Source organism: Bacteroides sp. ET225 (assembly GCF_024733745.1).
GTDB classification, from domain to species: Bacteria; Bacteroidota; Bacteroidia; order Bacteroidales; family Bacteroidaceae; genus Phocaeicola; species Phocaeicola excrementipullorum.
The window spans coordinates 57,672-115,342 of the sequence record NZ_JANRHN010000008.1 but is presented as its reverse complement, the minus strand read 5'-3'; the positions used below and the strand labels follow the sequence as shown (position 1 = coordinate 115,342).

Annotated in this window: 48 protein-coding genes and 1 tRNA gene (2 of these 49 cut by a window edge); 37 read left to right on the top strand and 12 right to left on the bottom strand. The window is 52.5% G+C overall.

Going from position 1 to position 57,671, the window contains the following annotated elements:
- The 5 genes from NW212_RS05865 to NW212_RS05840 form a co-directional block, all read left to right on the top strand.
- Positions 1-1,059, top strand: the 3' portion of a protein-coding gene (locus NW212_RS05865) for a glycoside hydrolase family 2 protein (protein WP_258337712.1). 762 nt of this gene lie to the left of the window's left edge; the window shows 1,059 of its 1,821 coding nt (coding positions 763-1,821); the start codon falls outside the window, past its left edge; its stop codon occupies positions 1,057-1,059.
- A 233-nt stretch (positions 1,060-1,292) separates the two neighbouring features.
- Entirely contained in the window at positions 1,293-4,418 is a 3,126-nt protein-coding gene (locus tag NW212_RS05860; RefSeq protein ID WP_258337711.1) for a TonB-dependent receptor, read from the top strand.
- A gap of 31 nt (positions 4,419-4,449) precedes the next feature.
- A complete protein-coding gene (locus NW212_RS05855; protein WP_258337710.1) occupies positions 4,450-6,279 on the top strand; it encodes a RagB/SusD family nutrient uptake outer membrane protein in 1,830 nt (609 codons plus the stop codon).
- A gap of 137 nt (positions 6,280-6,416) precedes the next feature.
- Positions 6,417-7,466, top strand: coding sequence for a family 43 glycosylhydrolase (locus NW212_RS05850; protein ID WP_258337709.1), 1,050 nt, complete (start codon positions 6,417-6,419; stop codon positions 7,464-7,466).
- 9 nt (positions 7,467-7,475) lie between these two features.
- Positions 7,476-10,412 carry a family 43 glycosylhydrolase gene (locus NW212_RS05840; protein WP_375337952.1) on the top strand — a complete coding sequence of 979 codons (2,937 nt, stop codon included), beginning with the start codon at positions 7,476-7,478 and terminating at the stop codon, positions 10,410-10,412.
- 160 nt (positions 10,413-10,572) lie between these two features.
- On the opposite strand, the gene NW212_RS05835 is transcribed toward NW212_RS05840, so the two are convergent.
- The 5 genes from NW212_RS05835 to radA form a co-directional block, all read right to left on the bottom strand.
- Positions 10,573-12,948, bottom strand: a complete 2,376-nt coding sequence (locus tag NW212_RS05835; protein ID WP_258337708.1) for a TonB-dependent receptor — start codon at positions 12,946-12,948, stop codon at positions 10,573-10,575.
- Positions 12,949-13,063: 115 nt separating this feature from the next.
- Positions 13,064-13,642, bottom strand: a complete 579-nt coding sequence (locus NW212_RS05830) for a helix-turn-helix transcriptional regulator (protein WP_258337707.1) — start codon at positions 13,640-13,642, stop codon at positions 13,064-13,066.
- Between the two features lie 11 nt (positions 13,643-13,653).
- Positions 13,654-15,303, bottom strand: coding sequence for an NAD(P)/FAD-dependent oxidoreductase (locus NW212_RS05825; protein WP_258337706.1), 1,650 nt, complete (start codon positions 15,301-15,303; stop codon positions 13,654-13,656).
- 73 nt (positions 15,304-15,376) lie between these two features.
- Complete coding sequence (locus tag NW212_RS05820) at positions 15,377-15,712, bottom strand: GxxExxY protein (protein ID WP_258337705.1); 336 nt, start codon at positions 15,710-15,712, stop codon at positions 15,377-15,379.
- Positions 15,713-15,767: 55 nt separating this feature from the next.
- Entirely contained in the window at positions 15,768-17,144 is a 1,377-nt protein-coding gene (gene radA, locus NW212_RS05815) for a DNA repair protein RadA (protein WP_258337704.1), read from the bottom strand.
- A 227-nt stretch (positions 17,145-17,371) separates the two neighbouring features.
- On the opposite strand from radA, the gene NW212_RS05810 reads away from it, so the two are divergent.
- Positions 17,372-17,824, top strand: coding sequence for an HU family DNA-binding protein (locus tag NW212_RS05810; RefSeq protein ID WP_258337703.1), 453 nt, complete (start codon positions 17,372-17,374; stop codon positions 17,822-17,824).
- Positions 17,825-17,930: 106 nt separating this feature from the next.
- Positions 17,931-18,425, top strand: a complete 495-nt coding sequence (locus NW212_RS05805) for an N-acetylmuramoyl-L-alanine amidase (protein WP_258337702.1) — start codon at positions 17,931-17,933, stop codon at positions 18,423-18,425.
- Positions 18,426-18,632: 207 nt separating this feature from the next.
- Here NW212_RS05805 and NW212_RS05800 read toward each other — a convergent pair whose 3' ends face one another.
- The 4 genes from NW212_RS05800 to lon all read right to left on the bottom strand — a co-directional run bounded on the left by NW212_RS05800 (position 18,633) and on the right by lon (position 24,814).
- Positions 18,633-19,742 carry an MraY family glycosyltransferase gene (locus NW212_RS05800; RefSeq protein WP_258337701.1) on the bottom strand — a complete coding sequence of 370 codons (1,110 nt, stop codon included), beginning with the start codon at positions 19,740-19,742 and terminating at the stop codon, positions 18,633-18,635.
- 237 nt (positions 19,743-19,979) lie between these two features.
- A complete protein-coding gene (locus NW212_RS05795; RefSeq protein WP_258337721.1) occupies positions 19,980-21,119 on the bottom strand; it encodes an LptF/LptG family permease in 1,140 nt (379 codons plus the stop codon).
- A gap of 64 nt (positions 21,120-21,183) precedes the next feature.
- Positions 21,184-22,314, bottom strand: coding sequence for a tRNA guanosine(34) transglycosylase Tgt (gene tgt / locus NW212_RS05790; protein ID WP_258337700.1), 1,131 nt, complete (start codon positions 22,312-22,314; stop codon positions 21,184-21,186).
- A 19-nt stretch (positions 22,315-22,333) separates the two neighbouring features.
- Positions 22,334-24,814: an endopeptidase La gene (gene lon / locus NW212_RS05785; RefSeq protein WP_258337699.1), complete on the bottom strand. Its 2,481-nt coding sequence runs from the start codon at positions 24,812-24,814 to the stop codon at positions 22,334-22,336.
- Positions 24,815-25,048: 234 nt separating this feature from the next.
- On the opposite strand from lon, the gene NW212_RS05780 reads away from it, so the two are divergent.
- The gene (locus NW212_RS05780; protein WP_258337698.1) at positions 25,049-25,762 is read left to right on the top strand and encodes a tRNA1(Val) (adenine(37)-N6)-methyltransferase; all 714 of its coding nucleotides are present in this window, start codon (positions 25,049-25,051) and stop codon (positions 25,760-25,762) included.
- Positions 25,763-25,812: 50 nt separating this feature from the next.
- On the opposite strand, the gene NW212_RS05775 is transcribed toward NW212_RS05780, so the two are convergent.
- A complete protein-coding gene (locus tag NW212_RS05775) occupies positions 25,813-26,847 on the bottom strand; it encodes a diacylglycerol kinase family protein (RefSeq protein WP_258337697.1) in 1,035 nt (344 codons plus the stop codon).
- Positions 26,848-27,273: 426 nt separating this feature from the next.
- Here NW212_RS05775 and NW212_RS05770 point away from each other — a divergent pair, with 426 nt between their 5' ends.
- The gene (locus NW212_RS05770; RefSeq protein ID WP_258337696.1) at positions 27,274-28,461 is read left to right on the top strand and encodes an aminotransferase class I/II-fold pyridoxal phosphate-dependent enzyme; all 1,188 of its coding nucleotides are present in this window, start codon (positions 27,274-27,276) and stop codon (positions 28,459-28,461) included.
- Between the two features lie 110 nt (positions 28,462-28,571).
- Entirely contained in the window at positions 28,572-29,102 is a 531-nt protein-coding gene (locus NW212_RS05765; RefSeq protein WP_258337695.1) for a ferredoxin domain-containing protein, read from the top strand.
- Positions 29,103-29,115: 13 nt separating this feature from the next.
- Here the strand turns inward: NW212_RS05765 and NW212_RS05760 are convergent, their stop codons facing one another.
- The gene (locus NW212_RS05760) at positions 29,116-29,928 is read right to left on the bottom strand and encodes a Cof-type HAD-IIB family hydrolase (RefSeq protein WP_258337694.1); all 813 of its coding nucleotides are present in this window, start codon (positions 29,926-29,928) and stop codon (positions 29,116-29,118) included.
- Between the two features lie 314 nt (positions 29,929-30,242).
- On the opposite strand from NW212_RS05760, the gene NW212_RS05755 reads away from it, so the two are divergent.
- The 27 genes from NW212_RS05755 (at position 30,243) to NW212_RS05625 (ending at position 56,882) form a co-directional block, all read left to right on the top strand.
- Complete coding sequence (locus NW212_RS05755; protein WP_375337951.1) at positions 30,243-32,723, top strand: SLBB domain-containing protein; 2,481 nt, start codon at positions 30,243-30,245, stop codon at positions 32,721-32,723.
- Between the two features lie 62 nt (positions 32,724-32,785).
- Entirely contained in the window at positions 32,786-34,045 is a 1,260-nt protein-coding gene (locus NW212_RS05750; RefSeq protein WP_258337693.1) for an MFS transporter, read from the top strand.
- Positions 34,046-34,059: 14 nt separating this feature from the next.
- A complete protein-coding gene (locus NW212_RS05745) occupies positions 34,060-34,629 on the top strand; it encodes a bifunctional nuclease family protein (protein WP_258337692.1) in 570 nt (189 codons plus the stop codon).
- A 19-nt stretch (positions 34,630-34,648) separates the two neighbouring features.
- A complete protein-coding gene (locus tag NW212_RS05740; protein ID WP_258337691.1) occupies positions 34,649-35,347 on the top strand; it encodes a 16S rRNA (uracil(1498)-N(3))-methyltransferase in 699 nt (232 codons plus the stop codon).
- A 36-nt stretch (positions 35,348-35,383) separates the two neighbouring features.
- Positions 35,384-36,895, top strand: a complete 1,512-nt coding sequence (locus NW212_RS05735) for a DUF4836 family protein (protein ID WP_258337690.1) — start codon at positions 35,384-35,386, stop codon at positions 36,893-36,895.
- 21 nt (positions 36,896-36,916) lie between these two features.
- Positions 36,917-37,561 carry an ATP-binding cassette domain-containing protein gene (locus tag NW212_RS05730; protein ID WP_258337689.1) on the top strand — a complete coding sequence of 215 codons (645 nt, stop codon included), beginning with the start codon at positions 36,917-36,919 and terminating at the stop codon, positions 37,559-37,561.
- 30 nt (positions 37,562-37,591) lie between these two features.
- The gene (locus NW212_RS05725) at positions 37,592-38,773 is read left to right on the top strand and encodes an FtsX-like permease family protein (protein ID WP_258337688.1); all 1,182 of its coding nucleotides are present in this window, start codon (positions 37,592-37,594) and stop codon (positions 38,771-38,773) included.
- A 22-nt stretch (positions 38,774-38,795) separates the two neighbouring features.
- Positions 38,796-39,209 (top strand): secondary thiamine-phosphate synthase enzyme YjbQ, encoded by a 414-nt coding sequence (locus tag NW212_RS05720; protein ID WP_258337687.1) that lies wholly within the window; start codon positions 38,796-38,798, stop codon positions 39,207-39,209.
- A gap of 199 nt (positions 39,210-39,408) precedes the next feature.
- The gene (locus NW212_RS05715; RefSeq protein WP_258337686.1) at positions 39,409-39,876 is read left to right on the top strand and encodes a Spy/CpxP family protein refolding chaperone; all 468 of its coding nucleotides are present in this window, start codon (positions 39,409-39,411) and stop codon (positions 39,874-39,876) included.
- Positions 39,877-40,216: 340 nt separating this feature from the next.
- Positions 40,217-40,405: a hypothetical protein gene (locus NW212_RS05710; RefSeq protein ID WP_258337685.1), complete on the top strand. Its 189-nt coding sequence runs from the start codon at positions 40,217-40,219 to the stop codon at positions 40,403-40,405.
- A gap of 93 nt (positions 40,406-40,498) precedes the next feature.
- On the top strand, positions 40,499-41,491 hold the full coding sequence (locus NW212_RS05705) for a glycosyltransferase (RefSeq protein ID WP_258337684.1): 993 nt from the start codon (positions 40,499-40,501) through the stop codon (positions 41,489-41,491).
- Between the two features lie 158 nt (positions 41,492-41,649).
- Entirely contained in the window at positions 41,650-43,956 is a 2,307-nt protein-coding gene (locus NW212_RS05700; protein ID WP_258337683.1) for a TonB-dependent receptor, read from the top strand.
- 56 nt (positions 43,957-44,012) lie between these two features.
- Positions 44,013-44,246: a hypothetical protein gene (locus NW212_RS05695; RefSeq protein WP_258337682.1), complete on the top strand. Its 234-nt coding sequence runs from the start codon at positions 44,013-44,015 to the stop codon at positions 44,244-44,246.
- An 88-nt stretch (positions 44,247-44,334) separates the two neighbouring features.
- The gene (locus NW212_RS05690) at positions 44,335-45,648 is read left to right on the top strand and encodes a radical SAM/SPASM domain-containing protein (RefSeq protein WP_258337681.1); all 1,314 of its coding nucleotides are present in this window, start codon (positions 44,335-44,337) and stop codon (positions 45,646-45,648) included.
- Between the two features lie 44 nt (positions 45,649-45,692).
- Complete coding sequence (locus tag NW212_RS05685) at positions 45,693-47,900, top strand: peptidase domain-containing ABC transporter (RefSeq protein WP_258337680.1); 2,208 nt, start codon at positions 45,693-45,695, stop codon at positions 47,898-47,900.
- Complete coding sequence (locus NW212_RS05680; protein WP_258337679.1) at positions 47,893-48,036, top strand: hypothetical protein; 144 nt, start codon at positions 47,893-47,895, stop codon at positions 48,034-48,036. Before NW212_RS05685 ends, NW212_RS05680 begins: the two co-directional genes overlap by 8 nt.
- Before the next feature lie 206 nt (positions 48,037-48,242).
- The gene (locus NW212_RS05675; protein ID WP_258337678.1) at positions 48,243-49,064 is read left to right on the top strand and encodes an aldo/keto reductase; all 822 of its coding nucleotides are present in this window, start codon (positions 48,243-48,245) and stop codon (positions 49,062-49,064) included.
- Positions 49,065-49,430: 366 nt separating this feature from the next.
- Positions 49,431-50,960, top strand: a complete 1,530-nt coding sequence (gene atpD, locus NW212_RS05670) for a F0F1 ATP synthase subunit beta (RefSeq protein ID WP_258337677.1) — start codon at positions 49,431-49,433, stop codon at positions 50,958-50,960.
- Positions 50,961-50,980: 20 nt separating this feature from the next.
- Entirely contained in the window at positions 50,981-51,226 is a 246-nt protein-coding gene (gene atpC / locus NW212_RS05665; protein WP_258337676.1) for an ATP synthase F1 subunit epsilon, read from the top strand.
- A 37-nt stretch (positions 51,227-51,263) separates the two neighbouring features.
- A complete protein-coding gene (locus tag NW212_RS05660; RefSeq protein WP_258337675.1) occupies positions 51,264-51,758 on the top strand; it encodes a hypothetical protein in 495 nt (164 codons plus the stop codon).
- Positions 51,673-52,740 carry a F0F1 ATP synthase subunit A gene (atpB, locus tag NW212_RS05655; RefSeq protein WP_258337674.1) on the top strand — a complete coding sequence of 356 codons (1,068 nt, stop codon included), beginning with the start codon at positions 51,673-51,675 and terminating at the stop codon, positions 52,738-52,740. The genes NW212_RS05660 and atpB overlap by 86 nt, the downstream gene beginning before the upstream one ends.
- Positions 52,741-52,781: 41 nt before the next feature.
- A complete protein-coding gene (gene atpE, locus NW212_RS05650) occupies positions 52,782-53,036 on the top strand; it encodes an ATP synthase F0 subunit C (protein ID WP_072542418.1) in 255 nt (84 codons plus the stop codon).
- Between the two features lie 15 nt (positions 53,037-53,051).
- Entirely contained in the window at positions 53,052-53,555 is a 504-nt protein-coding gene (gene atpF, locus NW212_RS05645) for a F0F1 ATP synthase subunit B (protein WP_258337673.1), read from the top strand.
- A 6-nt stretch (positions 53,556-53,561) separates the two neighbouring features.
- A complete protein-coding gene (locus NW212_RS05640) occupies positions 53,562-54,116 on the top strand; it encodes a F0F1 ATP synthase subunit delta (protein ID WP_258337672.1) in 555 nt (184 codons plus the stop codon).
- A gap of 13 nt (positions 54,117-54,129) precedes the next feature.
- Positions 54,130-55,728, top strand: coding sequence for a F0F1 ATP synthase subunit alpha (atpA, locus tag NW212_RS05635; protein ID WP_258337671.1), 1,599 nt, complete (start codon positions 54,130-54,132; stop codon positions 55,726-55,728).
- Between the two features lie 5 nt (positions 55,729-55,733).
- The gene (locus NW212_RS05630; protein WP_258337670.1) at positions 55,734-56,627 is read left to right on the top strand and encodes a F0F1 ATP synthase subunit gamma; all 894 of its coding nucleotides are present in this window, start codon (positions 55,734-55,736) and stop codon (positions 56,625-56,627) included.
- Positions 56,628-56,807: 180 nt separating this feature from the next.
- A tRNA-Pro gene (locus NW212_RS05625) sits at positions 56,808-56,882 on the top strand.
- A gap of 102 nt (positions 56,883-56,984) precedes the next feature.
- Here NW212_RS05625 and NW212_RS05620 read toward each other — a convergent pair.
- Positions 56,985-57,671: the 3' portion of an AraC family transcriptional regulator gene (locus NW212_RS05620; protein WP_258337669.1), read on the bottom strand. 150 nt of this gene lie beyond the right edge of the window; only the last 687 of its 837 coding nucleotides appear in the window; the start codon falls outside the window, past its right edge — the gene reads right to left on this strand; it ends in the stop codon at positions 56,985-56,987.

Here is a 57,671-nt window from a genome sequence, read left to right as displayed (position 1 = left end):
GCTTCCGGTGCGGCTCTGAACAATGTTGGCATTGATGTAGCCATGCCCGCTGATGCGAAGCTTTGGTCGCCCGACCACCCTTTCTTATATGATTTGGAAATATGCTTGTATGCTCATGGAAAACTGGTGGACAAGGTGAAAAGCTATGCAGGAATGCGTAAGTATTCTACACGCCGGGACAAAAACGGCATTATGCGCCTGCAGCTTAACAACTGTGACATCTTTCAATTTGGCCCCTTGGATCAGGGTTGGTGGCCAGACGGTCTGTATACGGCTCCAAGCGACGAGGCTTTAGCTTATGATATTCTGAAAGCAAAAGATTTGGGATTTAATATGATACGCAAGCACGTCAAGGTTGAGCCGGCCCGCTGGTACAGTTATTGCGACCGTATGGGAATTATTGTATGGCAGGATATGCCTAATGGCGACCGCAGTCCGGAATGGCAACCCGGATGTTATTTTAACGGAAGGGATGTCACTCGCTCCTCCGAGTCGGAAAATAATTTCCGGAAGGAATGGAAGGAGATTATCGACTGCCTTTATTCTTATCCTTCAATTGCTGTTTGGGTTCCTTTCAATGAGGCTTGGGGGCAGTTTAAGACTCCTGAGATTGTTGCATGGACAAAAAGTTATGATCCTTCACGTTTGGTGAACCCCGCAAGCGGAGGCAATCATTATGCCTGTGGAGATATGTTGGACCTTCATAAATATCCCGCTCCAGAACTTTATCTTTATGACGGCGCTCGCCCGACGGTTTTGGGTGAATACGGCGGCATTGGTCTGGCTTTGGAAGGACATACCTGGGAGGACAGACGCAACTGGGGTTATGTTCAGTTTAAAAATGCGGATGAAGCTACCGAGGAATACATAAGGTATGCCCGTATGCTGTTGGAGTTGGCGAAAACCGGATTTTCTGCAGCAGTTTATACGCAAATAACTGATGTGGAGGTGGAAGTCAATGGTCTGATAACTTATGACCGCAAGATTGTCAAGTTGGACGAGGCGAAACTTCGGGAAATCAATCAGACCGTCTGCCATTCGCTCGACAATAGGTTCTGACTGGTTTCTGTGCGGCAGGATGAAAAGATTCATTGCTATTTTCTAACAGTATGAAAATCCCGTTCAAAACCTGTTGTTTGGGACATTACTCCTTTTTTTTAGGATTTTTGTGCTATCCTGATTCTTGTTTTTGCCATAATTTAGCAATGTTGAAAAACTGAAAGCAAATCTTATAGATCTATAATGGACGAGTTTTTAATTTTAATGTAAACTAAGTTTTTAAATTTAATGTCATGAAAAAACGAAAGATTCTGAATGGTTCTTTGACAGGGAGGTGCTGCTTGCTGCTGCTTTTCCTGTTGTCAGTAGCATTTGTACGGGCTCAGTCATTTCGGGAAGTGTCAGGTGCTATTACCGATGATAAAGGTGAACCGATTATTGGTGTAAGTGTGACAGTTGAAGGAATCTCGTCTGCCGGGACGATTTCTGATATTGACGGGCGTTATAGCCTGCAGCTTCCTCAGAAGAAAGTTACTTTGGTCTTCTCTTTTATTGGATATAAGACTGTGGTGAAGACGTTGGACGCCAATGCAAGAATACTAAACGTAGAGATGGAAGAGGACAATAAAATGCTGGATGAGGTTGTTGTTGTCGGTTATGGTACGATGAAGAAGAAGGATTTGACCGGTTCTGTATCCCATATCGGCGAAGAGGTGATGCAGAGCAGGGTGGCGACGAATGCTTTGGATTTTCTTTCTGCCAGCATTGCCGGTGTTAACCTGACTCCTTCTACTGATGCTGCTGGCGGCGGGTCTTTGTTGATTCGTGGCAAACAGTCTTTGAAGGCCAGTTCTTCTCCGCTGATTGTATTGGACGGTGTCATTTTTTATGGTAACATTGATGATATCAACCCCAACGATATTGAAAGCATGGATGTGCTGAAGGATGCTAGCTCTACAGCCATTTATGGTGCTAAAGGTTCTGCCGGTGTAATTATGATCAACACCAAACGGGGAAAATCAAGCAAGCCGGTGATAAATATAAGCGCTAAGGTAGGTACGGTGCAGGCTACTTTCACTCCGGTAATGCCAACACCTGAGCAGTTTATACAGCGCCGTATGGATTATTGGAAAACCCAGGACTATTTTAAGCCCAGCGACTCGCAGATGAAGAACGGTTATTATGATAATCCCTATAACTTGCCTGAGGGTGTGACACAGGAACAATGGGCAGGTTACGATGCTTCATTTTCTGGTGACTATATAGGGACATGGCTGACACGCCTGGGTTTCGACCCGTTGGAAATAGAGAATTATAAGGCTGGCCGTGTTACAGACTGGATGGATCTGGTGTTGCAGAACGGTTTCCGCCAGGATTATAATGCGTCGGTTTCCGGTAAGAATGAACGTACCAATTATTATTTCTCGTTAGGCTATACGAATAATGACGGCTTCAAGGTCGGCGATTATTTTCAGGCTGTACGTGCCCGTATTAATCTGGATACACAGATTACAAAATGGCTGAATGTCGGTTTGAATGCCCAGTTTGCCACCAAAGACCAAAGCGGCATTGGCGCTGACATCTCAGGAGCTAAATCCATGAGCCCTTTTGGCAATATGTGGGAGGAAGACGGAACGATCAAAGTGAGGCCGGCAAACGATAACCGCACTTCAAATCCGTTGCTGGCCCATACGGTAGACAGTAAGTTGAATAAAAGACAGACGCTGGTTTCCAGTGTATATGGAAAACTGAAACTGCCTTGGGGATTTTCCTGGCAGACTACGTTCAATGCGCGTTTTGGCTGGATAAAAGATTATTATTTCGATTCGGACATCAAGCCAGGGGTAGACGCTGGAGGTAAGGCCAAACGCCGTGATTTCTCTGATTATGAATGGAGCGTGGATAACATGTTGAAATGGAATCAGACATTTGGAGGCATTCATAATTTCGATTTTACTTTTGTGTATACAGTCGAAAAATATCAGTCGTGGGACTCTACGGGCGAGAATAAAGCTTTCCAACCCAACGGGAATCTTATTTTTCATGCTATCCAGTCTGGTATCGCTCCTACGGTAACCTCTACGGATGAGATGCAGACCGGCAATGGCTTGCTGTGGCGCTTGAACTATTCGTTGCTGGACCGTTACCTTTTGACGGCGGCTGTGCGTCGCGACGGGTTCTCTGCTTTTGGCCAGAATGACCCTTATGGAGTGTTTCCCTCTGCTGCCGTGGCTTGGCGCATGAATGAAGAAAAATTCTTGAAGAATGTTGATTGGCTGGATAATCTGAAGCTTCGTTTTTCTTGGGGACAGACTGGTAACCGTGACATCGGCCGTTATGCAGCTTTTTCCCGCTTGACGGTAACCAATGCCATTATGAATGGCGTTAACTATAAAGCGGTTTATCCGTCCAGCTTGGCCAACCGTAATTTGAAGTGGGAAACTACTACAGGACGCAATATTGGTCTGGATTTTGGCGTGCTGAACAATCGTATTACAGGTACTGTTGATGCTTATTGGAATAAAACAACAGACTTGCTGATGGACCGGGCGATGCCTGAAATATCGGGATATGGAAGCATTGCTTCAAATCTGGGACAAATTGACAATAAAGGTGTAGAAGTCACTGTTACCACAACGAATATAAATGTTCCGGGAAAAGTGCATTGGACTACATCATTCATATATTCTACCAATAAAAATGAGATTAAGCACTTGTATGGCAATATGATCGATGTATTGGATGCCGATGGAAACGTAGTGGGGCAGCGTGAAGATGATGACGTTCAGAACGGTTGGTATATCGGCCACGGTATCGATGATATCTATGACTATAAATTTGTTGGTATCTGGCAGATGGGCGAGGAGCTTGAAGCCGATAAATACGGCAAGCAGCCGGGAGATCCGAAACTGGAAGACGTTAATAATGACGGAGTGATCAATGAGGATGACAAACAATGGCTAGGCTCTAAGATACCTACTCACCGGCTGAATATTTCCAGCAGCCTGGATTTGTGGAACTGCGTTAATTTCTCTTTCACTTTGCGCGGCGAATTTGGCTGGAAGGCTGTGGATAATTTAGCGCGCAATGAGGATAACCGTTACTTCAATCAGGCAAATTCTGTATGGACAGAATACTGGACTCCCTGGAATCCAAGTGCGGGATATGCTCGTTTAGGTTCTGACTGCAATAACCCTACGGTAAATATTTACAAGAACCGTAGTTATATGAAGATGCAGAACATGTCGTTGTCTTATACATTCCCGAAGCATCTGATACAAAAGTTGCAGATTGAGAACTTGCGTGTTAGCTTGAATGTAGACAATGCGTTCACTATATCTGGATGGCGTACGTCTGATCCGATGGTAAATGCTATTTCTCCACGCATCTTTACGTTTGGAGTAAACATGACTTTGTAACTGTAATTTTATTATATCAATTGAAATCAAAATGAAAACGAAAAGATATGTTGCAAAAGGCATTATGGCTTGTTTTATGGCTGCTGGTTTGTCCGGTTGTGTCGATCTGACGCCTGAACCAATGTCTTTCTTGACTCCAGAAAATACATTTGTAGACCGTGACGGGTTGGAAACCATGTTGCGCCTTTGTCGCAAACAAATTAGTTTTGAATGGTTTGGAGATGCTTTTAATTCTGGAAATTGTGAAACTTTTGCCGTTTACGAATATGCCTGGTCTGACTTGGCGGTGATGGGAGGCCCTGAAACCAAGGAGATTCATAATATGGTGACACAGTTGACGCCTACTACAAACATGTATTTGCATCTGCGCTATTGGGTATTCGGATGGAATGGCATTAAATATGCTAACACTGTTATAACACGTGCGCCTGAAGCTTCGGATATGGCTTCTGAAGAAGACCGTAACGCTGTTTTGGCGGAAGGATACTTTCATCGCGCGTACTGGTATTATTTGCTGACTCATCAATTCGGTGATATTCCTTGGATTGATTCTGAAATAACAGGACCGAAGCTGGATTTCAATACAACTTCACGCTGGACCATCCTGGAAAATATAAAGAAGGACATGGAATATGCCGTCAAGTGGCTGCCGGAATCCGTAACTCCAGGTTCTGTTGGCCGTGCCGCGGGCGAACACCTGCTTTCTAAAATATATTTGGCTTTGGGCGAGTTCAAGAATGCGGAGGATGCTGCGACAAGAGTTATAGACGATTATGGCTTGCATCTGATGACGGAGCGCTTTGGCGTAAATCTGGACGATTCGTCGTTAGATGTGTTCAATGATTTGTTTGATCCGGATAATATCAGTCGCACAGACAATAAGGAATGGATTATGGTGGGACAGGAACGTTATGGACTTGAAGGCTGTTCTTCGCCTAGCGGTTCAAAGCGCAAACGTAATTTCGTTCCTCAGTGGCATGCGGGAAGCAAGGTCAAGACACCCGATGGGAAGCAGGGAACGACGGATGCTTCAGGCGTTTATGATGGATATGAACAATTGGAGGAATTGGGGCGTGGCCTAGCTAAGATCCGTCCGACAAATTATGCTCAGTATGAGCTTTGGAGCAATTGCGGAAGTGACTTGCGGCATAATGAAAACAACTGGTTTGATAAATCGCGTATTGTTTATAACCGCCCGGCTAACAAGGGAGGAAGTGATAAATGGTTTGGAAAACCCGTGGATCCGGCTTATTGTACCGACACGATGCGCTGCTACTTTTCATTCCCTATTGTTAAGGTTCTGATAAGCAAAGACGATCCTAATGCCGGAGGAAAAGTGCCTGTAGGCGGTTATACTGACCAATATATTTTCCGTTTGGCAGAGACTTACCTGAATCGGGCGGAAGCGCGCTGGTGGCAAGGTGACTTGAAAGGTGCAACGGAAGATGTGAACATTATCCGCCGTCGTGCCAAAGCCCCTGAACTTCCGGAAGGATCGGTTACACTGGAACAGATTCTGGACGAAAGGGCGCGTGAACTCTTTCTTGAAGATCATCGTAAGACTGAGCTGACACGCATCGCTTATTTGAAGGCCAAATTGGGTGCAGATGGCTATTCTTTGGAAAATTTCTCTGAAAAGAATTGGTATTACGACCGCATAATGGAAAAAAACAACTTCTTTAAGGAACAATATTTTTATGACACGAATGCGTTTGTTATGGAGCCCTATCATGTATTGTGGCCGATACCTCAAAATGCGATAGAGTCGAATACTCAAGGCCGTATCAATCAGAATTACGGTTATGACGGTTATGAAGACAATATTCCTGTTGAGGAACTTGATGCGAAGATTGGGAAATAACGGAAAGGCAATAGAATGAATTTTAATTTTTAGGCATAATGAATTTGCTGGAAGTCTGTTTGTTGTGTCTATGGAACACTTCCTGGTTCAATGGCTTGCGCCTAAAAATTCAATGTGACAAATTTATATTAGATTTTATGACTAAGAAACATTTTTATATCTCAGCCCTGGCTCTGATAATGGGAGGGGCATCTGTTGCATGTTCGGATGATGAATCAACCACTTATGTGACTTATCAGCATCCTTATTCAAATCCATTGACCGATTATAGTGCGGCAGACCCGACGGTCTTGAAGGAAAATGATCATTCTTTTTATGTGTATTGTACAAATACATGGCAGGCTTTGCATTCTGCAGATTTGGTGAACTGGACTAAATGTGATCAGAATCTGTTTGAAAAGCGGCCTTCGTTTGTAACAGGCTCAGGGGTTTCTGTCTGGGCGCCCGACATAGAAAAAATAGGGGATAAATATGTTCTTTACTATGCGATGTCGGCTATGGGGAAACCGGAGAATGCAGCTATCGGAACGGCTTATTCCGACTCTCCTCAGGGACCCTTCAAACTGGACAAATCACGTGACGGAAAAGGCTTGCTCTTTACTTCTAAAGAGATTGATGTGCGTAATTCCATTGATCCCTGTTTCTTTGAGGAAGATGGCAAGAAATGGTTGTTCTGGGGGAGCTTTAATGGAATTTATGCTGTGCAGCTTTCAGATGACGGAATGAATGTATTGAACGGTGATCTGGAGGCCGCTAAGAAGAACAAGGTGAAAATAGCCGGAACGGCTTTTGAGGCTCCGTATATTTGTAAGCGAGGTGACTATTATTATATGTTTGCCTCTGTCGGCGCTTGCTGCAATGCTATGTTGAGCACCTATACAACAGTGGTTGGCCGTTCGACATCTCTGCTGGGACCGTATGTGTCTAAGTCGGGCGTGTCTATGCTGGATAACGGTTACGACGTGGTTATTCGGGCAAATGATCATTTTGTTGGCCCTGGACACAATTCGGAAATTGTGACAGACAGTGAGGGTAATGAGTTTATATTGTATCATAGTTATAATCGAATGACTCCGTCAAAAGGGCGTTTCCTTATGCTTGATAGGATTTTTTGGAGCGAGGACGGATGGCCATTGATAAAGGGAGATAGCCCTTCCAGTGAAGCCGAAGCTCCTGTATGTAAATGATGAGGAGATATGTTGAGAAGATTGTTTTTGGGAGTAACCCTTGCCATAAGCCAAATGCTTGTGGCAAGGGAATTTGTGGATATATATCGCAACCCTGTTGTGGATTATAGCTTGCCGGATCCTTCGGTCGTTAAAGCGGAGGACGGATATTACTATCTGTTTGCAACAGAAGATATACGTAATATGCCGATTTGCCGGTCTTCGAATTTAGTGGACTGGAAATTTGTGGGAACTGCATTTACAGATGATACTCGGCCTGCTTTTGAACCCGGTGGGGGATTGTGGGCTCCTGATATTAATAAGATAGGCGACAAATATGTACTGTATTATTCTATGTCACGTTGGGGCGGTGAATGGACGTGCGGTGTTGGAGTGGCTACGTCTGACAGTCCGGCCGGACCTTTTCAAGACAAGGGAATGATGTTTCGAAGTAACGAGATTGGGATTCAGAACTGCATAGATCCTTTTTATATTGAGGATAATGGAAAGAAATTTTTATTTTGGGGCAGTTTCCGAGGCATTTATGGGGCGGAGTTGTCGGATGATGGCTTGTCTTTAAAGCAGGGAACAGAGTTTAAGAAGGTTGCGGGGTCTGCTTATGAGGGAACTTACATCTATAAACGGGATGGATATTATTATTTGTTTGCTTCTACGGGCACTTGCTGTGAAGGAATAAAGAGTACATATCAGACAGTTGTAGGACGGTCTAAATCGTTGTGGGGTCCTTATGTGGACAAACAAGGCCGGCGTATGCTGGAAAACCATCATGAACTTCTGATAGGCCGCAATGACCGCTTTGTAGGAACCGGACATAATTCTGAACTGGTAACGGACGATGTTGGGCAGGACTGGATTCTTTATCATGGAGTCAATGTTAAGAATCCGGGCGGACGCGTTCTGCTGCTGGATAGGGTGGACTGGAAAGATGGCTGGCCGGAGGTAGACAAGAAGTCTGCTTCAGCGGAATCCGAAAAACCTGTATTCTTTTCCGATGCTTTGAGCGCTGTTTTGTCTGTGAAAGTTCCTGGCAATAAGGCTGTTCATTATCCGCTCCATATGGAAGAGGCAGCGGACGGCTATTTTAATTATGAATGGAAAGCTGATACAAGTCTGCCTGTATTAATGTTTCAGAAAATAGACAAGCATGATGATGAGGCTTATCTGACTTTGCGGCTGATGGCTTTGGAAGATGTCTATTTTAATTTCAATTATCGTTTGCTGACAGGCATTCTCCATGCGAACAGCCAGTTTTATATGCCCGGCTTTTGGTATCGTCGCAATCAGCGTTCGCCCAAAAGCGCTCCGTCATTTCAGACTTCAGACAGTTGGGTGGTTAGAGAAGATCGCTTAAGTGCGCCTCTGACCGGTGTTTTTGACAGTAAAACGGGGGCATCGTTGGTCGTGAGCCGAACCGGAGAATTAAGTGTAGATGCACTGACCACGCATAAGGAAGGCGAAGTTATTCTTTCTGGAGAAACTTCGTTGGGCTTTATTGGCTTTGAGAATTTGGACGGACAAAGCGCTCTGGCTTTTGGATATCCATATAAGGAGGCTCCCAAGAGTTATTTGCGCAAACTGACCCTTGCTCCTGAAATTGAAGCCTATCGCTTTCTGGAAAAAGGGAAAACACTTTCGTTGACATGGAAAGTCAAACCGGGCAAGGCGCTTGATTTCTCTGATTTTATTTGTCAGACATGGGAGGATAGTTATGACACTTACCGTCCGATGCCTGTGGATACTCTTTGCTCTGTCGAGGAAATGAAAAATGTTTTGAGCCGTTATTTTGTCACAAGCCTGGTTGATAAATATCCGTTGGTATATAATTCGGGGGCACATATACGGGTAGATGATTGTCGCCCCAACGGTATAGCTGAGGTTGGATTTATTGGGCGCACGCTTTTGAATGCTTTCAATGCATGGGAATATGGCTGGCAAATGAATCGCCATGAGCTGATAAACAATAGTGCCCGGATTTTTGGTTCGTACTTGAAGAATGGTTTTACTTCCGCTGGTTTTTTCCGTGAGTATGTTGATTTGGAAGAAGGAACGGAAAAGAAGGAACTTAGTATTCGTCGTCAGTCAGAAGGTGTATATGCAATGTTGCATTATCTGTCTTTTGAGAAACAACATGGTCGGCGTCATGCAGAATGGGAGGATAAAATAAGGCATTTGTTGGATACGTTTCTTCATTTGCAAAAAGAAGATGGCAGTTTTCCACGCAAATTTTATGAAGATTTTTCCGTTGTGGATGCAAGCGGAGGCAGTACTCCTTCGGCAACACTGCCATTAGTCATGGGCTATAAATATTTTAAGGATAAGCGTTATCTAGCAGCGGCCAAGCGTACGGCTGATTATTTGGAGCATGAAATCATAGCGAAGTCGGATTACTTTTCGTCTACTCTTGATGCAAATTGTGAGGACAAAGAAGCATCGCTTTATGCTGCAACAGCTACTTATTATTTGGCTTTGGTTACTTCCGGCAACGAGAGGTTGCATTATGCCAAGCTATGTCGTACGGCGGCTTATTTTGCCTTGTCATGGTATTATTTATGGGACGTGCCGTTTGCGAAAGGTCAAATGTTGGGAGATATAGGATTGAAAACGCGCGGTTGGGGTAATGTGTCGGTAGAAAACAACCATATTGACGTTTTTGTCTTTGAGTTTGCTGATGTGTTGCGCTGGTTGTCCGAGCAGTATTCAGACTCTCGTTTTGCGGAGATGGCTGATGTTATATTTACCTCAATGAGGCAGCTGCTTCCTTTTGAAGGGCATTTATGCGGTGTTGCTAGGCCTGGGTATTATCCTGAAGTCGTACAGCATACGTCTTGGGATTACGGACATAATGGCAAAGGATTTTATAACGATATTTTTGCGCCGGGATGGACTGTAGCTTCGTTGTGGGAATTATATACGCCAGGCAGGGCGGAAAAATTCCTGAAGCAATAAAGTATGTCGTATGTTTGAGCTAAAAACAGGAGGGTATGTTTCCGAAAGGTTCCCCTCCTGTTTTTTACCGCAGATTTACGCGGATTATTTCCTTTTATTCTTTAACTCCTTTAACTCCTCTAACTCCTTTAACTCCTCTAACTTCTCTAACTCCTCTTCCTCAGAATCTGCATTTGAGGTCGATCCCGAACTGGAGGGGACGGCCTTGCTGCGCGAATCCTCTGTTCATCGTTTCAAAGTAGAAGGCCTGGTAGTCTTTGTTCAGCGCGTTGTTTATCCAGAAGCCGACCTGGCCGTTGCCCTTGTTCAGGCTGACGCGGCCGTTGAGTATGCCGTAGAGCGGCTGGCTGGCGTTGTTCTGCTCTGTCCAGTAGATACGTCCCGCCGCACGATAGTTGGCGTTGACCGTAATGTTGTCCAGCCATGCACCTTTGCGCAGTCTGAACACGTACTGTCCGCCTGCGGTGAACGTGTGCTTCGGGACGAAAGGCACGTAGTTTCCGTTGTAGTCTTCCGTGTCGCTCAGCGTATAGTCAGTGAAGGTGGCGTATGTGTATCCGTAGCTGCCGTACAGACTGAGCGCGTCCGTGATCTGTGAGCGCAGGCTCGCTTCCGCGCCGATGCTCCGGCTCTTTCCGGCGTTGACCGTGATGCGTCCCAGTCCGCTGTCGGCGAAGCGGGAAATCTGCTGGTCGCGCGTGTCCATGTAGAAAGCGGCCAGATCAGCCTGGAGCTTTCCGCCGAACAAGGTCAGGTGCGTGCCGATTTCATAGTTCCACGAATATTCCGGCTTGTAGAGCGTAGCTTCGCGGATGGAAGCGGAGCCTGTCTTGAAATTCTCCAGCATCGAGGCGAAGCGTTTGAAGTTCGGGTCGGCGGCGAGCGCGTCGATCATCGCGTTCCGCAGCGATCCCTGGATCAGGTCGGAAAACATCTGGATGTTGTAGCCTCCCGAGCGGTATCCTTTGGTTACGCTTGCATAGACATTGTTCTGCGGATTCCATGCGTATTCGAGGGCGAATTTGGGCAGGAGCTGCGTGTAGTCGGCCGATTCTTCTCCGATGAAGGAGCTGACGGCGTGCAGGTTCTCGCTGGTGATGTGCATCGGACCCATGCCGAAGAGGAAGTCAAAGTCCATGTCGGTTCCCGAATCGTAGTGCATCTTGATCTTCTCATAGTCCAGACGCAGTCCCACAGTGAGCGACAGACCGTCGACGAAGAGGTCGTTCAGCGTCGACTGGTGGTAGACGGCTCCGTTCAGCACCGGCGTTTCGAACCGTCCGGGCACCGGCAGCGTGCTGTTGTTTACGGTGAGGTGCATGGTCGGTGCGGCAGGGTTTCCGCTGGGGAACATGGAGTTGGCATTGTCTTCGATCATCGTCTTCACCCCGTCTTGGCGGAAAGTCACCGGCGCGTCCGTGTCCAGCCACTGGTAGAATCCGCTCACTCCAGTAGTCCACTGCCATCTGCTTCCCGGCTTCGACTTCATGACGATTTCCTCGCTCAGCGTTTTCGAATTCTGCTTCTGCATGATCGTATAGATATCCTGTTCCGTGAAGTCCTGGTCGAGGTCCATCCGGTCGTAGAGATACTGGAATCCCGTAGCGCTGCTCAGCGTGAAGTTTCTGCCTTGGTATTCCAGGTTCACTCCCGAGTTGACCAGATTCCGCCTGTATCCGCAGTCGTTGTTGTATGATATGCTTCCGATGTATCCGGCGCGGTCTTCGGTTTCTCCGTCCGTGCGTCCTGTATATTCGTAGGGGTATCCTCCCTGGTTCGTGTATTCGTAGTTCACGGTGAAGTCCAACTTCAGGTTCTCCGTGGGCAGCCAGATCGCGCGGATGCGTCCGCCGAACTCGTTGTCCGTGTCGATGCGTTTTCCGTTGAAGTCGTTCTTGAAGAATCCTCCCTTATGGCTGTAGAAGGCACCTGCCGAAAAGGCGAATTGCGTGCTGATGCGGTGGTAGTGGGTGAGCGAAGCCTGGTAGTTGTTGTAGGTGGCTGCGCTCAGCCGGAGATCCGTTCCCTGGTAGGTGAAGGGCGACTTGGTGAAGACGCGGATCAGTCCTCCCATCGTGTTGCGTCCGTAGAGGGTTCCCTGCGGGCCGCGCATTACGTCGATGCGTTCCACATCGGCATAGTTGAAGTCGAAGGCCGACTTGTCGATGAAGGGGATGTTGTCGACATACAGTCCGATTGCCGGCGTATTGATGCGCGAGCCGATGCCCCGGATATACACCGAGGTGGTCAGCTTCGAGCCGTAGTCGGGGATGAAGAGGTTGGGCACGAGCGCCGAGAGCGACTTGACCGAAGTGACGGCGTTGTTGCGCATGTCTTCCTGCGAGAGCGAGGTTGCCGACACCGGCTGCTGCCTCAGGCGGCTGTTTTCTTTCGGGGTGGCGATGACCACCACTTCTTCGATGTCGATTACTTTGGTTGTGTCGCCCGGCAGTGTGCCGACGGCGTTGTTGTTTGTGGCTGCAGCCGCGGATGCGGAAGCCAGCATCAGTCCAGTTAGTATTTTATGCTTTTTCATGTTGCGGTTATTTTTTCCGCTTGCAAAGTAACGGGTTCTTTTTGTGTCCTGCAATCCTAATTTATGAGGATAATTTTCTTGTGCTGTGGGTGTTTTTTTTGAACCGCAGATTCTGTCAGATGCTGTCGGCGTCGATGTATCCGTGCATGACCGCATAGATGGCAAGCCCCGACGCAGACTTGATCCCCAGCTTTTCGGTGATGTTCTTGCGATGCGATATGACTGTGGTCAGGCTGATGTGCAGCTTTTCGGCGATTTCCTTGTTGATGAGTCCCTTTGTGAGCAGCACCAGCACTTCGATCTCCCTCGGGGTCAGTTCGTCTGCCGCTTCCGGTAGGGGGCGGTGCATGCTTTCGTGTCCTGTTTTCCGCAGCATCATGATGGCTTTGACCAGCCTTTCCTGCGGCATGCAGATGTTGAGCGTGGGGATTCCGTTCAGCAGCGGCTGTTCGCCTGCGGTGAGCACGATGCACTTCGGCCTTCTTTCAAGAAAGAAAGCCGTGTGCGCGAAATAAATGTTGGCCGACACGAAATAATGAGCGTACATGTCGGGCGTATCGTCGATGAGCTGTCCGAACGAGGAAAAAGTCCGGATGACGGCATTCGGAATCATTTCTTCCAGTATGGTCTGCAAGCCGAGTGCCGTCAGCGTATTTTGTTCGAGGATAGCGATTTCGGGTGAGGATGCTTTCATCTTGGAACAGTTTATTTTGTGACAGCCTCCAGGTAGGCGAAGGCCGCTTCGGCACACCGTTCGCCGTCGATTCCTGCCGACACGATTCCGCCGGCGTATCCTGCTCCCTCTCCGCAGGGGAAAAGTCCCTCTATCGTGACGTGCTGGAGCGTTTCACGGTCGCGCACGATCCTTACGGGCGATGAGGTCCGTGTTTCCGCCGCTATCATTACCGCTTCGTTTGTCAGGAAGCCGCGCGAGCTTTTTCCGAAGAGCTGGAAGCCCTCGCCCAGCCGTTCGCTGATGAACGGAGGGAGCCAGAAGTGCAGGGGCGACGACACCAGTCCCGGGCTGTAAGAGCTGTCGGGCAGGTCGTAGCTCAGCTTTCTGCGCGTGAAGTCCGCCATCCGCTGTGCCGGTGCCGTCTGCCGCATGTTTCCCTGCTGCCAGCACACTTGTTCGAGCTTTTCCTGAAAGCGCATCACCGCCAGCGGATGTACGCCGTCCTGCACCGGATTCGACAGGATCAGCTGCTCCGTCAGTTCTTCGGCAGAATCCTTCAGGGCCTCCGACTGCACCTGCAGCGCGGGGTCTTCCAGATCTTCCGGATGAATCTCCACCACCATTCCCGAGTTGCTCCACTTCGTTCCGCGGTTGCTCGGACTCATGCCGTTCACCACAAGCTGGTGCGGGCCGCTGGCTGCCGGGACGACGAATCCTCCCGGGCACATGCAGAAGCTGTAGACTCCCCGTCCGTCAACCTGCTGCACGAAGCTGTATTCGGCTGCGGGGAGGTATTTTCCCCGTCCATTCTTATTATGGTATTGTATCTGGTCGATCAGCAGCGACGGGTGTTCGAGGCGCACGCCCACAGCAAGGCCTTTCGCCTCTACGGGCACTCCGTTGGCGAAGAGCCAGCGGTATACGTCGCGTGCCGAATGTCCCGTGGCGAGAATCACCGGTCCGTGGAACTCGGTTCCCCGGTTGGTCCGGATGCCTGCCACTTTGCCGTTCTCGATCAGCAGCTCGTCCATCCGCGTTTCGAAATGCACTTCACCGCCGCAGGCAAGGATGGTTTCTCTCATGTTCTCGATAACCCTCGGGAGCTTGTCAGTGCCGATATGCGGATGCGCGTCCGCCAGGATCGACGTGCTTGCTCCGTGCTGGCAGAACACGTTGAGGATTTTGTCTACGCTTCCGCGCTTCTTGCTCCGCGTATAGAGCTTTCCGTCGGAGTATGCTCCTGCTCCCCCTTCGCCGAAGCTGTAGTTCGATTCCGGATCCACTTTGTGCTCCCGGCTGATGCGTGCCAGGTCTTCCTTGCGCTTGCGCACGTCTTTTCCGCGCTCCACCACGACCGGCCTTGCGCCCAGCTCGATGAGTTTCAGAGCTGCAAAGAGTCCTCCGGGACCTGCGCCGACCACGATAACCGGCCGCTTTCCCTCCACGTTCGGGTATTCCGTGCGGATGAAGTCGTCGTTGTCCGGTTCTTCGTTGACGAATACCCTTACCTTGAGGTTGATGAAGATGGTCCGTTGGCGTGCGTCAATGCTCCGCTTGAGTGTCCGTACCGCCCGGATTGTCCGGATATCCATTCCTTTTTCTCTGCTGATGTATTGTTTCAGCGACTGTTCGCTTGCTGCCTGTTCGGGCAGAACCCGCAATTGATATTCTTCTGTCATGTTGTTTTCTTTTGTTTTTTTACCGCAGATTTCCTCAGATTTCCGCGGATTTGTATGTTTTTTATTTTATCCGTTATAAGATAATTCTTTTGATTCCATGTTGCAGGTTTGTACTGAAGAAATTAATCAACAGTCCTAAATGGATTTTGCTCAGTTTCATATAAGTTATGATCTGGGCTGTGTGGATAGGGTGGAATTGTTCTACCGTTTTTAAGTTCGATGATAATTCATATAGTACGGGCAGTTCTTTTTGCCTTTCATACTTGATGTTGAGCCTGTTAAGCTCATAGCAGAGGCAAGCTTCGCATGTGTTCTCCAATAATCCCGGACCCAATGCACGATGTACGTTATAGGCACATCCGATAATTTTATACACCAGTTCGTTTGTTCCTTTATCTATGAATGTCATGAGAATAATCGTAAATTAAAGTGAAGAATCTGTGAAAATCTGCGGTTCGTAAATCTTATCCGAAGAGTTCGCGGAATGCTTCTTCCACTTTTCTTACCGGCGCCAGTCTGATTTTGATCTTCTTTCTGTCCAGTCCCTGCATGTTCTGTTTCGGAATCAGCATTCTGCTGAATCCCAGCTTCTCCGCCTCGCTTATCCGCTGCTCGATGCGGTTTACCGGACGGATTTCGCCGCTCAGCCCGACCTCGCCTGCCATGCACACGCCGGTTTCTATTTCCGTGTCCATGTTGCTCGAGAGGATCGCGCTGATGACAGCCAGGTCGATTGCCGGGTCGTTCACCTTCAGTCCGCCGGCGATGTTCAGAAACACGTCCTTCTGCGCCAGCTTGAAGCCCACGCGCTTTTCGAGCACCGCCAGCAGCATGTTCATGCGCCGCAGGTCGAATCCCGTGGCGGAACGTTGCGGCATTCCGTAGGCAGCCGTGCTTACCAGTGCCTGCACTTCGATCAGAAACGGGCGGATGCCTTCCACGGCTCCGGCTATGGCCACGCCGCTCATGCCTTCGTGGTCCTGCGAGAGCAGCAGCTCCGAAGGGTTGCTCACCTGTCTTAGCCCGTCCTGCCGCATCTCGTAGATGCCCAGTTCGGCGGTGCTTCCGAAGCGGTTCTTGATGCTCCTCAGGATGCGGTACATGTAGTGCTGGTCGCCTTCGAACTGAAGCACCGTGTCGACGATATGCTCCAGCACCTTCGGTCCCGCCAGGCTTCCTTCCTTATTTATATGTCCGATGAGGATGACCGGCGTGCCGGTTTCCTTCGCGAACTTCAGGATGGCAGCCGAGCACTCTCTGACCTGCACGATGCTGCCCGGAGAGGAGTCGATGCTTTCGGTAGATATGGTTTGTATGGAGTCGATGACCACCAGATCAGGCGCAATGTTCCGGATATGCGTGAAGATCTGTTCCAGCGACGTTTCGCAGGCGATGAGCAGGCTGTTGCTTTCGGAGTGGGGGATACGGTCGGCCCGCATCTTCAGCTGGCGGCTGCTTTCCTCGCCCGAGATGTAGAGCACCTTCTTGTCGGCAAGGCGCAGGACAGTCTGCAGCACGAGGGTAGACTTTCCGATTCCCGGTTCGCCTCCGATCAGCGTAAGCGATCCTTCCACCAGCCCTCCTCCGAGCACCCGGTTCAGCTCTTCATCGTGCATGTCGATGCGCTGTTCGTCGCCCGCCACGATTTCTTTCAGGTATTGCGGCTTCGAGCGTGTTCCCTCGATTCCGTGAGCCACATGTTTTGCCACGACAGGCTCTTTCCGCACCACTTCTTCCACAAACGTGTTCCATTGTCCGCACGCCGGGCATTTCCCTGCCCATTTGGGCGATTCGTGTCCGCAGCTGGTGCATACATATACGGTTTTTTCTTTTGTTGCCATCGGTTGTATTTCGCGCTTTATTTATGCAAAGATAGCGTATTCTTTCTTCAAGGCTAAGGTCCCGTTTGAATTTTTGCGAAAAAAGAGAACTTTATGTCTGTATCCGGCATCTTATGGCACGCCTGCCGCAGACGGCTGCCGTATATTTGCAGAGCAATCAGGAACAATGGCGCCGACTGATGCATGAGAGCAACAATTGTTTTTCAGGTAAACTAAAAAAAGAAAGTATGAAAAGATCAGTGACTTATTCAGTGGTAGCGAGAAAGAATCCGAATCCGATGGCGGAAGGTGAAGTGAAGTATTATGCACGTGCCCAGGCGCGCGGCGTGATGGGCATCCGCGAGATGGCGGAGCGCATCCAGCAGGCCTGTACGGTGACCCGTGCCGATGTGATGGCCGTTCTGGTGTCGCTGGAGGATGTGGTGGCAGAAGGGCTGGCAAGCGGCGAAATCGTCCGTTTGGGCGATCTGGGATCTCTCCAGATCAGCTTAAGCGGTGAAGGGGCCGTGTCGAAGGAAGAGTATGACGATTCGCTCATCAACCGCGTCCGTATACTTTTCCGTTCCGGACAGACGCTGCGGGAGGCCATCAACAACCTCACCTACGAGCAAGTGCCGGTGAAGTCGGCTGCCGACGAAGCGGGAGGAGAGGCCGATAGTGACGAAGAAGAAACAGTGTAAGAATCAGCACTGTAGGATCATTCTATGAAAACCAGGGTAAAATGTATTATTGTCAGGATACTGAACTGTTTGCTCTGCATCCTGACGGGCAGAAAAAGGATTGCGGATGAGAAAGATTGACACGATTGTGATTCATTGCACAGCCACGAGAGCGGACAGCCCGCTCTCGCCGGCTCTGCTGACGAAGATGCACCGGCAAAGAGGGTTCAAGGGCTGCGGCTACCATTATTATATCCGCACCGACGGGAGCATTTGCACCATGCGTCCGGTGGAATGTGTGGGAGCGCATGCCAAGGGACATAACGCTTGCAGCATCGGCATTGCCTATGAAGGCGGGCTGGATGAAAACGGAAAACCGGCCGACACGCGTACCGACAGGCAGAAACACGCGATGACAGTGCTGGTGAGGGTGCTGGTGAAGGAATTTCCGATCAGGCGGATTGTAGGGCACCGCGACCTGAGTCCGGATCTGGACGGCGACGGAACGGTTGAGCCGGAAGAGTGGATCAAGCAGTGTCCGTGTTTTGAGGTAGGAGATTGTCTTCAGGAATGGATCGGGCGTCTTAAGGGACATAATGGCGATGCAGGCCTTAAAGGTTAAATAATGCAAAACGGAGTGCATTTTTCTTGGTTTTTATATGTTGCATAACATAAAAGCCGTATATTTGCACTGTGTTTTTCATGGTATTAGATTTAAGGTTAATGAAGATTGGGAATCTGGGAAGATTCCCTTTTTTTATGCCCGCCCGTTTCCGCCCTTCTGTATTCCGCGGAAAACCGTCACAGGCATCTGAAGCCCTCAAATGTTTTACTGCAGTTTGCTTTTCTTTGTGATTATCTTGTCGAACCATACGTTAAGCAGCGTCCATGCAAGCACGTCGATAATGAAAACCACCGTGTTGTTGAGGAAATGGATGGCCGCCATCGTGAAGGCGCAGAAGCATGCCGACATAACCTGGATGCTTATCATCGCGCTCCGCGGAGAGAATCCCATGGCCAGGAACTTGTGGTGGATGTGTGATTTGTCGGGCATGAACAGCGGCTTGTGGTTGCGGGCGCGCCGGAGTACCACACGGACAACGTCCAGGCAGGGCACCATCAATACGCTGAACGACACAAGCACCGGGCTGCTCATGGGCATGATGCGCACGGCGGGGTCGTACATGCTGTATTTGATTACGAAGAAGCTCAGGATGAAGCCCAGCGTCAGGCTGCCCGTATCTCCCATGAAGATTTTCCGCCCCCTGTCGATGCTTCCGAACACGTTGTAGGAAAAGAAGGGGATGATGACACCCACGCTTACAAAGGCAAGCAGGGCGAACGACCAGTAGCGGAAGTGGATGAACAGGATGCCGAACACGATCAGCGCGACCATGCTCAGTCCCGACGCCAGTCCGTCGATTCCGTCGATCAGGTTGATGGCGTTGGTGATGAACACCACCAGCAGGATGGTGAGCGGGATGCCGATGGAAGGATCTATCTGATAGATGCCGAAAAGGCCGTAGAAGCTGTTGATATACAGTCCGGACAGCGGGAACATGGCAGCTGCGAGAATCTGCACGAGGAATTTCTTGCGGTAGCGCACGCCCACCAGGTCGTCGCCTATGCCCACGATGTAGAGCAGTGTAAGCCCCCCTATCATGAAGAGGAACTCGCAGGCGATTCTCCCGACCTCTCTTGCGTCGGGGTTAAGCCCGATCATGATGCGTATGGCCGTGAACACGGAGAGGGTGAAGAGGATGACCGGAAAGAATGTGACGCCGCCCAGCCGTGGCACCGGCCGCTTGTGGACCTTTCTTGAATCGGGTTCGTCGAACAGCCTTTTCCGCAAAGAGATGACGAGAATGTTGGGGATGATGGCCTGCCCCATCAGCACTGCGCATATGAATGCTCCGATAATGATATATAAGTTTTCCATTTCTGTATGTTTGGTTTTGGCTTTGCCTCAGTCAGGCATCCGGATTTCCGTTTCCTTTCCCGTGCAAAGTTTTTAGCTGCAAAATTAACTTTATTCCCCTAATCAGACAATACGGCAGACACGAAAAATAGGGTATCGGGCTGTTTTTCCTAAAGAAATTTAGGAAATGGCAGTCCCCGAAGTTTTCCGTAGAGCCGGAATGCAACGGGCTTTGAGCTTCGCCTCCTTTTCAGGCGGTTATTTGGGAGCCTTGCGGTACAGATAGATCGCGATGAAGAGGTACAGGATATTCGGGATCCATACGGCAAGGTTCGGAGGCGTATTGCCGTTGATGGCAAACGTAGACGAAATCGTCTGGAACAGGATGTACGAGAAGCTCAGGGCGATTCCGATGCCGAGGTGAAGCCCCATTCCTCCCTTGCGCTTCTGCGACGAGAGCGACAGTCCGATTACCGTCAGGATAAACGCGGCGAAGGATGTGGCGATGCGGCGGTAGTATTCCACCTCGAACACCTTGATGTTGGCGAATCCGCGCTGCTTCTGGTTGTCGATGTATTGCCGGAGCTGGCGGCTGGTCATCGTTTCCTGCTGTCCCCGCGTGATGAGGAAGTCCTGCGGCTCCATGTTGATGGTAGAGTCCAGGCGTTCGCCGCGGGTGATGGTTTCGCGCATGCCCCTCATTTCACGTATCATGTAATCCTTGATGATCCAGCGGTGTACGCCCGTCGTGTCGTAGGTGATGCGCCGTGCGGTGAGATGCGACACCAGCTTGTGGTTTTCGAACTTGTCGAGCGAGAAGCGGTAGCCCGTCTTGTTGAAGTTCTCGTACCGTTCCATATAGGCCACCACCCCGGTGTCCACCTCCAGCTGGATGTTGCGGGCATAGTCTGCCTGCCGCTTGTTCTTGTATACCTCCTCGAATTTCAGGCGCGTCACGCTTCCCGTGGGGATCACTTCGGTGCTGAGCACATACGTCACGAGTGCGATGATGGCCGCCGAGATCATGTAGGGGACCATGAGCCGCTTGAAACTCATTCCGGTGGAGAACATGGCGATTATTTCGGAGTTCTCCGCCAGCTTGGAGGTGAAGAAGATGACGGCGATGAACACGAACAGCGGACTGAACAGGTTGGTGTAGTAGGGGATGAAGTTCAGGTAATAGTCGAACATGATCGCTTTCAGCGGCGCCTTGTTGTTGATGAAGTCGTCGATGTTCTCGTTGATGTCGAACACCACGGCAATCGAGATGATCAGGGCGATGGCAAAGAAGTAAGTCCCCAGGAACTTCACGATGATGTACCTGTCGAGCCTTTTCAGCCATTTTTTCTTGAAAGGATTCCCCTTGAGCTTCTTCAGTTCTTCTTTCAGCCGGGGCATTCCGGCCTTCATTTTTTCCTTTATGTTCTGTATCGCGTTTATCTTCTTCATGAGCCAGGGCAGTTTAAAGTCGGGTCGTTACCTGTTCCACCATCTTGGGCTTCCAGGTCGAGAAGTCGCCGGCGATGATATGCCTGCGCGCTTCGCCAGCCAGCCAGAGGTAGAAGGCAAGGTTGTGTATTGAGGCAATCTGCAGCGCCAGCAGCTCCTGGGCGTGGAAGAGGTGGCGCAGGTAAGCCTTGCTGTACATGGTGTCGACATACGACGCTCCGTCGGCCTCGATGGGCGAGTAGTCGTTTTCCCACTTCTTGTTGCGCATGTTCATGATTCCCTGCTTGGTGAAGAGCATGCCGTTCCGTCCGTTTCGTGTAGGCATTACGCAGTCGAACATGTCCACTCCGCGTTCGATGCCTTCGAGGATGTTTGCCGGCGTGCCCACGCCCATCAGGTATCGCGGTTTGTCGGCGGGAAGTATTTCGTTGACCACTTCAATCATCTCGTACATCTTTTCGGTAGGTTCGCCCACAGCGAGTCCGCCGATAGCGTTTCCGTCGGCGTTTTTCGAGGCGATGTATTCAGCCGAGCGGCGGCGCAGGTCGGGATAGACGCATCCCTGCACGATGGGGAAGAGCGACTGGCTGTAGCCGTACTTCGGTTCCGTTTCGTTGAAGCGCGCGATGCAGCGGTCGAGCCACCGGTGCGTAAGTTCCATCGACTTTTTTGCGTACTCGTAGTCGGACGTGCCCGGCGCGCATTCGTCGAAAGCCATCATGATGTCCGCTCCGATTGTCCGCTCGATATCCATCACCCTTTCCGGCGTGAAGAGATGCTTCGATCCGTCGATGTGCGAGCGGAACTCCACGCCTTCCTCCTTCATTTTCCGGATTCCGGCAAGCGAGAACACCTGGAACCCCCCGCTGTCGGTGAGCATGGGTCGGTCGAAGCCGTTGAACTTGTGCAGTCCGCCGGCCCCCTCGATGATGTCCAGTCCCGGGCGCAGGTAGAGGTGGTATGTATTTCCCAGGATGATTTGCGCCTTGATGTCTTCCTTGAGTTCGTGCAGATGCACTCCTTTCACGGTTCCTGCCGTTCCCACGGGCATGAAGATCGGCGTTTCGATCTGTCCGTGGTCGGTTGTGATCAGGCCTGCACGCGCGTTTGATTTCGGATCAGTATATTGCAGTTCAAATTTCATTGCATTCGGTTGAAAATGATTAATTGCCGGCTTTCCCGTTTTCCTTGTGTTCGGCGGTAAAGTCGATCGGGTCTGCCACCTTTTCGTTTGTCAGGGCCAGCCTGAGCACCTCGCGTATATCCTTCACATAATGGAAGGCAACCCCCTCGAGATACATCGGCTGTATTTCCTCGATATCCTTGCGGTTGTCTTCGCAGAGGATGATGTCCTTGATTCCGGCGCGTTTGGCCGCCAGGATCTTTTCCTTGATACCCCCCACCGGCAGCACCTTTCCGCGGAGCGTGATTTCGCCCGTCATTGCCAGGTTGGCCTTCACCTTGCGCTGGGTGAGGGCAGAAGCCAGCGAGGTGACCATGGTGATGCCCGCCGACGGCCCGTCTTTGGGGATAGCCCCTTCGGGCACATGGATATGGATGTTCCAGTTGTCGAAGATTCCTTCCGGCAGGTTGAGGTATCCGCTGTGCGCCTTGAGGTATTCGAGCGCCAGCATGGCCGACTCCTTCATCACGTCCCCCAGGTTTCCGGTGAGCGTGAGCTGTCCCTTTCCCCGGCTCAGGCTGGTTTCGACGAAGAGGATCTCGCCCCCTACGGCCGTCCATGCCAGTCCCGTCACCACTCCGGCGTATTCGTTGCCCTGATACTTGTCGCGCGAGTACTCGGCAGGCCCGAGGTATTGCGGGATGTCCTTGGCCTTCAGCTCATGGGTTTCCGTAAAGTTTCCGCTGGCGATTTCGAGCGCGATTTTCCGCATCACCTTGCTGATTTTCTTCTCCAGTTCGCGCACGCCGCTCTCGCGGGTATAGTTCTCGATGATGTACTCGATGGCCCCTTTCGAGAATTTCACGTGCTCCTTCTTCAGTCCCGTGGCGTCCATTTCCTTCGGGATGAGGTGGCGGCGCGCTATCTCGATCTTCTCTTCCGTGATGTATCCGCTCACCTCGATCAGCTCCATGCGGTCGAGCAGCGGTCCCGGGATGGTGGCCAGGTTGTTTGCCGTGGCGATGAACATCACTTTCGACAGGTCATAGTCGATGTCGATGTAGTTGTCGTGGAACGAGCTGTTCTGTTCCGGGTCGAGCACTTCGAGCATGGCCGACGACGGGTCGCCGTGGCTGTCGCTGCTCAGCTTGTCGATTTCGTCGAGGATGATGACCGGGTTCGACGTTTCCGCCTTGATCAGGCTTTTGATGATGCGTCCCGGCATGGCTCCGATATACGTCTTGCGGTGTCCGCGTATCTCCGCCTCGTCGTGTACGCCTCCGAGCGACATGCGCACATACTTGCGTCTCAGCGCGGCCGCGATGGATCGTCCGAGCGAGGTTTTTCCCACGCCCGGAGGGCCGTAGAGGCAGATGATGGGCGATTTGAGGTCGCCTTTCAGCTTCAGCACGGCGAGGTGTTCAAGGATTCGCTCCTTCACCTTTTCCAGTCCGTAGTGGTCCTTGTCGAGCACCTTCTTGGCGTTCGGTATGTCGATATAGTCGGTTGAGTAGACATCCCACGGCAGCGAGAGAATGGTCTGGAGGTAGGTATACTGCACGTTGTAGTCGGGCGACTGCGGGTTCACCCTTTCCAGTTTCGTCACCTCTCTTTCGAAGACGTCTGCCACCTCCTTCTTCCATTTCTTCTTCTCGGCCTTTGCGCGGAGCTCGTCGATTTCGTCGTCCTGTCCCGTCCCCAGTTCGTCCTGTATGTTCTTGATCTGCTGCTGGAGGAAATACTCCCTCTGCTGGCGGTCGAGGTCCTCGCGCGTGCGCATCTGGATGTTCTGCTTGAGGGTGGCGAGCTGCACTTCCCTGTTGAGCACCTGGATCAGGCGGTAAAGCCTTTCCTTGAGGCTGTTTATCTGGAGCAGTTCGTATTTGTCTGCGATGGAGAACGGGAAGTTGGCGCTGATGAAGTTGATCAGCATCTCGCTGTTGTCGATGTTCTTGATGGCGAACGAAGTGTCGGGCGCCATGTGTTCGGACAGCTCGATGAGCTTGGCGCTGAGTTCCTTGCACGTGTCGAGCAGTGCCTTGAACTCGTCGGTGTCCTCCTCTGTCATGTTTTCCTCGATGACGCTGACTTTCCCTTTCATGTAGGGCCTCATGGCCGTTACTTCTTCGAGCCTGACCTTCGGTCCTGTCGCCTGCAGGATGACGGTTGTGTTTCCCGTAGGCATTTCAAAAATACGGAGCACTTTTCCGATTACGGCAACCGGGTAGAGGTCCTTGAATTCCGGATTGTCTACTTCGCTGACTTTCTGCGTGGCGATGACGATGGAGCACTTGTTCTTCAGTGCCATGTTGACCAGCTTGAGCGTAGGCCGCCTGCCCACCGTGACCGGCATGACCACAGACGGCAGTATAATCATGTTTCGCAAGGTCATCACCGGCAGTTCATCATTCAGTTCTTCCAGGTTGTTTTCGACCGGGAGAGTTTCTATTTCGGTCAGCATTGAAATGTCTTCTCCTTCTTTTTCCGGGAGAAATGCTTCTTTTCTTGTTCTTCTTGCCATATTTTGGTTTCCGTAAACTTTATATTTGTTCAAAAACGGCACAAAGTTAATCATTCCGCTTTGAATTAAGAAGAACTGCGGCTTCAAATACATATAATAAAAATGAAATGTGCGGTTATTCGCCTCTTCCGGCGGGCAAATGCGTGTGCTTCCGCCGGCTTCCGCGCGAATGACGGCGGGCTGTTTGCGGCTGTGAAATTTATTTTCCGTAACTTTGCCGCAAAATGATACGTTATGCCGAACCCTTATTTCAAATTCAAGCAGTTTACGGTGTTTCATGACAGATGCGCCATGAAGGTAGGTACCGACGGCTCGCTTCTCGGAGCCTGGGCGGAGGTGGAACACGCACGGCAGGTGCTCGACATAGGTACGGGCACGGGGCTGATCGCACTGATGGCGGCGCAGCGCAGCCGAGCGCAGGTGACGGCCGTCGACATTGACGCGGACGCGGCGGAGCAGGCGCGCGAGAATGCCGCCCGTTCGCCCTGGAAAGAACGGATTGCCGTGGAGCGGATGGACGCGAGGCAGCTTCCCGCTTCGTGGGAAAAGAGGTTTGACGCGGTGGTGTCGAATCCGCCTTATTTCGTGGAAGACGTGAAATCGCCGTCTTCGGCGCGCAGCCTGGCGCGGCATTCCGGTTCGCTGGAGTTCGGCACGCTGCTGCGGGAGGCGGGCAGGGTGCTTGCCGGCGACGGCGTGTTTTCGGTGGTTCTTCCTGCAAGTGCGGGGCCGGATTTCACGGCGCTTGCGCTTCGTGAGCGGCTGTACCTGTCGCGCCAGACATGGGTGCTGCCGAAGCCCGGCACATCGCCCAAGCGGGTGCTGCTGGCCTTCACCCATACTCTGCCCGCCGCCACGCTGACAGACGAGCTGGTGATCGAAACGGCTCCGAGGGTGTATAGTCCGGAGTTTGTGCGGTTGCTGTCACCGTTCTACCTGGCTTTGTAGCTTGACGGACGTTTAGCCGCAGCTCTTGTTCTGCATCTTCCGCCTGCGGATCATTTCTTGGAAAGCCTTCTCAGGATCTGCTGGTTGAGCATGAGCAGCTGCTTGTGCTTGTCGGCGATGGTTGCGGTGATGGGGCGCCGCTCGATGAAGTCGGTGAAGTGCTGCAGGACGTTCAGGGGCGGCGGAGCGATGCGTTTCGGGCGTACCGGCGCTATCACGTTCAGCCCCTGGTGTACGATTTCCACCTTCAGGTCTTTCCCGCCCATCTGCGGATCTCCGTCGAAATGGAACACCCCCTCCTTCGTGCGGTGGATGATGATGCACTTGTCCTTCATGGTCTTGATCCGGCTGTTCTGGTCGAGCATCCTGTTGAAGAGCTGGAAAGCCAGCGTCGGCACGTCGAGCACGGTGAACGGTTCGAGGACGGTGATGTCCATCATCCCGTCGGTAAGCGAAGCGTGCGGCGCGATGTAGGCGTTGTTGCCATACTGCGACGCGTTTGCGCAGGCGATGAGGAAGGCCTTGTAATGGACGGTGCCGGCCGAGTTTTCGATTTCGTACGTTTCGGGCCGGTAGTTCAGCGATTCGTGGAGCGTATTTTCGAGGTACGTAAGCAGTCCCCTCCGTCCCGAGTCGGCGAACTTCAGGCTGACGAACGCGTCAAACCCCACGCCGCACGTGCAGAAAAACGGGTGTCCGTCGATTATTCCGTAGTCGATCGTCTTCCGGAGATCGTCGTTGAGCACATGGATGGCTCCTTTCGGGTCCATCGGGATGTGGAGGTGCCTTGCAAGCCCGTTTCCCGAGCCGCAGGGGATGATTCCCAGGCACGAAGACGTATGGATAAGCGAGCGGCCGATTTCGTTGATGGTTCCGTCGCCTCCGATGGCCACTACCGTGTCAACACCTTCCTCCGCTGCCCGGGCTGCTATTTCGGACGCATGTCCTGCATATTCCGTCTTCCTCACTTCATAGTCGAACTTGTTGTGGTCCAGCAATTCATCGATCAGCCGGAGGATGGCCTCCTTGTTGTGTGTCCCTGATATGGGGTTGACGATGAATGTCATTCGTTTTTTCTTATCCATAATCCAATCTTCGGCTTAGAGCCTGTCTGAATTTTCCGGTTGCGTCTTTTTATCCGCCCCTTTTTGAGCTTGTTTCCGGTCTGTTCCCCGCTTTCACCCGTCAGACAGCCCGCCGTCATCCCCGTAAAAGCTGAAAAAACATCCCCGAAAGCAATTCTCAAGCCGAGGCAGAGCAGAAATTTAAACAGGCTCTTGGTTTAAGTATACAAAATTAATGCAATATCGGATAAAATTGTTCGGAATTGTGGTTTATTTGTGCCGGAATTGAATTTTTTTGTGGGGCTTGCTTTGCTGAAACGAGAATTTATTATCTTTGCACATTCATTTGCGTTCGGGCCTTGCCGTTGCGGTGCCCGCAGGAAGAGAAGAGATTATTTAATTATATAATGTAAGCGGACCAGAATGCCGCTTATTCATGATTGGAATATGGGATTATTACAAGAAAAGCTAAGTAAATTCAGAGTGCCTCAGATGTATATGGAAAGAGGCGTTTACCCTTATTTCCGTGAAATAGACAGCGCACAGGACACGGAAGTGATGATGGACGGGAAGAAGGTGCTGATGTTCGGTTCCAACTCGTATATGGGGTTGACATACGACAAGCGGATCATTGAGGCGGCCATTGCCGCTACCCGCAAGTACGGTACGGGATGTGCCGGTTCGCGCCTGCTGAACGGAACGCTCGACATCCATGTGGAGCTTGAAAAGGAACTCGCGGAATTTGTGGGGAAAGACGAGGCGTTGTGTTTTTCTACCGGTTTCACGGTGAACGAAGGCGTGATTCCGCAACTGGTGGGACGGGGCGACTACATCATCTGCGACGACCGTGACCACGCTTCCATCGTCGACGGACGCCGTCTGTCGTTTGCCACACAGTTGAAGTACAAGCATAATGACATGGATGCCCTGGAGAAGGAGCTGCAGAAGTGCGACCCCGATGCCGTCAAGCTGATTGTCGTTGACAGCGTATTCTCCATGGAGGGCGACCTGGCCAATCTGCCGGAAATCGTCCGTCTGAAGAAGAAGTACAACGCTTCGGTATACGTGGACGAGGCTCATGGCCTGGGCGTGTTCGGACGCAACGGACGGGGAGTCTGCGATCATTTCGGCCTGACGGACGAGATCGACGTGATTATGGGCACGTTCAGCAAGTCGCTCGCTTCGATCGGAGGCTTTGTGGCCGCCGACAAGGACACCATCAACTGGCTGCGCCACAATGCGCGTTCCTACATCTTCCAGGCGAGCAACACGCCGGCGGCTACGGCTGCGGCAAGAGAAGCGCTGCACATCATCCGCACAGAGCCTGAACGCCAGGAGAACCTGTGGAAGATCACGAACTATGCGCTGAAGTGTTTCCGCGAGGCGGGATTTGAAATCGGCGATACCGAAAGCCCGATCATTCCGCTCTATGTGCGTGATACGGACAAGACCTTCGAGGTGACGAAGCTGGCCTTCGACGAAGGCGTGTTCATCAATCCGGTGATTCCGCCCGCATGTGCTCCGCAGGACACGCTGGTCCGTTTCGCCCTGATGGCTACGCATACGAAAGAGCAGATCGACTTCGCCATCGAAAAGCTGATAAAGTGTTTCAGGCAGCTTGACCTGTTGAAATAAGCGGAAGAAACCGCATACGGGAGGCGCAAAGATACAGAGCAGACAAACGTGGATGAGGCTGTGTCTTTGTGCCTTTTTTGTTTATATCCTATATTTTCTGTATTTGTACTATGATACTCAATGAAAAAGACAGCCGCCACGAGCAGGTGCTTCTGGTGGCGCAGGAGATGATGCTTGCGGCGCGCACGGCTCCGAAGGCGAAGGGGATGGACATAATCGAAGTGGCCATGGTGACCGAGAGCAACATCCGTATCCTGTCGGATACGATGAAGCAGATGTATGAAGAAAACGGATTCAAGTTCTTTCTGCGCGATGCGGAGAATATCCTGAAGGCAGAGTGCATCGTGCTGATCGGCACGCATGAACATCCGCACGGAATGAACTGCGGGCATTGCGGGTTTGCAACCTGCGGCGAGCGCAGCGAAGGCGTTCCCTGCGCAATCAATTCGGTGGATGTGGGAATCGCCGTCGGCTCGGCCTGCTCTGTGGCTGCCGACCACCGCGTTGACACGCGCGTGATGTTTTCGGCGGGACTTGCCGCCCAGCAGCTCGACTGGCTGGACGGCTGTTCGCAGGTGTATGCCATACCGGTGAGCGCGTCGTCGAAAAATCCCTTCTTCGACCGCAAGGCTCCGCAGTAGGCGCGGAGGGCGGTTATGACAGGATGAACTTCTCTACCGCATGCGCCACTCCGTCTTCTTCGTTGGAGAGGGTGATGAAGTCGGCGTTTTCCTTCACCACGTCCTGCGCGTTGGCCATTGCCACGCCCATTCCGGCGAATTTCACCATCGACAGGTCGTTGAATCCGTCGCCTGCCGCCATCAGCTCTTCGCGCTTCAGGCCGAGCTCGTCCAGCAGGACCGAGAGCGAGCGTGCCTTGTCGATTCCCTTCGGCACAAGCTCCAGGAAGTAAGGCTCCGAGCGGAACACTCCCATGCGGTCTTTCAGGTGCTCGCGCATCTCGGCCTCCAGCCGGGCCAGCCGTGCCGGCTCTCCCACGATGAGGCATTTGGCGATGGGGTGTTTCACGGCTTCAAGGAAGTTGTCTACCTTCTTGATTTTCATTATGTTGAGCAGGGCTTCCTTGAGCACGTACTCATCGTCGGGCTTTTCGGTCAGCACGTATTCGTTTTCGTAGGTTACGATGGCGAAGCCGTTCTTTTTCGCGCATTCGTAGAGATACGGAAGGACATCGTGGTCGAGCAGGTTCTTGTACATGATTTCGCGTGTGCGCCAGTCGATAATCTCCCCTCCGTTATAGGCGAGGATATACCCCCCGAACTTGTCCAGCCCGAGCGCGTTGGCGAGAGGAGCCACCCCGTATGTCGGCCGTCCGGATGCCAGGATGATTTTCACTCCCTTTTCCTGCTGCGCCCTGATGAGCGTTTCGCGCGTATGGGGAGTGATTTCCTTCTTCGAGTTGGTGAGCGTGCCGTCGAGGTCGAGTGCCAAAAGTTTGAATTCCATAGAATGTGTCATTTAAATTGATAAACTCTTTTCGTTGCGCAAAAATAGTGGAAAATCGGGACTTTTCCGTGCCGCCTCCGCCTTTTTCGTTCAGGATGACGGGAAACTTTCTTTTACTTGACGGGACATTTTGCTTTGGATGACGGGACAAGTTTTTTTTCTTTCAGCATAAAATCCTAAAAACTTGTCAACTTGCAGTCTTTGTTCATCGAAAAAGATTATCTTTGCACTAATTTTAGCATAACAAAAAGAGAAAAGCTGCCCGGTCTGCGGCGGAATTTCTCCCGTAAAATGTATAACGATTCAGAATAATTATGAGGAAACAGCTCATCGGAATTACTTTTTTTCTGTTGTCATGCGGAATCGTCGGAGTGACCGCCCAAACCAGCAGCATGACAGACTCTCAGGTGATTGAATATGTGAAGCAGGGACTGCAGCAGGGGAAAGATCAGCAGACAATCGCTCTGGAACTGCTCAGCCAGGGAGCTACGCAGGAACAGCTGCTGCGCCTGAAGTCACAGTATTCTTCTTCAACTTCTGCTGCGGAAAGCAGCTCTTCGTCGGACGAGGGAGCGTCCGAATCCGAACTCGACACCGAACGCACGCGGAAAATCAACGAAGGGAAAACCGCCGCACTGACCGGCTCGAACGCATCGGACAAGAATCCGAACGACTTTCTGCTCTCTGACGAGATGAAGGGGACGATGGAGAGGCGCGCGGCGTTGAAAAAGGCAACGGTGTCGGAAGATGACGTGTTCGGACGGAATATCTTCAACATCGACAAGCTGACTTTCGAGCCGAACAACAACATGGCTACTCCTGCCAACTACTGCCTGGGACCGGGCGACGAGGTGATCATCGACATCTGGGGAGCGAGCCAGACTACAATCAAGAAGGAAATTTCGCCCGACGGCTACATCAACATACCCAACCTCGGCCCTGTCTACCTGAACAACATGACGGTTGACGAAGCGCGCCGCGTGCTCAAGGAAGAGCTGAAGAAAATCTATGCCGACTCGGCGAACAACATCCAGGTAACGTTGGGAAACATCCGCACGATTCAGGTGAACGTGATGGGCGAAGTGGTGGCCCCGGGATCGTATGTGCTCTCGTCGTTCTCCACTGTCTTCCATGCCCTTTATGTGTCGGGCGGAGTGAGCGACATCGGCAGCCTGCGCAACGTGAAGGTGTCGCGCGCCGGAAAGCAGGTGGCCACCCTCGACGTGTACGACTATATCATGCAGGGGCGCATTGAGGACGACATCCGCCTGCAGGACGGCGACGTGGTGATCGTGCCTGCCTACGACGAGCTGGTCAAGGTGAAGGGCCGCGTGAAACGCCCGATGTTCTACGAAATGAAGAAGGGCGAAACGGTGGCCACGCTGCTGAAATACGCCGGAGGCTTCTCGGCCGACGCATACAAGAAAACGGTGAGCGTGGTGCGGCAGAACGGGCGCGAATACTCCGTGGCTACAGTGGACGAAACGGACTTCTCGGTGTTCAGAACTCAGGACGGCGACGTGGTGACCGTTGATTCGATACTCAACCGCTATGCCAACCGCCTGGAAGTGCGGGGAGCCGTCTACCATCCGGGAATCTACGAGCTGAGCGGATCGCTCAACACCGTGCGCCAGCTGGTAGAAAAGGCCGACGGACTGCTTGGCGACGCCTTTGTGGGCCGGGCTGTCCTCTACCGCGAACGCGAGAACCTGACGAAGGAAGTGAAGTCGGTTGACATTCTGGGCATTCTGGAAGGCAGTTCGCCCGACATCCCTTTGCAGAAGAACGACATTCTCTATATACCGAGCATCCACGACCTTCAGGATCTGGGCAAGGTGAAGATTTTCGGCGAGGTGAACAAGCCGGGAGAATACACGTATGCCGACAACATGAGCCTGGAGGATCTGGTGATCACCGCCGGGGGACTGAAGGAGTCAGCTTCGCTGGTGCGTGTGGACGTGGCGCGCAGAATCCGCGACCCGCACAGTACGGCCGAGTCGGAAACGATCGGGCAGAACTTCACTTTCCGCCTGAAGGACGGCTTTGTAGTCGACGGGCAGGCAGGCTTTGTGCTCCAGCCTTACGACCAGGTGTTTGTGCGCCGCAGCCCGAGCTACAACGAGCAGCAGATCGTGACGGTGAAGGGAGAGGTGCTCTATGCCGGCGAATACAACCTGGACTCGAAAGACCAGCGTCTGAGCAGCATCATCAGCCGTGCGGGAGGCGTGAGCCAGTTTGCCTATGTGCGCGGAACGAAGCTGCTGCGTGTGGCTAACCAGGACGAGCTGGACCGCATGAAGGACGTGATCGAGATGATAAAGAAAGAAATCGGCGCAGGGATGGTTTCTATCCTCGGGCTGAAGGTGGACAGCATCTTCTCGGTGGGAATCGACCTTGAAAAGGCTCTCGCCAATCCGGGAGGAGATGCCGACATCGTGCTTCGCGAAGGCGACATGATTGTGGTGCCCGAATACGTGAACACGGTGAAGGTGAACGGCGCGGTGATGATGCCGAACACGGTGTCTTTCATCAGCGGCGAGAACGTGAACTATTATCTGAGCCAGGCGGGCGGATACTCGAACAACGCGAAGAAGAAGCAGAAGTTCATTATCTATATGAACGGCCAGGTGGCCAAGGTGAAGGGCAGCGGAAAGAAGCAGATCGAGCCGGGATGCGAAATCGTGGTGCCGGGCAAGACACGCAGCTTCAACCTCGCCACAATGATGTCGAACGCCACTTCGTTTGCTTCGCTGGCTACGATGATCGCTTCGCTGGCGGTGATGTTCAAGAACTGATCCGCGCGGCCGCATGACGGCCGGTGCCGCCAACTCTTGGTTTAACATTAAACAATAGATACGTGAAAACAAAAGTCAGACTGATCGTGATGAACTTCCTCCAGTTCGCTGTGTGGGGAGCTTATCTCACTTCGATGGGAACTTACCTCGCAAAGGTAGGCCTGGGGGTTCACATCGGGTTGTTTTATGCGATGCAGGGTGTTGTGTCGCTGTTCATGCCCGCCATTCTGGGCATAGTGGCCGACCGCTGGGTGCCTGCCCAGCGGCTGCTGGGGCTGAGCCATCTGCTTTCGGCCCTGTTCATGGGCGGGGCGGGCTACTACGCCATGACGATGGGAGAGGATGTGGAGTTTACCACGCTGTTTGCCTTTTATTCGGTGGCGGTGGCTTTCTATATGCCTACGCTGGCTCTTTCAAATTCGGTGGCCTATACGGCTCTCGACAAGGCGGGGCTTGAAACGATCAAGGCGTTTCCTCCCATCCGCACGTTCGGGACGATCGGCTTCATCTGTTCCATGTGGATTGTCGACCTGCTGGGCTTCCAGCAGAACTACATGCAGTTTTTCGCCAGTGCGGCATGGAGCGTTGTGCTTGCGGTTTATGCGAATACGCTGCCCGAATGTCCGGTGAACCGCGGTTCGGACAAGCGCAAGTCGCTGGTCGACGCCCTCGGACTCCGCGCCTTCCTCCTGTTCAAGGACAGGAAGATGGCGATATTCTTCATCTTCTCGATGCTTCTGGGCGTTTCGCTCCAGATCACCAACGGATTCGCCAATCCGTTCATAACCAGCTTCAGCTCGATACCCGAGTATGCGGGCACGTTCGGCGTGCAGCACGCCAACCTGCTGATTTCGCTGTCGCAGATCAGCGAAACGTGCTGCATCCTGCTGATACCTTATTTCCTGAGCCGCTTCGGCATCAAGCGTGTGATGCTGATAGCGATGGTTGCATGGGTGCTGCGCTTCGGGCTTTTCGGGTTCGGCAATCCGGGAAACGGGGTCTGGATGTTCGTCTTGTCGATGATCGTCTACGGTGTGGCGTTTGACTTCTTCAATGTTTCGGGCTCGCTTTATGTGGACAAGGAAACCGATCTCTCTGTCCGCTCGAGCGCGCAGGGGCTGTTTGTCATCATGACGAACGGAATCGGCGCCACGGTCGGCACGCTCAGCGCCCAGTGGGTTGTGAACCGCTTTGTCGACTTCTCTTCGTCCCTTCCTCAGGTAGACGGATGGAGCAAGGCCTGGTTTATTTTTGCCGCATATGCCCTGGTTGTGGCCGTGGCATTTTCGGCGGTATTCAGATATAAACACGAACAAAAATAAAATGGAGGTTTTTTATGAGTGAGATCATACTCAAAGTGCTGGACATATCAACGGTGCTCCGTCCGTCCAACGCTCATGCGCTGGTGCTGAAGGAGGACGGTCCTCGCGAGAGAAAGCTGGCATTGATTATCGGCGCGCATGAGGCGCAGTGCATCAAGCTGGCGAGGATGGATTATCAGACCCCTCGTCCGTTGACATACGAAATGATGGCCCATGTCTTGTCGGGAGGCGGCCTGCACATTGAGAAAGCTGTCATCTACGACATCCGGGAAGGGATCTATTCGTCGTGGCTGCACGTGGAGCGTCCGGACGGAAGCGTTTTTCTGGTCGACTCGCGCACCACGGACGCCATCTGCCTGTCGCTGCTCATGCACTTCCCGGTCTGCATCGACGAGGAGCTGCTGGAGCGCGAGCGGCTGCACGGCATCTCTGACGACGGAAGCTGCTACACGGTTTCGGTGAACAACGTCAGTCTGGACATGCTGAAGAAGGCGATGGACGATGCCGTGAGGGTTGAGGACTACGAGCGCGCATCGGAACTCAGGGATGAAATCCGGAGGAGAGAGAAAGGAAATGTTTGTTAGTTCGTGATATTTTGTAGGGATGCATTTGTTTTATACCCCAGATATACTCGCCAGTCCCGACCTTCCGGAAGAAGAGGCGGGGCATTGCCTCAGGGTGCTCCGTCTGGGTACGGGCGATGAAGTGACGCTCACCGACGGCAAGGGCTGCTTCTACCGGGCCGTCATCAGTGCGGCGACGGGAAAGCGTTGCCAGGTGAAAGTGTTGGAGAAGATGCCGCAGGAGCCCTTCTGGAAAGGGCATCTGCATCTGGCGATGGCTCCGACCAAGAATATGGACCGGGTGGAGTGGTTTGCAGAGAAGGCTACGGAAATCGGCTTTGATGAACTGAGCTTCCTGAACTGCCGCTTTTCGGAAAGAAAGGTGATTAAGACGGAAAGGGTAGACAAGATTGTCGTGTCGGCCATGAAGCAGTCGCTCAAGGCGCGCAAGCCGGAAGTGAACGAAATGGCCGGTTTCGCGCAGTTTATGGAGCGGGACTTCCCGAGTCAGCGTTTCATCTGCCATTGCTATGACGGAGAGAAGCCTTTGCTGAAAGATGTGCTTGTGCCCGGCGGGGATGCCGTGGTGCTGGTAGGTCCGGAAGGCGACTTCAGCCGCGAGGAGGTGGAGCTGGCCGAATCGAAAGGTTTCCGCCCCGTGAGCCTGGGACGCTCGCGGCTGCGCACGGAAACGGCGGCGCTGGTGGCTGTCCATCTGATGAACTTGGCCAACAGCTGACCGGACCGGATTGGATGAACCAAAAGTTTTTTGATTATGCGAAAATATCGTTTTTTACTTGGAGCCGTACTGTGCGCGCTTTGCTTCGTGTCGTGTACGGACAGCAGCAAATATGTAAACGCGCTGCCTGATGATGCGGCGGCTGTAGTGGCTGTGAACCTGGAGCAGATGGCAGCGAAGAGCGGGGTGGACGAGAAGACGGCCGCTTCGTTTGCCGAAGCGCTGAAAGGCGAAATTCAGGGTGCCGACGAGCTGGTCGACAGGATTGCGAAGGATCCGTCGGAAAGCGGGCTTGACCTGAAAGACAAGGTTTATCTGTTCGCTTCTCCTTCGGGAAGTCTGGCGGGACTGCTTGCACGGGTGTCTGACAGCGGAAAGGTCGGACGCATGCTGGAACTTCTGAAACAGCAGCAGGTGTGTGAGGAGCCGGTTGAAAGTGACGGATGCACGTGGACGGTGGCAGGGGCTTCGCTGGTTGCCTACACGGACGCGGCGTTTCTGATTGTGGCCGAGCCGGGAAGATCTGACGCAAGGACGCTGCAGTACAGGGTGTCGATGTTGCTGCGGCAGGGAGATGGCGAAGGCTTTGCAGCAGGCGCGGATTTTGGCAGGCTGAAGGACGCCGCTGAGGATGTGGCGGCCCTGCTGTCGCTCGACCTGCTTCCGAGAACATACGTCGCTCCGCTGACGATGGGCGTGTCGGCCGAACTGAACCTGACGAATGTGAAGTGTCTGGCTACGCTGAACTTTGAGGAAGGGAAGGCGGTGCTGGAAGCCGAGCCTCTGATTGCCGACAAGCTGATGGCAGAGATGCTCGAAAAGCAGCGGAAGGCATCGGGCCGTGTGGAAGGAACCTATCTTGATCTGTTCCCGGCCAACACCGGCGTATGGATGACGGGCAATATGGACGGAGGAAAGATATTCGACCTGCTGTGCGAGAATCCCACCGTCCGCCAGCAGTTTGAAAGCTCGATGATGCCGGTCGACTTCAAGCTGATTTTCAACTCGATAAAGGGAGATATGGCCCTTGCTGTTCCGAATCCGGCAGAAAGCGGGAGCTTCATCGCGTATGCGGATGTGACCAACCGCGATTTCTTGCAGACATTCGAGGATCTGAAGCCGCTGCTGGCGCTTACGGGCGGAACAATGACGCTGAAGAACAACGGTACGGACGAATATGAGTTCCGGATGACGGACGGTTCCGTAATCAATCTGCCCCCCGGAAACGCTTCATTCTGGTTCGGCGTGAAGGACGGGCGTTTCTATCTGACGAACGACCGTTCGCTTGTAGGCCGCAGGGTGCCGGGACTGACCTTGCGCGACTGCGAGTGGGGCGGCCGGGTGAAGGGAAAGATGTTTTATCTGGCTGTCAGCGTGAAGGATCTGGCGGCGAAGACGGCCTCTGCTTCCGGAATGGCGCGTGTCGCTCCCGTGTTGCAGCTGTCGGATTATGTGACGGTGGAGTCGGCCGACGGCAAGAAGGTCCGGATGGAGTGGGTGATGAAGGACCGGAAAAAGAATGTACTAAGACAGTTCGCGGCTTTTTGAGCCGGACGAGCAAGGCGGATTATGAATACAATCGAACTACAACAGACATTGCCCGAAGTGTTTGCGGGGCGCAACGGAATCGTTTCGGACGTATGGCACAGGCAGGTAGCTTTCCAGAAAGGGCAGAAATACCTGATCGAGGCGGCTTCGGGCACAGGCAAGTCTTCGCTGTGCAGCTATATCTATGGTTACCGCAGCGATTACCAGGGAATCATCTCCTTCGACGGAGAAAACATAAGGAAGTTTCCGATGGCGCGGCGGGTGGAAATCCGCAGGCGTTCGCTCGGAATGCTTTTCCAGGAACTCCGGCTTTTTGACGAACTGACGGCGTGGGAGAATGTGCAGCTGAAGAACAGGCTGACGGGCTTCCGCGAAAAGAAGCAGGTGAAGCGGTGGTTTGAAGAGCTGGGAATCGCCGACAAGTGGGATCAGAAGGTCGGCAGGATGTCGTTCGGGCAGCAGCAGCGGGTGGCTTTCGTGAGGGCACTCTGCCAGCCGCTCGACTTTGTGCTGATGGACGAGCCGGTGAGCCATCTCGACGACGGCAATGCGCAGATCATGGCACGCATACTGACCGAGGAGGCGCAGAAGCTCGGCGCCGGCGTGATCGTGACTTCCATCGGGAAAAATCTTCCGCTGGCATACGACAGGGTGATGAAACTTTGAATAGTCCTTAATCTTTTAAATGTTAGCAACGTGATTTGGAAATTATTGCGGCAGCATGTCAGTGTGGCTCAGCTGGTGGGGTTCGCCCTGGCCAATCTGTGCGGAATGGTGATTGTGCTGATGAGTGTACAGTTTTACAAGGATGTGCTTCCTGTGTTTATGCAGGGGGACAGTTTCATGAAAAAGGATTATCTGATTGTGAGCAAGCGCGTGAGCACGCTCGGGTCGGTTGTAGGCAGAAGCAGTGCTTTCAGCAGTGCCGAACAGGCGGAACTGGAGGAGCAGCCGTTCACGAAGAGCGTGGGAGCTTTCACTCCTGCGCGTTTCCGGGTGTCGGCAGGCATGGGTATGCAGGGGATGCAGCTTTCCACCGCTTTGTTTTTCGAATCTGTTCCCGATGCCTATGTGGATACGGACCTGGAAGGATGGTCTTTCAGTCCCGGTCAGGAAGAAATTCCCATCGTGCTTCCGCGTAACTACCTGAACCTTTATAATTTTGGATTCGCTCAAAGCAGAAGCCTGCCGCAGTTGTCCGAAGGGGTGCTGGGAATGATGAAGCTTGACATCCGCATGAGCGGCAGGGGACAGGTGAAGCAAATGAAAGGTCGCATTGTAGGATTCTCCGACAGGCTAAACACGATTCTAGTGCCCGAAGCGTTCATGAATTGGGCGAATGCGACTTACGGCGACCAGAAAGAGGCCGGACCTTCGCGGCTCATTGTGGAAGTGAAGAATCCGGCAGACGACCGCATTGCTAAATACCTGAAGGATAAAGGATATGAAACCGAGGGCGACAAGCTGGATGCCGGAAAGACCACCTGGTTCTTGAAAATGATTGTGGGCATCGTGCTGGCAGTGGGACTCGTGATTAGCGTGCTGTCGTTCTATATTTTGATGCTCAGCATTTACCTGCTGTTGCAGAAAAATACGAAGAAGCTGGAAACGCTGCTGCTCGTGGGCTACAGCCCGGCGCGTGTGGCGCGTCCGTACCAGCTGCTTACAGTGGCGCTGAATGCCGTTGTGCTGGCGTTGGGGCTGCTGGTCGTGTCGCTGGTGCGTTCCGCCTATCTGGATGTGCTGGGACGCATGTTCCCGCAGATGAAGGGCGGAAGCATGGCGGTTGCCGTAACGGTGGGGATTGTGCTCTTCCTCATTGTGTCGGCAATAAACATTGCGGCGGTCAGAAAGAAAATTAATTCGATAAGCAACTGACGACTTTTGACGCTATAAAAAGATGATAAAACAGATTGAATTTGCTTTGAGAGCCCGTGCGCGCGGATTCCATCTCATTACCGATGAGGTGGCGGCTCATCTCGGACAGCTGCCTCGTACCGGACTGCTCAATCTCTTCATACAGCATACCAGTGCGGCACTCTCCGTCAACGAAAACTGCGATCCGGACGTGCGGAGCGACATGGGAAAGATATTCGACAACTTGGTGAAAGAACGGGAATCGTGGTACGACCACACCCTGGAAGGGTGGGACGACATGCCTGCGCACGCAAAGGCGACGCTGGTTGGCCCGAGCCTGACCATCCCCATTACGGACGGAAGGCTGAATCTGGGAACCTGGCAGGGAATCTACCTCTGCGAGTTCCGCAACCACGGGGGAAGCAGAAGGATTGTCGCGACGATTCTCGGCGAGTGAAAGAGTCGGGATGAACCGGATATATGCGGGACAGCAGCAATCCGGGCGGATTGCCGGTGCCGGCCGGGCCATATCGTGCCAATCTTTTGGCGGTTATTTTCCCGTTTTGGCAGAGTAAACCGTCTTGTTCGTATATTTTGTTTGAAATGGCTATTTATCGGACATATCTTTATCCTGAAATTATAAAAAGGAAAAAGACATGAAAAAGAATCTGGTGATTATGGGGATGATTTCTGCATTGTTGTCATCTCCGTTCAGTAGCATTTTAGCTTGTGAAAATGAATCTGTTTGGAGTATGGCCGTTTCTGACAGGAAATCGGATCATAAGGGGCCGGGAGCTTCGATGCTGACGGATGAGCTCATAAAGGCGCTCTCTTTGTCTGACGAACAGGTCGAGAAGTGGAAAAAAATAGAATCTGGCTTGCAGGAAAAAATGGAAGCCATGCGTCCGGATAGAAATAGCGGCGAACGCCCGGATCCTGAGAAGATGAGGGAAAAGATGGATTCCATGATGCAAGCATATGATGCGGCTGTGAAGAAAATACTTTCGGATGAGCAGTATGAACAGTTTCAGGCATATCGGGAGAAGAACAGGCCGAAAGGTCGTCCCGGGCACAGACCGGAAATGGATGGACCGGATCGTGAATTTGAAGACGAGATGTTTTGATTAAGGAGAAAAAAGGTGTATCAAAATATAAGGGCCTGTTTAAATTTTCCGATAAAGTATTTTTATCCGCCCCTTTTTGAGCTTGTTTCCGGTCTGTTTCCCGCTTTCACTCGTCAGACAGCCCGCTGTATCTTCGTAAAAACAGAAAAACATCCTCGAAAAATTTCCAAACCGAGGCAGAGCAAAATTTAAACAGGCTCTCAGTCTGGGCTATACCAACGCCTCTTATGGCCGCAACGAAAAATCGGAAAGCGGACCTTGGAGCAACCTTTCCATCAGCTGGAATCTGCCCAAAGGCTGGCAGCTGAGTTTCAACGGACAGAATTTCTTGTTCCCGGCCATGAAACAGAAAGTCTGGACACAGCAGGAAAATTATTATTCATATACTGCTTCGCGCATGACGGACCGTACCCCCATGTTTGTCCTCGGCATCCGTTATTCCTTTAAGAACAAAGTGACTCAGAAGTGGAGGCAGAAGAAGCAGTTTTATGGTCGCGACAATACACTGCAGGGGATTGCAGTACAATAAAATGTAAGGGCGGGTTGGCTTTTGCAAAAAAACATCCGCAACCTTGCTTTATTTCTGATATTTTTGTAAGTTTGTTTTCAAATTTGATGCCAAATGTATAAAACACTTTCAACATCTCAGTTGACGGTCATTATCCCTTTCTTGAATGAGGGGGAGGAAGTGGCTCATACCGTGGAGAGCGTGTGCCGGTATGCCGGGGACAAGGTGGATATATTGGTAATTAACGATGCTTCCCAGACGCTGTATGACTATGAAGAGATGTTGCGCCCGTATCCGGTGACTTATATCCGCAACGAAAAGAGGATGGGCGTCGCTGCCTGTCGGGACATGGGGGTGCAACGAATCGAGACGCCTTATTTCTTGTTCTTGGATGCGCACATGCGGTTTTACGAGGCAGGCTGGGACAGACGCTTGGCTGGCTACTTGGCTGAGGATGACAGGCGGTTGTTGTGCTGCCAGACCTATGCGCTGGCCAAGGACGAGAGCGGGGACATTGAACCTATCCCCAACCGGAAAGTTTCTTACGGTACATTCTTGACATTTGAAGGAAATACGCCGTTAAGCCCCCGCTGGATATTCGGCGAAGACCCGGCTCCAGACCGGGAACTCATAGATATTCCCTGTGTGTTTGGGGCTGCCTATGCGGCCAGCAAGCGTTATTGGACCTATTTGCGGGGATTGGAAGGACTTATTTATTATGGATATGACGAGCCCTACATATCACTCAAGGTCTGGATGGAGGGTGGAAGGTGTCAGTTGGTAAAAGACCTGTTGGCCGGGCATATCTATCGGAAGCGTTCGCCTTATCGGGTCACTCCGGACGAATTGATGTACAACCCGCTGTGGATTGCCGCCCTGCTGCTGGAAGAAGAAAAAGAAAAGGTATATGCTGTCTATCGGAAGCAGAACGAATACCTGTTTCAACAGATGATGAAACGGATGGAAGAAAACGGCGAGTTGTTACGGGAACTGAAAGTCTACTATAAACAGATACTGAAGACAGATTTCGGTTGCGGTTGCAACTGCCCTTCAGGTCAAGGTTGCGGTTGCGGTTGCACAAGTTCCGAAACGAATTCTCCGGCTTAATTAATTTGCAAATTGCTTATTGATTTTATTTAGAAGGCATGGCACTTTCTAGTTAATGATACAAAATCCTTTGATTGAATATATCTTAAGAGAATGTGTCATGCTTTTGCGAAACGAATGATAATTGGAATACTTTTTTAACCTTTAAAATACTTTGTATGCTGCGTTGTATTTGTTTGCTAATATCCTTATGGGGAGGCATCAGCTGGCTGGCTGCACAGAGTCGGTTGACCGGGTGTGTGACTGATAAGAAAGGTACTCCGTTGGAGGGTTGCTCGGTATGGTTCTTGCAGGCCGACACTTTGGCTGGCGGTTGTGTCACAGACAAGAAAGGCCGTTTCGAGCTGAAAGGGCTGCCGGGAGGCGATTACGTTTGCAGAGTGTCGATGCTGGGCTTCAAAAAGTCGGAGCGCACTTTCAGCTTGTCCGGCGACGTGAAGCTTCCGCTGTTTGTGCTGGAAGAAGACTCGACGCAGCTGGATGAAGTGACGGTGACGGGAGACAAGCGGGATATCGTGATGAGCAATGCCGGCTCTACGACGTATTTCCTTTCTGAACACGCCAGGCAGTCGCGGACATCCTATGAAGCCTTGGCAGAAGTGCCTAAACTGATAGTCAATCCCATAGAACGTTCTATTAGCCTGAATAATGGTGAATCCCCCTTGATACTTATAGATGGCGTGAAACGTCCCCAATACCTTGAGGTCTTGAATCCGGAATGGATAGAATCCGTGGAGATAGTGGAAGTGCCGTCGGCCCGATATTTGGGCGACGAAAGCGTAACGTGCATTCTGAACATACATTTGAACCGTAAGAAAGTGACGCCGTATGTCAATGGGAATGCCTACGCGCAACATTCTGTTACTTCCAAATTCGGAGTGATAGGCGCTTCCGTGGAAACCGGGAATGCCAAATCTTCCCTCTACCTGAATTTGCAGACCTTCTATTTTGCTGATGATGTGTCCGATAATTATACAGAAAGCGTTTCCGGTGACATTAAGCGGACAGATACTTTCAAACATATTTATAATTCGAACAGCTATTTTGCCGGATTGGGAGGAGACCATACCTTTTCGGACAAGAGTTATCTGGCGTTTTCCGCAAGGTATGTAGCCCATCCGTCGGATGTGGAGAATAACGGGCAGGGCTATGTGGAGTATCTGTCGGACGGAAGACGCTCCGATCTGGTGGAAAATGCACAGACCGATGGAACCTATCATTTGGCCAGTGCTGACTTGTACTATCGGCAGACTTTTGCCCCTCAACATACGCTGGAGATTGCCGGGAACTATTCATACAGTGCTTCCACGTCTATGGGAAAACGGAATGAGGTGAACGATTTTTTTCTGAACAACCATCTTATCGACACGGACAACAGCCGTAATTTCGGCAAACTGGATGTGGACTATACCAAAGTATTCGGAGGGAAATACACGTTGTTGGCCGGTTCCAATACGTCCTATTCCTCCACGCGCATAGACGACCGGGTGGACGAACTGCCGGTATTTATTTATGACCGCTGGCAGGAGTATCTGTATGTGGGGTTCGACAACAACCGTTCAGATTTCAAATTCAAATATACTTTTTCATTGGGAATGGACATGATGTTCACCAAGGCTGACGGCGTAAAGAACCACTACATAGACGTGTTGCCTGCTGTGGCGCTGACCTATAACTTCAGTCAGGTACATGCGCTGACCCTCAGCTATAAGCGTCTGAGGTTCAGTCCCTCACTTTCCATGCTGAATCCCCGCAACATGTCGACCGACAGCCTTTATATACAGCAGGGTAATCCGTTTCTGAGACCCAGCTATCAGGACCGCGTGCGGCTGTCCTATCGGCTGAATTACAAGAAACTCTATTTGGAACCCTACGTCAACTATACCTATTCGTCCAAACTGATTTCCGCCATCGGCTCGGTGACCGACAATATTTATACCAATACCTACAAGAACTTTCTGGAAGCTCATATTCTTACGGCAGGACTTTCGGCTAATTATAACCTGCCTTTTGGCAACTTGAGTGTGGGCACCTCCTTTGCCAAACGTTTTCAGGACGGCATGGTCTTTACGGGGGGTGGAGGCTGGAACTCGTATTTGTCGGGATATTTCTACTACAAGCAGTTCTCCTTGTCCCTGAATGCAGGTTATCTGACCGCCTCTTTCGACCGTAATTCTAAATCGGAGGGCATCCCGTGGAGCAATGCCGCTCTCAGTTGGAATCTGCCAAAGGGATGGCAGCTCGGAGTCATAGCTGAAAGCTTTATTTGCCCGAAGATGGAGAGCAAGAGTTGGGTGGTGCAGGATGGTTATCGTTCGTTCAGCTCGTCACGCATGACAGACCGTTCTCCGAGGTTCCTGGTGCGGCTGGCCTATTCGTTCAAGAACAAGGTGGAACAGAAGCAACGTGTGAAAAAGAGATTCTTTGAACAAGACAATGCCTTGGAGGGTATTCAAGTCCAATAAACAGGGTTTTTATCTTGCGGCGCAGAATGTGATATAACACCTAAAATATCTGGCATATGAAACAACAATTGACTACTAACGGAATCCTGCCATTGGATGGCATGGAAGTGATGGAAGACGAACTGATGTTCGTCTTGGGCGGCGCCTCCGGACACGGCGAGAGCGACAGCGGCTGTTCGTGCGAGGCCGGCAAGGATTGTGGTTGCGACTGCTCAGGCGGAAAAGGCTGCGGTTGCGGATGCGAAGACGGCAGCGGCTGCGGATGCGGCTGCACCAAGAAAAACGACTGACGCTGAAGGCAAGAAGTCAAGGGGGATATATCTTCCTGACTTCTTGCCTCCTTATCTATCCTAAGTTCCTAACCTTACTTGACTGATCATGAAAGCAAGTTTCTATAACATTTATACCAAGAATAAGAAAAACATCCTCTGCTATAACACAAAGAACGACGTATTCTGCCTGCTTACTCCGAAAGACTATGAGCTGCTGCGCAACGCCCCGGCACAACTGGTGCAGGAGTCGCCCCGCGTGTACGCCAAGCTGCAGGAGCTGCGCTTCGTGGTGGAGGACGACGCGGACGAGTACAAGGAACTGTGTGACGAATACCGCGCAGCCATCTACAACCCGGCTGTCTGCTACCTGACCCTGCTGCCTTCGCTGGACTGCAACCTGCGGTGCTGGTATTGCTTCGAGAAGCATGTGAAGGGCAGCCACCTGACACCGGAAAACGCGCAGGCCATCCTGACCTACGTGCGGCGGCTGTGGGACGAGCATCCGGAACTGACCTTCCTCAACGTGGAGATGTTCGGCGGCGAACCGCTGCTGTATTTCCGTGAAGAACTCTATCCGCTGCTGGAACAAATCCAGCGGGAAGCGGAAGAACGCGGACGGAAAGCTTCGTTCTTCTTTGTCACCAACGGGGTCTGCATCACGCCGGACACGCTTCCGCTGTTCGACAAGCTGCACGCCTCGTTCCAGATATCCATTGACGGCTTCAAAGACCGGCACGACCAGGTGAAGTACTTGCCCGACACGCACGAAGGCACGTATGACGGGATGATAGCTACCATCCTCCGTCTGACCCGCGAGCTGGAAAACACGTACATCAACCTGCGCATCAACTATGACGACGAAACGCTGCCCCATATGAAAGACCTTATCCAGGACCTGCTGGAGGTGGACCGCCGCAAGATAGGCGTACACCTGGAGCGCGTGTGGCAGACGGGCAACTTCATCAATTACGACAACGAAGAGCTGAAGTCTGTCATCAACCTGTGGATGCTGAACGGCTTCAGGGTGTCCTACATGAACCTGGGACGGCGGAGCTTCTCGTGCAAGGCCTCTGCCCGGAACCAGGCGGTCATCTCGTACGACGGGGCGGTGTATAAATGTTCAGGACGCGACTTCACTCCCGCACACCAGGAAGGCCGGCTCAGTGCCGACGGCTGCCTGCACTGGGAGGAGGAGAAGCTGGCCCGTCGGATGAGCATCGTGACGTATGACAACGACATGTGCCGCCGCTGCAAGCTGATGCCCCTGTGCTGGGGGCCGTGCTGCCAGAAGCAGCTGGAAGCCGCGCCGGAAGAGTTCGGACGCTTCTGCCAGAAGCAGCACATGGAACTGAGCATGGCCGACTACATGCGTTACCGCTTCAACAACGCCTGCATCGAGGATTCCCTGCGGAAATCCTGAAAATTTTCTCCTGCAATCCATCAACTTCCCCGAAGAGCACACCAATGTTCAAACGTCGTTTTCCCTATCTCAAGCAGCCGGATTCCATGGAATGCGGAGCCACCTGCCTGCGCATGGTGGCGCGCTATTACGGCAAGCTGTACTCGGCGGAGGCCATGCGGCGGCTGTGCGTGCCGGGCCATAACGGGGTGTCCATGCAAAGCCTGAACGAGGCGGCGCAGAAGATAGGCTTCCGCACGGTGTGCGGGCGCATGACGGTGGATAAGCTGGTGGAGCGACATCCTTTCCCCTGCATCCTGCATTGGAACCAGGAACACTTCGTGGTGCTCTATGGGGTGAAGGAGTCCCGGCGGGGCACCCGTATCTTCCGCATTGCCGACCCGGGGCGTTACCTGCTGAACGTGGACGAGGAGGCTTTTTGCCGCGCCTGGGCGCCCGGTGGCGGCGGACGGCAGGCCAAGGGCATCCTTATGGCTCTGCAGCCCACGGACGGATTCTACGCGCAGCAGGGCGAGGAGGGCATGGGCTATTCGGCCTCCTTCCTGTGGGGCTACCTGAAAAACTACAAGCAGCTGTTCGGGCAACTGCTCATCGGGCTGGTCATCGGCTGCGTGCTGCAGCTGGCTTTCCCCTTCCTGACGCAGGCTATTGTGGACAAGGGCATTGCAGGCAAGGACATGCGTCTGATTTACCTCATCCTGTTCGGCCAGCTGATGCTGGTGCTGGGGCGGACGTCGGTGGACTTCATCCGCCGCTGGTTGCTCTTGCACATCAGCATCCGGATCAACCTGGCCCTGCTGTCCGACTTCTTCATGAAACTGATGCGGCTGCCGATGTCCTTCTTCGACACGAAGCTGAAGGAGGACCTGCTGCAGCGCATCAACGACCACCAGCGGGTGGAGCAGTTCATGGGGACGCAGACGCTGAACACGCTGTTCTCCACTTTCAGCTTCCTGGTGTTCGGCGGAGTGCTGCTCTACTACGACGCACGGGTGTTCTTCCTCTTCGGGGCGGGGTGCCTGCTCTATGCGGGGTGGATATGCGCCTTCCTGCGGAAACGCAAGGCGATGGACTATGAGTTCTTCGATCTGTATGCGCGGCGGCAGAACAAGACAATGCAAATCATTGATGGCATGCAGGATATCAAGCTGCAAAACTGCGAGCAGCGCAAGCGGTGGGAGTGGGAGGATACGCAGGCCGACGTGTTCCGCACGCAGATGGCTTCCATCAAGCTTCAACAGACGCAGGAGGCGGGCAGCCTGTTCATCAACGAGGTGAAAAACATCGTCATCACCATCGTGACGGCGGCGGCCGTCATCGACGGGCAGCTGACGCTGGGCATGATGCTGTCCATCCAGTACATCATCGGGCAGTTGAACGTGCCCATCGAGCAGCTGATGCGCTTCATCTATGCCTGGCAGGACGTGCAGCTCAGCATCGAGCGCATCAACGAGGTGCATCGCAGGGAGGACGAGAACGCGCACCGGCAGGCAACCCCTCCGGAGGCCGCACAGGGAGATGTGGTGCTGGAGCACGTGTCGTTCGCCTATCCCGGCACCCGCCATACCGTTCTGGAGGACATCAGTCTGCGGATTCCCCACGGGCGGGTGACAGCCATCGTGGGCGCCAGCGGCAGCGGCAAGACAACGCTGCTGAAGCTGTTGCTGGGCTTTTACGCTCCGCAGTCCGGACGGATTTGGATAGGCGGCCGTCCTCTGGAAGAAATCAACCTCCAGTATTGGCGGGGACTATGCGGAGTGGTGATGCAGGACGGCTATATCTTCTCCGAGTCCATCGCCCGCAACATCGCCCTGGACAACCACGACATAGACTATGCCCGCATGGAGCAGGCCGCACGGACTGCCAACATCGCCGAGATGGCCGAACGCCTGCCCTTGAAGTACGACACGGTCATCGGGTCTAACGGGCAGGGCATCAGCCAGGGACAGCGGCAGCGCATCCTGATAGCCCGTGCGGTGTACAAGAATCCGGCCTTCCTGTTCTTCGACGAGGCCACCAACTCCCTGGATGCCTGCAACGAGCGGCTCATTGTCAACAACCTGCAAGAGTTTTACCGCGGAAAGACGACGGTCATCGTGGCTCACCGCCTCAGCACAGTGAAGGATGCGGACCAGATTGTCGTGCTGGAACAGGGACGGATTCAAGAAACGGGCACACACGAGGAACTGGTGGCCTGCCGGGGTGCATACTATACGTTGGTAAAGAATCAATTGGAGTTAGGCAATGGATGACGGAAACAACCATAGCGAGAAGATGCGGCGCATTATGAGCCAGAAGCCGGCCTACCTGGTGCGGTGGGGCAATACGTGGCTGCTGGCGCTGCTGTTGTTGCTGGCGGCAGGATGGCTGGTGTGGCAGGCGGTGTAAAGGTATGTATGAGCTCACGATGGGGGATGGGGCTTGTTGCACGGGAGAAGCCTTGTTGCATTTTTCTGTGTAAGAATTGAATTGATCTTTTCACCAATGCTATTTGAGCCTCACAGCAATCGCGTTGTGGGGCTTTTGCTTTACTTTTGCATCCGTAGCCAGAATCATAAACGGCTGACCAATATAAATAAAAAACAATTATAAGGATGGAAAACAGATTGATTACTTTCCGGAACGGACAGCAGGTCTGTTCGCTCGGGCAAGGCACATACCAGATGGGACGCAGGCGCAGCGAGGAGATACAGGCCCTGCGCCGGGGCATCGAGTTGGGCTTGACACTGATAGACACCGCCGAGATGTATGGTACGGAAGATCTTGTAGGCGAGGCCGTGCGCGGCTGCCGGCACAAGGCATTCATCGTCAGCAAGGTGTTGCCGGGCAATGCCAGCTATGAGGGGACAAAGCGTGCCTGCGAACGGAGTCTGAAACGGCTCGGAACGGATTACATCGACCTTTACCTGCTGCATTGGATCGGACGTTATCCTTTTGCCGAAACAGTACGCGCCCTGGCGGAATTGCAGCAGGAAGGCAAAATCCGGCAATGGGGCATGAGCAACCTGGATGTGGATAACATGGAACGCATCCTTGCCTTGCCGCATGGCAGGGACTGTGCGGCCAATCAGGTGCTCTACAACGTGAAAGACCGGGGCATCGAGTACGATCTTATCCCTTGGAGCAGACAGCATGACATCCCTGTCATGGCTTATACGCCTCTTGGCGAAGGACGGCTGCGCAGCCACAAAACGCTGGCGGACATTGCCCGCAGGCATGATGCCACTCCCACGCAAGTCCTGCTGGCGTGGGTGATGCGGGCACAGAATGTCATCGCCATTCCCAAAGCGGGCAGCATCGCCCATGTGGAGGAGAATGCCCGGAGCCTCGGCATTTCTCTGACGGAAGAAGACCTGTGTGACATCGACCGGGCGTTTCCGGCTCCCACGCACAAAATACGTCTGGCCGGATGGTGACCGAAACATTCGTCGCTGAAGTTTTTCACATTTTCGGGCCGGCTGCATGTGCCGGAACCCGGTAAAAGGAAAGCCGGAAGCGGTTGTGTGCGTTTCCATACGCATTGCAGCCGTTTCCTGTGTAAATAAATGTTTATCGGAATGCCCCCACTGCAAATAAGTGTAAATCGAATTAGAATATATGTCCGCAAATGTATTTATTAACACTTCTTGGAGATAAAAAATGTTGTGCTGTAGAACAAGTATTGCGGATTATTGCATAATTTTGCGTGACAGAAAAACGTAGAGGCCTCCTCTGCGAATGTTTTTTCCATTTTGAAGCGGAGGCCAGCGGTGATAAATTTTTTAATCTATAAACAATTGCTTATGTCAAAAATCGTTGGACACATTTCGCAGGTCATCGGTCCGGTGGTCGATGTGTACTTCAAACTGGATGAAGGGCAGGACGTGGAACAGTCACTGCCGAAAATCCACGATGCGCTGACTATCGCCCGTGGCGACGGCCGTACGCTGGTAATTGAAGTGCAGCAGCATATCGGTGAAGACACTGTACGCTGCGTAGCCATGGACAGTACGGACGGACTGAAGCGCGGAATGGAAGTCGTTCCTGCCGGCCGGCCGATATCCATGCCGGTAGGAAACCAGATTAAAGGACGTGTGATGAACGTGGTCGGTGATGCCATCGACGGAATGAGGGATCTGGACAGAAAAGACGGTTTCCCTATCCATCGCGAGCCGCCTAAGTTTGAAGACCTCGCCACATCGCAGGAAGTCCTGTTTACGGGTATCAAGGTGATTGACCTTCTGGAACCCTATCTGAAAGGAGGTAAAATCGGTTTGTTTGGTGGCGCCGGTGTAGGCAAGACCGTGCTCATCAAAGAGTTGATCAACAACATTGCAAAGAAGCACAACGGTTTCTCCGTGTTTGCCGGAGTGGGTGAGCGTACCCGTGAAGGCAACGACTTGCTGAGAGAGATGATCGAGTCGGGCGTAATACGCTATGGCGACGACTTCCTCAAGAGCATGGAGGAAGGCAATTGGGACTTGTCGAAAGTAGACTACAGCGAAGTGGAGAAATCGCAGGTCGCCATGGTGTTCGGACAGATGAACGAGCCTCCCGGCGCACGTCAGTCGGTGGCATTGTCGGGTCTGACACTTGCCGAATCGTTCCGCGACCGCGACAACGGCGGCAACAGCCCGCGTGATATCCTGTTCTTTATCGACAACATATTCCGTTTCACCCAGGCTGGTTCTGAGGTGTCGGCTCTGTTGGGACGTATGCCTTCGGCCGTAGGTTATCAGCCGACGCTGGCCACTGAAATGGGACAGATGCAGGAACGGATCACTTCAACCAAGAACGGCTCCATCACTTCGGTGCAGGCGGTGTATGTGCCGGCCGATGACTTGACCGACCCGGCTCCTGCCACTACCTTCACTCACCTGGACGCAACGACGGTGCTGAGCCGTAAGATTACGGAGCTGGGCATTTATCCGGCAGTGGACCCGCTGGATTCAACGTCGCGTATCCTGGATCCGCTGATTGTGGGCAAGGAACACTACGAAACGGCCCAGCGCGTAAAGCAGATACTTCAGCGCAACAAGGAATTGCAGGACATCATCTCGATTCTGGGTATGGACGAACTTTCGGACGAAGACCGCCAGACGGTGAACCGCGCACGCCGTGTGCAGCGTTTCCTGTCGCAGCCGTTTGCCGTTGCCGAACAGTTTACCGGCGTGCCGGGCGTGATGGTTTCAATCGAAGACACGATCAAGGGATTCAAGATGATTCTGGACGGAGAGGTAGACTACCTGCCGGAACAGGCATTCCTGAATGTGGGCACGATTGAAGATGCGATCAAGAAAGGAGAAAAACTGCTTGCCGCAGCAAAAGGATAAGCATAAAAAACAGAACTGTTATGAAAGAACTTCATCTGGTTATCGCTTCACCCGAACGGACGGTTTTCGACGGGAAGGTAGACATGGCAGTGTTGCCGGGAGAAATGGGTGAATTCCAGGTCCTGGTAAACCACGCTCCCCTTATTTCGTCGCTGGCGGCCGGAGAAGTGAAATATGCGGCAGGAAACGAAACGCAGTCCCTGAAGATAAAGGGGGGATTCGTCGAAGTGAGAAACAATCAGATTTCCGTGTGTGCCGAGCTTTGAGCCGGGACGCGCGAGTCACCAAAAGGCCAGTAGCGCAATGACAATAGAAGCAGTGAAGAAGAAATTCATTATCGAGCTGACGGCAGGGACAGTGGTTCTGTCGGCGGTGGCGGCGGCGGTGTTCCGCTTCCTCATCCCCGGATGGTATTTCGCATGGTTCCCGCTGATTCCGGTGTTTTTCTTCCTTTTCGGTCTGCTCTACATCTATCTGTTCGCTTTCGGCTGTATGCTGGGGCCGGGCAAGATAGCGATGACCTACCTGGTAGGAAAGGTGCTGAAACTGGTTCTGAGCATTTTCGTGCTTCTGTTCTACGGATTTGTGATAGGAAAGGATGTGGTGTCTTTTGTGGCTGCCTTCATCGTGTTCTATTTCGCGTTTCTGTTTTTTGAAACCCGTTTTTTCCTTCGTTTCGAAGCGAAACTGAAACTAAGTAAACAAGCAAACAATGAAAAAATTACGGTACATAGCAATGACACTGCTGCTGTTGCTGGCGGTTCCGACGCTCACGCTGAAAGCGGAAACGGGCGGTGAAGAGGCTGAACTGGATGTGAACGAACTGATCTTCGGGCATATCGGCGACGCTTACGAGTGGCATATCGCCACGTTCGGTGACGTGCATCTCACCATTCCGCTTCCGGTCATCGTGAAAAGCAGTACGGGCTGGCACGTGTTCTCCTCGTCCAATCTGGAGGGAGGCAAGGAATACGAAGGCCTGTACATCGCCGAAGGAGGAGCCAACGACGGCAAGATAGTGGAACGGAATGCTGCCGGAGAAGAGGTGCGTCCGCTTGACATTTCCATTACCAAAGACGTGCTCGGACTGTTCATCAACAGCACGCTGCTTGTGTGCATCATGCTGGGCTGTGCCCGCTGGTACAGGAAGCACTCGCTGGAGCAGGGCGCGCCGAAGGGAGGCGTGGGAATGATTGAGGCCACGGTGATGACGATCTATGAGGATGTTATCCAGGGATGTGTGGGCCCCGACTACAAGCGTTACACGCCTTATCTGCTGACCGCGTTCTTCTTTGTGCTGGTGAACAACCTGATGGGACTGATTCCGATCTTCCCGGGCGGCGCGAACGTGACGGGCAACATCGCCATAACGCTGGTGCTTGCTCTCTGCACTTTTGTGCTGACCAACGTGTTCGGAACAAAGGCCTACTGGAAAGAAATCTTCTGGCCGGAGGTGCCCACGTGGTTGAAAGCCCCGATTCCTATGATGCCGTTGATAGAATTCTTCGGTATTTTCACCAAGCCGTTTGCCCTGATGATCCGACTTTTCGCGAACATCATGGCCGGTCATGCCGCTGTGCTGAGCCTGATTGCCATCATCTTCATCACAGTGAAGGCGGGAGCGGTGATCAACGGTTCGATGACTGTGGTCGCAGTAGCATTCGGCATTTTCATGAATGCGCTCGAAATTCTTGTCGCATTCATCCAGGCTTATGTGTTCACCATGCTTTCGGCTGTGTTTATCGGCCTGTCGAGAGTGAAAGAACACAACGAAAAATAAAATAGCAAACAAAAAGTATAACCAATTAAATTTTTAGCATTATGTTATTATCAGTTTTATTGCAGGCTGCTGCAGGTGTTGGCATTAGTAAATTGGGCGCTGCTATCGGCGCAGGTATCGCAGTTTTGGGTGCAGGTATCGGTATCGGTAAGATCGGTGGTTCGGCTATGGAAGCCATGGCACGCCAGCCGGAAGCATCAGGCGATCTGCGAATGAACATGATTATCGCCGCTGCCTTGGTCGAAGGTGTGGCGCTGATCGCTATCGTGGTTTGTTTGTTGACTTTGTTCTTGTAAAAAAAACAATAGCTTATGGGATTATTAACTCCGGATCCGGGGCTGCTGTTCTGGATGCTTGTGACATTCGGAGTCGTATTCTTCCTGCTGGCAAAATACGGCTTCCCGATAATCATCAAGGCAGTAGAGGACCGGAAAGCATATATCGACAATTCGCTCAAATCAGCGCGCGAGGCCAACGAACAGCTGGCCAACGTGAAGCAGGAGAGCGAAAAGATTCTGGCTCAGGCTCGTGAGGAGCAGAACCGCATCTTGAGCGAAGCGGCCGTAACGCGCGACCGCATCATCAAGGACGCTCAAGACCGCGCCACTGTCGAAGGCCAGCGGCTTATGGCGGAAGTGAAGAAGCAGATTGAAACGGAAAAGGAAAGTGCAATCCGTGACATCCGCCGCCAGGTTGCCGTGCTGTCTGTAGGCATCGCGGAGAAGATCATGCGCGGGAAGCTTGCCGACGAGAAAGAGCAGAATGCTTTGATTGACCGTATGCTGGATGAAATGATTGAATCTTCTAAAAAATAACAGGCTATGAATACGGGAGTCATTTCCAGACGTTACGCGAAGGCTTTGCTCGCTTACGCCAAAGAGGCGGGCAAGGACGACAAAGTGTACGCTGAGGCACAAGTGCTTTCACAGCGCTTTGTGGACGTGCCGGGGCTGCGTCATGCGATTGAGAATCCTGTATTGGATATCCGGACAAAACTGAAGCTGCTCCGTGAAGGGGCAGGAGGAAACGGGCTCAGCAAAGAGCTGGACCGTTTCTTCAGTCTGGTCCTGAAGGAAAGACGGGAGAAATTCTTGCTGTTCATGATGTGGTCGTACATTGACCTGTATCGCGAGGACAAAAACATTATCATCGGCAGACTGACTACTGCGGTTCCGGCTCCCAAGCTGGTCAAGAAGCTGGAGGAGGCTTCGTCCAAGCAGACCAAAGGGAACGTTGTCATCGAAACGAAAGTTGACCCTGCAATCTTGGGCGGATACATCTTCGAACTTGCGGGCCGGCGGATGGATGCCAGCGTGTCTAACCAACTGAAGCGTGTGGAACAGCAGTTCATTGCGAAAAACAGAAGAATAGTTTAAAAAAGAAAAGTTTATGCCAGAAAACAATAACATAAAACCCAGTGAAGTTTCGGAAGTGTTGCTCCAGCAACTGAAGGGGATTGACACTTCGCTGAAATTCGACGAAGTGGGTACCGTGCTTCAGGTGAGCGACGGTGTGGCACGTATGTACGGACTGCGTAATGCGGAGGCCAACGAGCTGCTCGAATTTGAAAACGGAACCATGGGTGTCGTGATGAATCTGGAGGAGGACAACGTGGGAGCTGTGCTTCTGGGACCTACCGACCAGATCAAGGAGGGTATGGTGGTGAAACGCACCAACCGTATCGCTTCTATCAATGTGGGCGAAGGTATGCTGGGCCGTGTAATCGACCCGCTGGGAGTGCCTTTGGACGGGCGCGGCGAGATAGGCGGCGAAAAATGCGAAATGCCGCTTGAACGCAAGGCACCGGGAGTTATCTTCCGCCAACCGGTAACCGAACCGCTCCAGACAGGTCTGAAGGCTATCGACGCCATGATTCCTATCGGACGCGGACAGCGTGAGCTGATTATCGGCGACCGTCAGACGGGTAAGACGGCCATCGCCATTGATACCATCATCAACCAGCGCCACAACTATGAAGCCGGCGACCCGGTATATTGTATTTATGTTGCCGTAGGACAGAAAGGTTCTACAGTGGCGAGCCTTGTGAATGCGTTGCGCGAAAAGGGTGCGATGGATTACACCATTGTGGTAGCGGCTACCGCTTCCGACCCTGCTGCCCTGCAGTATTTCGCTCCGTTTGCGGGTGCCGCCATCGGCGAGTATTTCCGTGATACCGGCCGCCATGCGCTTGTGGTTTACGACGACCTGTCGAAGCAGGCTGTGGCTTACCGTGAGGTGTCCCTGATTCTGCGCCGTCCGTCAGGACGTGAAGCATATCCGGGCGATATCTTCTACCTGCACTCCCGTCTGCTGGAGCGTGCGGCGAAGATCATCAGCCAGCAGGAAGTGGCAGAACAGATGAACGACCTGCCTGCAAGCCTGAAAGGCAAGGTGAAGGCGGGCGGCTCGCTCACTGCACTGCCGATTATCGAGACGCAGGCAGGCGACGTTTCTGCTTACATCCCGACCAACGTGATTTCAATCACCGACGGTCAGATCTTCCTGGAAACGGACCTGTTCAACCAGGGATTCCGTCCTGCCATCAACGTGGGTATCTCTGTTTCCCGTGTGGGCGGAAGCGCGCAGATCAAGAGTATGAAGAAAGTGGCCGGTACGCTGAAAATCGACCAGGCTCAGTATCGCGAACTGGAGTCGTTCTCTAAGTTCAGCAGCGATATGGATCCTGTTACGGCGATGGCTATCGACCGCGGACGCAAGAACAACCAGCTGCTGATACAGCCCCAGTACTCGCCGATGCCGGTGGGCGAACAGGTGGCTATCCTGTATTGCGGTACGCACGCGCTGATGCGTGACATTCCCATCGACAAGGTGCGCGCTTTCCAGGACGCTTTCCTGACCAGCTTGCGGGCAAACCACAAGGAAGACGTGATTGACGTGCTTGCCGCAGGAAAGATCAGCGACGAAGTAACAGCGATTATCGAAAAAGTAGCTGCCGATACAGCCGGACAGTTCATCGTTAAAGAGTAAGCGCCATGGCATCACTGAAAGAAGTAAAAGGAAGAATCAACTCCATCAACAGTACGCTGAAGATCACTTCGGCCATGAAGATGGTGGCGTCGGCCAAGCTGCATAAGGCACAGGCTGCCATTGAAAGCATGCTTCCTTACGAACGCAGACTACACCGCATGCTTACCAATTTTTTGGGTGCGGGGCTGACAGTGGAGTCTTCTTTCATCGTGAATCATGAGGTGAAAAAGATTGCCATTGTAGTGTTTGCTTCGAACAGTAGCTTGTGCGGCGGCTTTAACGCGAATGTTATCCGTCATCTGAACGATCTGATTGACAAGTACAGCAAAGAGGTGGGGCGTGAGAACCTGCTCATCTATCCGGTGGGGCGCAAAGTGGCCGATGCCGTGAAGAAGATGAAGGGGGTTGTGCCGATGGGCGATTTCCAGCACATGAGCGGCAAGCCGAACTATAAGGAGGCTGCCGGACTGGCTGAGGAACTGATGGAGCGTTTCCTGAACGGGGAAATCCAGCGTGTGGAACTGCTCTACAACCATTTCAAGTCGACTTCTACACAGGTTCTGACTCACGAAACCTATTTGCCTATCGACTTGTCGGGAGAGGCGAACGGCGCGAAAGCGGAGGGTGCGGATGAGGATGCCATGAATGCTGACTACATCATCGAGCCTTCGGCAGAGAAGATTGTGGAGAAGCTTCTTCCGAAAGTTCTCTGCATGAAGATCTACACCGTGCTGCTTGACAGTGCGGCTGCCGAACATGCGGCCCGCACGATGGCTATGCAGATTGCAACCGATAACGCGAACGATTTGATACAGGAACTTACATTGCTTTACAACAAGAGCCGTCAGCAGGCGATTACCAACGAGCTGTTGGATATCGTGGGCGGTACGATGGCCTGATTGTGAGAATGCGGATATTTTAGAGGCTGTGCCAAAACTGGAAATGACCTTCAAAAAACAATGAAAGTGATTTTCCGTTTGGCACAGCTTCTGTTTTTTTTGTGAGCAAAAAATGCGTGAAAAGCTTGCACAATTGAAAGTAAATCTCTACCTTTGCATCGCTTTTGAGAAATGAAGCTTCGGGGTGTAGCGCAGTCCGGTTAGCGCACCTGCTTTGGGAGCAGGGGGTCGTGGGTTCGAATCCCGCTACCCCGACGAAGGAATCGAGGAGTTACGGTAAGACGTAGCTCCTTTTTTTATTGTCTGCTGTCCGGATGAGCCTGAATGTATATGCCGGCGAAGCTGTCACTAACGGAATCACTCCCCGCTCTTTTTCCAGAGATTGTTGCGGTATGCTGTCGGGTAAAGCCCGGTCTGCTTCTTCACATACCTGCTGAAATACGACACGGACGAGAAATGAAGCCGGTCGGCGATGTCAGTCAGCGTAAGTTCCTTTTGGCATAACAGGTTGGCGATTTCATGAAGCGTGAAGCGGTCTATCCAGTATGTGGCCGGCTTTCCGCTGGCTTTTCTGCATATTTCAGAAAGGTAGTGCGGCGTGACGCAAAGCCTGGATGCGTAATAAGGCACATCCCGATGTGTGATGTATTCGCCGCCGTACAGCATGTCCACAAACTGCTGCAAAAGCTTAGCCGTGCGTTCCGGCACCGGGCGGGGAGCCTGTCCCCGCGCATGTATGTCGTATAAGTCCAGGATATGCGCCATCAGCAGATAGCCCAGCATCTCTTCGCGGAAGAGGTGCGTCTTGTCTGCCAGCCTTTCGCGGAGCCGTTCCATGTCGCTGCTGCACTTCCGGAAGTCGGGCGGAGAGAGCTTCATCACCGGATTCTGCAGCAGGCTCAGGTGTCCGATGATGCCGTAATTGTTGCGTATGGCTATCGACAGGACAAACGGTTCGGACAGCCCCATCGTTATCCCTTCGTAGTCATCCGATTCGGAAAATCCGGAAGCCAGCGACATATTGGTCAGGATGACATAGTCGCC

Coding starts and splice junctions, on each gene's coding strand:
- NW212_RS05860 (WP_258337711.1), top strand. CDS start 1,293: ATGAAAAAACGAAAGATTCTGAATGGTTCTTTGACAGGGAGGTGCTGC.
- NW212_RS05855 (WP_258337710.1), top strand. CDS start 4,450: ATGAAAACGAAAAGATATGTTGCAAAAGGCATTATGGCTTGTTTTATG.
- NW212_RS05850 (WP_258337709.1), top strand. CDS start 6,417: ATGACTAAGAAACATTTTTATATCTCAGCCCTGGCTCTGATAATGGGA.
- NW212_RS05840 (WP_375337952.1), top strand. CDS start 7,476: ATGTTGAGAAGATTGTTTTTGGGAGTAACCCTTGCCATAAGCCAAATG.
- NW212_RS05835 (WP_258337708.1), bottom strand. CDS start 12,948: ATGAAAAAGCATAAAATACTAACTGGACTGATGCTGGCTTCCGCATCC.
- NW212_RS05830 (WP_258337707.1), bottom strand. CDS start 13,642: ATGAAAGCATCCTCACCCGAAATCGCTATCCTCGAACAAAATACGCTG.
- NW212_RS05825 (WP_258337706.1), bottom strand. CDS start 15,303: ATGACAGAAGAATATCAATTGCGGGTTCTGCCCGAACAGGCAGCAAGC.
- NW212_RS05820 (WP_258337705.1), bottom strand. CDS start 15,712: ATGACATTCATAGATAAAGGAACAAACGAACTGGTGTATAAAATTATC.
- radA (WP_258337704.1), bottom strand. CDS start 17,144: ATGGCAACAAAAGAAAAAACCGTATATGTATGCACCAGCTGCGGACAC.
- NW212_RS05810 (WP_258337703.1), top strand. CDS start 17,372: ATGAAAAGATCAGTGACTTATTCAGTGGTAGCGAGAAAGAATCCGAAT.
- NW212_RS05805 (WP_258337702.1), top strand. CDS start 17,931: ATGAGAAAGATTGACACGATTGTGATTCATTGCACAGCCACGAGAGCG.
- NW212_RS05800 (WP_258337701.1), bottom strand. CDS start 19,742: ATGGAAAACTTATATATCATTATCGGAGCATTCATATGCGCAGTGCTG.
- NW212_RS05795 (WP_258337721.1), bottom strand. CDS start 21,119: ATGCCCCGGCTGAAAGAAGAACTGAAGAAGCTCAAGGGGAATCCTTTC.
- tgt (WP_258337700.1), bottom strand. CDS start 22,314: ATGAAATTTGAACTGCAATATACTGATCCGAAATCAAACGCGCGTGCA.
- lon (WP_258337699.1), bottom strand. CDS start 24,814: ATGGCAAGAAGAACAAGAAAAGAAGCATTTCTCCCGGAAAAAGAAGGA.
- NW212_RS05780 (WP_258337698.1), top strand. CDS start 25,049: ATGCCGAACCCTTATTTCAAATTCAAGCAGTTTACGGTGTTTCATGAC.
- NW212_RS05775 (WP_258337697.1), bottom strand. CDS start 26,847: ATGGATAAGAAAAAACGAATGACATTCATCGTCAACCCCATATCAGGG.
- NW212_RS05770 (WP_258337696.1), top strand. CDS start 27,274: ATGGGATTATTACAAGAAAAGCTAAGTAAATTCAGAGTGCCTCAGATG.
- NW212_RS05765 (WP_258337695.1), top strand. CDS start 28,572: ATGATACTCAATGAAAAAGACAGCCGCCACGAGCAGGTGCTTCTGGTG.
- NW212_RS05760 (WP_258337694.1), bottom strand. CDS start 29,928: ATGGAATTCAAACTTTTGGCACTCGACCTCGACGGCACGCTCACCAAC.
- NW212_RS05755 (WP_375337951.1), top strand. CDS start 30,243: ATGAGGAAACAGCTCATCGGAATTACTTTTTTTCTGTTGTCATGCGGA.
- NW212_RS05745 (WP_258337692.1), top strand. CDS start 34,060: ATGAGTGAGATCATACTCAAAGTGCTGGACATATCAACGGTGCTCCGT.
- NW212_RS05740 (WP_258337691.1), top strand. CDS start 34,649: ATGCATTTGTTTTATACCCCAGATATACTCGCCAGTCCCGACCTTCCG.
- NW212_RS05735 (WP_258337690.1), top strand. CDS start 35,384: ATGCGAAAATATCGTTTTTTACTTGGAGCCGTACTGTGCGCGCTTTGC.
- NW212_RS05730 (WP_258337689.1), top strand. CDS start 36,917: ATGAATACAATCGAACTACAACAGACATTGCCCGAAGTGTTTGCGGGG.
- NW212_RS05720 (WP_258337687.1), top strand. CDS start 38,796: ATGATAAAACAGATTGAATTTGCTTTGAGAGCCCGTGCGCGCGGATTC.
- NW212_RS05715 (WP_258337686.1), top strand. CDS start 39,409: ATGAAAAAGAATCTGGTGATTATGGGGATGATTTCTGCATTGTTGTCA.
- NW212_RS05710 (WP_258337685.1), top strand. CDS start 40,217: ATGAAACAGAAAGTCTGGACACAGCAGGAAAATTATTATTCATATACT.
- NW212_RS05705 (WP_258337684.1), top strand. CDS start 40,499: ATGTATAAAACACTTTCAACATCTCAGTTGACGGTCATTATCCCTTTC.
- NW212_RS05700 (WP_258337683.1), top strand. CDS start 41,650: ATGCTGCGTTGTATTTGTTTGCTAATATCCTTATGGGGAGGCATCAGC.
- NW212_RS05695 (WP_258337682.1), top strand. CDS start 44,013: ATGAAACAACAATTGACTACTAACGGAATCCTGCCATTGGATGGCATG.
- NW212_RS05690 (WP_258337681.1), top strand. CDS start 44,335: ATGAAAGCAAGTTTCTATAACATTTATACCAAGAATAAGAAAAACATC.
- NW212_RS05685 (WP_258337680.1), top strand. CDS start 45,693: ATGTTCAAACGTCGTTTTCCCTATCTCAAGCAGCCGGATTCCATGGAA.
- NW212_RS05680 (WP_258337679.1), top strand. CDS start 47,893: ATGGATGACGGAAACAACCATAGCGAGAAGATGCGGCGCATTATGAGC.
- NW212_RS05675 (WP_258337678.1), top strand. CDS start 48,243: ATGGAAAACAGATTGATTACTTTCCGGAACGGACAGCAGGTCTGTTCG.
- atpD (WP_258337677.1), top strand. CDS start 49,431: ATGTCAAAAATCGTTGGACACATTTCGCAGGTCATCGGTCCGGTGGTC.
- atpC (WP_258337676.1), top strand. CDS start 50,981: ATGAAAGAACTTCATCTGGTTATCGCTTCACCCGAACGGACGGTTTTC.
- NW212_RS05660 (WP_258337675.1), top strand. CDS start 51,264: ATGACAATAGAAGCAGTGAAGAAGAAATTCATTATCGAGCTGACGGCA.
- atpB (WP_258337674.1), top strand. CDS start 51,673: ATGAAAAAATTACGGTACATAGCAATGACACTGCTGCTGTTGCTGGCG.
- atpE (WP_072542418.1), top strand. CDS start 52,782: ATGTTATTATCAGTTTTATTGCAGGCTGCTGCAGGTGTTGGCATTAGT.
- atpF (WP_258337673.1), top strand. CDS start 53,052: ATGGGATTATTAACTCCGGATCCGGGGCTGCTGTTCTGGATGCTTGTG.
- NW212_RS05640 (WP_258337672.1), top strand. CDS start 53,562: ATGAATACGGGAGTCATTTCCAGACGTTACGCGAAGGCTTTGCTCGCT.
- atpA (WP_258337671.1), top strand. CDS start 54,130: ATGCCAGAAAACAATAACATAAAACCCAGTGAAGTTTCGGAAGTGTTG.
- NW212_RS05630 (WP_258337670.1), top strand. CDS start 55,734: ATGGCATCACTGAAAGAAGTAAAAGGAAGAATCAACTCCATCAACAGT.